This window comes from Allobosea sp. (assembly GCF_035944895.1).
GTDB lineage: Bacteria > Pseudomonadota > Alphaproteobacteria > Rhizobiales > Beijerinckiaceae > Allobosea.
The window spans coordinates 275,217-329,436 of record NZ_DASZAT010000010.1; the positions used below are offsets into that span (position 1 = coordinate 275,217).

General features: G+C 66.4%; 61 protein-coding genes (2 of these 61 only partly in view). 30 read left to right on the plus strand and 31 right to left on the minus strand.

The genetic code is table 11. The features are described 5' to 3' along the window. The 4 genes from carB to VGV58_RS16925 all read left to right on the plus strand — a co-directional run. Positions 1-99 carry the end of a carbamoyl-phosphate synthase large subunit gene (gene carB, locus VGV58_RS16910; protein ID WP_326875199.1) on the plus strand. 3,234 nt of this gene lie to the left of the window's left edge, so the window shows 99 of its 3,333 coding nt (coding positions 3,235-3,333); its start codon lies off the left edge, out of view; the stop codon is at positions 97-99. A gap of 103 nt (positions 100-202) precedes the next feature. Next, a complete protein-coding gene (gene greA / locus VGV58_RS16915; RefSeq protein ID WP_326875200.1) occupies positions 203-676 on the plus strand; it encodes a transcription elongation factor GreA in 474 nt (157 codons plus the stop codon). Between the two features lie 70 nt (positions 677-746). Then, a complete protein-coding gene (locus VGV58_RS16920) occupies positions 747-1,235 on the plus strand; it encodes a hypothetical protein (RefSeq protein ID WP_326875201.1) in 489 nt (162 codons plus the stop codon). Between the two features lie 4 nt (positions 1,236-1,239). Then, on the plus strand, positions 1,240-1,713 hold the full coding sequence (locus VGV58_RS16925; RefSeq protein WP_326875202.1) for a hypothetical protein: 474 nt from the start codon (positions 1,240-1,242) through the stop codon (positions 1,711-1,713). A gap of 9 nt (positions 1,714-1,722) precedes the next feature. On the opposite strand, the gene VGV58_RS16930 is transcribed toward VGV58_RS16925, so the two are convergent. Beyond that, positions 1,723-2,184: an Lrp/AsnC family transcriptional regulator gene (locus VGV58_RS16930; RefSeq protein ID WP_326875203.1), complete on the minus strand. Its 462-nt coding sequence runs from the start codon at positions 2,182-2,184 to the stop codon at positions 1,723-1,725. Positions 2,185-2,274: 90 nt separating this feature from the next. Here VGV58_RS16930 and VGV58_RS16935 point away from each other — a divergent pair, with 90 nt between their 5' ends. The 3 genes from VGV58_RS16935 to VGV58_RS16945 all read left to right on the plus strand — a co-directional run bounded on the left by VGV58_RS16935 (position 2,275) and on the right by VGV58_RS16945 (position 5,309). Beyond that, positions 2,275-3,258 (plus strand): mitochondrial fission ELM1 family protein, encoded by a 984-nt coding sequence (locus VGV58_RS16935; protein ID WP_326875204.1) that lies wholly within the window; start codon positions 2,275-2,277, stop codon positions 3,256-3,258. Between the two features lie 52 nt (positions 3,259-3,310). After that, complete coding sequence (gene trxB, locus VGV58_RS16940) at positions 3,311-4,276, plus strand: thioredoxin-disulfide reductase (protein ID WP_326875205.1); 966 nt, start codon at positions 3,311-3,313, stop codon at positions 4,274-4,276. Positions 4,277-4,418: 142 nt separating this feature from the next. Then, positions 4,419-5,309, plus strand: coding sequence for a LysR family transcriptional regulator (locus VGV58_RS16945; protein WP_326875206.1), 891 nt, complete (start codon positions 4,419-4,421; stop codon positions 5,307-5,309). A gap of 474 nt (positions 5,310-5,783) precedes the next feature. Here VGV58_RS16945 and VGV58_RS16950 read toward each other — a convergent pair whose 3' ends face one another. From VGV58_RS16950 to VGV58_RS16975, 6 genes are all read right to left on the minus strand, one after another. Beyond that, the gene (locus VGV58_RS16950; RefSeq protein ID WP_326875207.1) at positions 5,784-6,806 is read right to left on the minus strand and encodes a DUF1176 domain-containing protein; all 1,023 of its coding nucleotides are present in this window, start codon (positions 6,804-6,806) and stop codon (positions 5,784-5,786) included. 37 nt (positions 6,807-6,843) lie between these two features. Then, a complete protein-coding gene (locus VGV58_RS16955; RefSeq protein ID WP_326875208.1) occupies positions 6,844-7,308 on the minus strand; it encodes a molybdenum cofactor biosynthesis protein MoaE in 465 nt (154 codons plus the stop codon). Positions 7,309-7,321: 13 nt separating this feature from the next. Next, positions 7,322-7,573 carry a molybdopterin converting factor subunit 1 gene (gene moaD, locus VGV58_RS16960; protein ID WP_326876155.1) on the minus strand — a complete coding sequence of 84 codons (252 nt, stop codon included), beginning with the start codon at positions 7,571-7,573 and terminating at the stop codon, positions 7,322-7,324. A 26-nt stretch (positions 7,574-7,599) separates the two neighbouring features. Then, positions 7,600-8,211 carry a CDP-diacylglycerol--glycerol-3-phosphate 3-phosphatidyltransferase gene (gene pgsA / locus VGV58_RS16965; RefSeq protein WP_326875209.1) on the minus strand — a complete coding sequence of 204 codons (612 nt, stop codon included), beginning with the start codon at positions 8,209-8,211 and terminating at the stop codon, positions 7,600-7,602. 66 nt (positions 8,212-8,277) lie between these two features. Continuing rightward, positions 8,278-10,449: an excinuclease ABC subunit UvrC gene (gene uvrC, locus VGV58_RS16970; RefSeq protein ID WP_326875210.1), complete on the minus strand. Its 2,172-nt coding sequence runs from the start codon at positions 10,447-10,449 to the stop codon at positions 8,278-8,280. A gap of 68 nt (positions 10,450-10,517) precedes the next feature. Further along, positions 10,518-10,910, minus strand: coding sequence for a RidA family protein (locus VGV58_RS16975; protein ID WP_326875211.1), 393 nt, complete (start codon positions 10,908-10,910; stop codon positions 10,518-10,520). 183 nt (positions 10,911-11,093) lie between these two features. On the opposite strand from VGV58_RS16975, the gene lgt reads away from it, so the two are divergent. The 4 genes from lgt to VGV58_RS16995 all read left to right on the plus strand — a co-directional run bounded on the left by lgt (position 11,094) and on the right by VGV58_RS16995 (position 14,249). Beyond that, entirely contained in the window at positions 11,094-11,918 is an 825-nt protein-coding gene (gene lgt / locus VGV58_RS16980; RefSeq protein WP_326875213.1) for a prolipoprotein diacylglyceryl transferase, read from the plus strand. Then, entirely contained in the window at positions 11,915-13,012 is a 1,098-nt protein-coding gene (locus VGV58_RS16985; protein ID WP_326875214.1) for a class I SAM-dependent methyltransferase, read from the plus strand. Before lgt ends, VGV58_RS16985 begins: the two co-directional genes overlap by 4 nt. Positions 13,013-13,034: 22 nt before the next feature. Continuing rightward, positions 13,035-13,799, plus strand: coding sequence for a peptidoglycan editing factor PgeF (gene pgeF / locus VGV58_RS16990; RefSeq protein ID WP_326875215.1), 765 nt, complete (start codon positions 13,035-13,037; stop codon positions 13,797-13,799). 162 nt (positions 13,800-13,961) lie between these two features. Further along, positions 13,962-14,249: a hypothetical protein gene (locus VGV58_RS16995; protein WP_326875216.1), complete on the plus strand. Its 288-nt coding sequence runs from the start codon at positions 13,962-13,964 to the stop codon at positions 14,247-14,249. Positions 14,250-14,301: 52 nt separating this feature from the next. Here the strand turns inward: VGV58_RS16995 and VGV58_RS17000 are convergent, their stop codons facing one another. Continuing rightward, positions 14,302-15,048 (minus strand): SDR family oxidoreductase, encoded by a 747-nt coding sequence (locus VGV58_RS17000; protein ID WP_326875217.1) that lies wholly within the window; start codon positions 15,046-15,048, stop codon positions 14,302-14,304. Next, complete coding sequence (locus VGV58_RS17005) at positions 15,041-15,841, minus strand: glycosyltransferase family 2 protein (RefSeq protein WP_326875218.1); 801 nt, start codon at positions 15,839-15,841, stop codon at positions 15,041-15,043. The genes VGV58_RS17000 and VGV58_RS17005 overlap by 8 nt, the downstream gene beginning before the upstream one ends. 371 nt (positions 15,842-16,212) lie before the next feature. Between VGV58_RS17005 and VGV58_RS17010 the strand changes: the two genes are divergently transcribed. Then, positions 16,213-16,884, plus strand: a complete 672-nt coding sequence (locus tag VGV58_RS17010) for an outer membrane protein (protein WP_326875219.1) — start codon at positions 16,213-16,215, stop codon at positions 16,882-16,884. 199 nt (positions 16,885-17,083) lie between these two features. Here VGV58_RS17010 and VGV58_RS17015 read toward each other — a convergent pair whose 3' ends face one another. From VGV58_RS17015 to VGV58_RS17030, 4 genes are all read right to left on the minus strand, one after another. Continuing rightward, positions 17,084-17,683 (minus strand): glutathione S-transferase, encoded by a 600-nt coding sequence (locus tag VGV58_RS17015; protein WP_326875220.1) that lies wholly within the window; start codon positions 17,681-17,683, stop codon positions 17,084-17,086. A gap of 131 nt (positions 17,684-17,814) precedes the next feature. After that, a complete protein-coding gene (locus tag VGV58_RS17020) occupies positions 17,815-18,666 on the minus strand; it encodes a 23S rRNA (adenine(2030)-N(6))-methyltransferase RlmJ (RefSeq protein WP_326875221.1) in 852 nt (283 codons plus the stop codon). Positions 18,667-18,670: 4 nt separating this feature from the next. Then, entirely contained in the window at positions 18,671-19,339 is a 669-nt protein-coding gene (locus tag VGV58_RS17025) for a ribonuclease T2 (protein ID WP_326875222.1), read from the minus strand. A gap of 13 nt (positions 19,340-19,352) precedes the next feature. Further along, on the minus strand, positions 19,353-19,811 hold the full coding sequence (locus tag VGV58_RS17030) for a hypothetical protein (protein ID WP_326875223.1): 459 nt from the start codon (positions 19,809-19,811) through the stop codon (positions 19,353-19,355). A 230-nt stretch (positions 19,812-20,041) separates the two neighbouring features. Here VGV58_RS17030 and VGV58_RS17035 point away from each other — a divergent pair, with 230 nt between their 5' ends. Next, the gene (locus tag VGV58_RS17035) at positions 20,042-21,073 is read left to right on the plus strand and encodes a PAS domain-containing protein (protein ID WP_326875224.1); all 1,032 of its coding nucleotides are present in this window, start codon (positions 20,042-20,044) and stop codon (positions 21,071-21,073) included. A gap of 262 nt (positions 21,074-21,335) precedes the next feature. Beyond that, on the plus strand, positions 21,336-21,608 hold the full coding sequence (locus VGV58_RS17040; protein WP_326875225.1) for a hypothetical protein: 273 nt from the start codon (positions 21,336-21,338) through the stop codon (positions 21,606-21,608). Positions 21,609-21,793: 185 nt separating this feature from the next. Here VGV58_RS17040 and VGV58_RS17045 read toward each other — a convergent pair whose 3' ends face one another. Then, a complete protein-coding gene (locus tag VGV58_RS17045) occupies positions 21,794-22,684 on the minus strand; it encodes a branched-chain amino acid aminotransferase (protein ID WP_326875226.1) in 891 nt (296 codons plus the stop codon). A gap of 171 nt (positions 22,685-22,855) precedes the next feature. On the opposite strand from VGV58_RS17045, the gene VGV58_RS17050 reads away from it, so the two are divergent. From VGV58_RS17050 to VGV58_RS17065, 4 genes are all read left to right on the plus strand, one after another. Continuing rightward, positions 22,856-23,377, plus strand: coding sequence for a MarR family winged helix-turn-helix transcriptional regulator (locus VGV58_RS17050; protein ID WP_414644003.1), 522 nt, complete (start codon positions 22,856-22,858; stop codon positions 23,375-23,377). A 27-nt stretch (positions 23,378-23,404) separates the two neighbouring features. Then, positions 23,405-23,917, plus strand: coding sequence for a hypothetical protein (locus VGV58_RS17055; RefSeq protein ID WP_326875228.1), 513 nt, complete (start codon positions 23,405-23,407; stop codon positions 23,915-23,917). A gap of 156 nt (positions 23,918-24,073) precedes the next feature. Beyond that, positions 24,074-24,799: a response regulator gene (locus VGV58_RS17060; RefSeq protein ID WP_326875229.1), complete on the plus strand. Its 726-nt coding sequence runs from the start codon at positions 24,074-24,076 to the stop codon at positions 24,797-24,799. An 89-nt stretch (positions 24,800-24,888) separates the two neighbouring features. Continuing rightward, complete coding sequence (locus VGV58_RS17065; protein WP_326876156.1) at positions 24,889-26,253, plus strand: ATP-binding protein; 1,365 nt, start codon at positions 24,889-24,891, stop codon at positions 26,251-26,253. A gap of 154 nt (positions 26,254-26,407) precedes the next feature. Here the strand turns inward: VGV58_RS17065 and VGV58_RS17070 are convergent, their stop codons facing one another. After that, positions 26,408-26,632: a DUF1127 domain-containing protein gene (locus VGV58_RS17070; RefSeq protein ID WP_326875230.1), complete on the minus strand. Its 225-nt coding sequence runs from the start codon at positions 26,630-26,632 to the stop codon at positions 26,408-26,410. Positions 26,633-26,737: 105 nt separating this feature from the next. Between VGV58_RS17070 and VGV58_RS17075 the strand changes: the two genes are divergently transcribed. Continuing rightward, the gene (locus VGV58_RS17075; protein ID WP_326875231.1) at positions 26,738-27,661 is read left to right on the plus strand and encodes a transcriptional regulator GcvA; all 924 of its coding nucleotides are present in this window, start codon (positions 26,738-26,740) and stop codon (positions 27,659-27,661) included. A gap of 8 nt (positions 27,662-27,669) precedes the next feature. Here the strand turns inward: VGV58_RS17075 and VGV58_RS17080 are convergent, their stop codons facing one another. Continuing rightward, positions 27,670-28,572: a LysR family transcriptional regulator gene (locus VGV58_RS17080; protein ID WP_326875232.1), complete on the minus strand. Its 903-nt coding sequence runs from the start codon at positions 28,570-28,572 to the stop codon at positions 27,670-27,672. A gap of 98 nt (positions 28,573-28,670) precedes the next feature. Here VGV58_RS17080 and VGV58_RS17085 point away from each other — a divergent pair, with 98 nt between their 5' ends. Continuing rightward, complete coding sequence (locus tag VGV58_RS17085) at positions 28,671-29,294, plus strand: glutathione S-transferase family protein (RefSeq protein ID WP_326875234.1); 624 nt, start codon at positions 28,671-28,673, stop codon at positions 29,292-29,294. A 4-nt stretch (positions 29,295-29,298) separates the two neighbouring features. Continuing rightward, the gene (locus VGV58_RS17090) at positions 29,299-30,210 is read left to right on the plus strand and encodes a pyridoxamine 5'-phosphate oxidase family protein (protein WP_326875235.1); all 912 of its coding nucleotides are present in this window, start codon (positions 29,299-29,301) and stop codon (positions 30,208-30,210) included. 9 nt (positions 30,211-30,219) lie between these two features. Here VGV58_RS17090 and VGV58_RS17095 read toward each other — a convergent pair whose 3' ends face one another. The 6 genes from VGV58_RS17095 to VGV58_RS17120 form a co-directional block, all read right to left on the minus strand. Beyond that, on the minus strand, positions 30,220-30,579 hold the full coding sequence (locus tag VGV58_RS17095) for a tRNA-binding protein (RefSeq protein ID WP_326875236.1): 360 nt from the start codon (positions 30,577-30,579) through the stop codon (positions 30,220-30,222). Then, positions 30,576-32,552 (minus strand): methyl-accepting chemotaxis protein, encoded by a 1,977-nt coding sequence (locus tag VGV58_RS17100; RefSeq protein ID WP_326875237.1) that lies wholly within the window; start codon positions 32,550-32,552, stop codon positions 30,576-30,578. Before VGV58_RS17100 ends, VGV58_RS17095 begins: the two co-directional genes overlap by 4 nt. Before the next feature lie 113 nt (positions 32,553-32,665). Then, positions 32,666-33,394, minus strand: a complete 729-nt coding sequence (locus VGV58_RS17105; RefSeq protein ID WP_326875238.1) for a TetR/AcrR family transcriptional regulator — start codon at positions 33,392-33,394, stop codon at positions 32,666-32,668. Between the two features lie 116 nt (positions 33,395-33,510). Then, a complete protein-coding gene (proC, locus tag VGV58_RS17110) occupies positions 33,511-34,326 on the minus strand; it encodes a pyrroline-5-carboxylate reductase (protein ID WP_326875239.1) in 816 nt (271 codons plus the stop codon). A gap of 82 nt (positions 34,327-34,408) precedes the next feature. Then, positions 34,409-34,915 (minus strand): type III secretion system chaperone family protein, encoded by a 507-nt coding sequence (locus VGV58_RS17115; RefSeq protein WP_326875240.1) that lies wholly within the window; start codon positions 34,913-34,915, stop codon positions 34,409-34,411. 353 nt (positions 34,916-35,268) lie between these two features. Next, entirely contained in the window at positions 35,269-35,523 is a 255-nt protein-coding gene (locus VGV58_RS17120; RefSeq protein ID WP_057190753.1) for an accessory factor UbiK family protein, read from the minus strand. 196 nt (positions 35,524-35,719) lie between these two features. Between VGV58_RS17120 and VGV58_RS17125 the strand changes: the two genes are divergently transcribed. The 7 genes from VGV58_RS17125 (at position 35,720) to pth (ending at position 42,304) form a co-directional block, all read left to right on the plus strand. Continuing rightward, a complete protein-coding gene (locus VGV58_RS17125; protein WP_326875241.1) occupies positions 35,720-36,265 on the plus strand; it encodes a hypothetical protein in 546 nt (181 codons plus the stop codon). 212 nt (positions 36,266-36,477) lie between these two features. Then, entirely contained in the window at positions 36,478-37,422 is a 945-nt protein-coding gene (locus VGV58_RS17130) for a ribose-phosphate pyrophosphokinase (protein ID WP_326875242.1), read from the plus strand. A 13-nt stretch (positions 37,423-37,435) separates the two neighbouring features. Further along, a complete protein-coding gene (gene queC, locus VGV58_RS17135; protein ID WP_326875243.1) occupies positions 37,436-38,176 on the plus strand; it encodes a 7-cyano-7-deazaguanine synthase QueC in 741 nt (246 codons plus the stop codon). Positions 38,177-38,181: 5 nt separating this feature from the next. Continuing rightward, positions 38,182-38,745, plus strand: a complete 564-nt coding sequence (locus VGV58_RS17140; protein WP_326875244.1) for a VUT family protein — start codon at positions 38,182-38,184, stop codon at positions 38,743-38,745. 249 nt (positions 38,746-38,994) lie between these two features. Then, positions 38,995-40,851, plus strand: a complete 1,857-nt coding sequence (locus VGV58_RS17145) for a putative bifunctional diguanylate cyclase/phosphodiesterase (RefSeq protein ID WP_326875245.1) — start codon at positions 38,995-38,997, stop codon at positions 40,849-40,851. 142 nt (positions 40,852-40,993) lie between these two features. Beyond that, complete coding sequence (locus VGV58_RS17150; RefSeq protein ID WP_326875246.1) at positions 40,994-41,602, plus strand: 50S ribosomal protein L25/general stress protein Ctc; 609 nt, start codon at positions 40,994-40,996, stop codon at positions 41,600-41,602. A gap of 90 nt (positions 41,603-41,692) precedes the next feature. Further along, positions 41,693-42,304 carry an aminoacyl-tRNA hydrolase gene (pth, locus tag VGV58_RS17155; protein ID WP_326875247.1) on the plus strand — a complete coding sequence of 204 codons (612 nt, stop codon included), beginning with the start codon at positions 41,693-41,695 and terminating at the stop codon, positions 42,302-42,304. A gap of 8 nt (positions 42,305-42,312) precedes the next feature. Here the strand turns inward: pth and VGV58_RS17160 are convergent, their stop codons facing one another. Continuing rightward, entirely contained in the window at positions 42,313-42,909 is a 597-nt protein-coding gene (locus tag VGV58_RS17160) for a hypothetical protein (RefSeq protein ID WP_326875248.1), read from the minus strand. A 96-nt stretch (positions 42,910-43,005) separates the two neighbouring features. After that, entirely contained in the window at positions 43,006-45,909 is a 2,904-nt protein-coding gene (locus tag VGV58_RS17165) for an autotransporter outer membrane beta-barrel domain-containing protein (protein WP_326875249.1), read from the minus strand. Positions 45,910-46,326: 417 nt separating this feature from the next. On the opposite strand from VGV58_RS17165, the gene ychF reads away from it, so the two are divergent. Next, positions 46,327-47,424 carry a redox-regulated ATPase YchF gene (gene ychF / locus VGV58_RS17170; RefSeq protein ID WP_326875250.1) on the plus strand — a complete coding sequence of 366 codons (1,098 nt, stop codon included), beginning with the start codon at positions 46,327-46,329 and terminating at the stop codon, positions 47,422-47,424. 130 nt (positions 47,425-47,554) lie between these two features. Further along, entirely contained in the window at positions 47,555-48,568 is a 1,014-nt protein-coding gene (locus tag VGV58_RS17175; protein ID WP_326875251.1) for a MaoC family dehydratase, read from the plus strand. A gap of 12 nt (positions 48,569-48,580) precedes the next feature. On the opposite strand, the gene VGV58_RS17180 is transcribed toward VGV58_RS17175, so the two are convergent. The 7 genes from VGV58_RS17180 to VGV58_RS17210 all read right to left on the minus strand — a co-directional run. After that, positions 48,581-49,888 (minus strand): GGDEF domain-containing protein, encoded by a 1,308-nt coding sequence (locus VGV58_RS17180; RefSeq protein ID WP_326875252.1) that lies wholly within the window; start codon positions 49,886-49,888, stop codon positions 48,581-48,583. Positions 49,889-49,941: 53 nt separating this feature from the next. Next, positions 49,942-50,586 (minus strand): class II aldolase/adducin family protein, encoded by a 645-nt coding sequence (locus tag VGV58_RS17185; RefSeq protein ID WP_326875253.1) that lies wholly within the window; start codon positions 50,584-50,586, stop codon positions 49,942-49,944. Further along, entirely contained in the window at positions 50,583-51,692 is a 1,110-nt protein-coding gene (gene mtnA / locus VGV58_RS17190; RefSeq protein WP_326875254.1) for an S-methyl-5-thioribose-1-phosphate isomerase, read from the minus strand. The genes VGV58_RS17185 and mtnA overlap by 4 nt, the downstream gene beginning before the upstream one ends. Positions 51,693-51,696: 4 nt before the next feature. Next, positions 51,697-52,242: an adenine phosphoribosyltransferase gene (locus VGV58_RS17195; protein WP_126109306.1), complete on the minus strand. Its 546-nt coding sequence runs from the start codon at positions 52,240-52,242 to the stop codon at positions 51,697-51,699. A 69-nt stretch (positions 52,243-52,311) separates the two neighbouring features. Continuing rightward, positions 52,312-53,193, minus strand: a complete 882-nt coding sequence (locus tag VGV58_RS17200; RefSeq protein ID WP_326875255.1) for an S-methyl-5'-thioadenosine phosphorylase — start codon at positions 53,191-53,193, stop codon at positions 52,312-52,314. A gap of 132 nt (positions 53,194-53,325) precedes the next feature. Beyond that, positions 53,326-54,204, minus strand: coding sequence for a cytochrome c1 (locus VGV58_RS17205; protein WP_326875256.1), 879 nt, complete (start codon positions 54,202-54,204; stop codon positions 53,326-53,328). An 8-nt stretch (positions 54,205-54,212) separates the two neighbouring features. Then, a protein-coding gene (locus tag VGV58_RS17210) for a cytochrome b (RefSeq protein WP_326875257.1) crosses the window boundary here: on the minus strand, positions 54,213-54,220 show its end. The gene runs 1,264 nt beyond the window's last position; only the last 8 of its 1,272 coding nucleotides appear in the window; its start codon lies beyond the right edge, outside the window — the gene reads right to left on this strand; the stop codon is at positions 54,213-54,215.

Consider the following 54,220-nt stretch of genomic DNA (forward strand, 5'->3'; position numbering starts at 1 on the left):
TTGGCCGGAGCGATCGCCGCGGCGGAGGGCATCAAGGCCTATTGCAGCGGCGATCTCGAAGTGAGGTCGCTGCAATCCTATTTCGCCCGCGCCGCCTGACCGGCCGCGCGGCGAAGTAGTTTTCTGACGATCGAAAGCGACGCGGGGTGCGTTGGCCATGGCCAGCGCACATCGGTCGTTTTTCTATAACTGGGACGGGACGATGGAAAAGGTTCCTATGACCGCGGGCGGCTTCGCCGCTCTCGAAGTCGAGTTGAAGCAGCGCCAGCAGGTCGAGCGCCCGCGCATCATCCAGGCGATCGCCGAGGCGCGCGCTCTGGGCGATCTCTCGGAGAACGCCGAATACCACGCCGCCAAGGAAGCCCAGTCGCTGAACGAGGGCCGCGTCATGGAGCTGGAATCGCTGATCGGCCGCGCCGACATCATCGATGTCAGCAAGCTCGGCGGCGACACGATCAAGTTCGGCGCCACCGTCACCCTGATCGACGACGATACCGAAGAGAAGAAGCTCTACCAGATCGTCGGCGAGCCGGAATCGGATGTGAAGTCCGGCAAGGTTTCGATCGGCTCGCCGATCGCGCGCGCCCTGATCGGCAAGAAGGTCGGCGATTCCGTCCACGTCAACACGCCCGGCGGCGGCAAGTCCTACGAGGTCGTTAACGTCGCCTTCCGCTAAGCGAGCGGAGTGACTTGGCCAGCCCGGCGGCAGCTCCTAGATTAGAGGCCTGCCTGCCGGAGACCACGCCATGACCACGCGTCGCGCATTTCTCACCGGGTCCGCCGCGCTCGCCGCCGGCGGGCTCGTTTCGTTTCCAGCCCTGGCGCAGGCGGTCTCGATCGGCGCGATCAAGGTCGACGCCCGCAGCCTCGGCCCGCTCGGCTGGGGTGAGAACGCCCCGCGCATCGCCCGGGCCTTCGAAAGCCGGCTCGCCAGCGAACTCCTCCCCTTGCGCCGCCGCGGCAGCCCGACCTTGCATGTCACCGTGCTCAGCCTCTGGCTCGGCGCGGGTGTCGGCGGCGGTATGCGCGGCGACGGCAGCGGCGGCAGCGACGACAACATGCTGAGCATCATCGAGGTCCCCGGTCGCGGCGGCCCGCTCGTCAGCCGCGAGATCCGCTCGATGCTGCCATCCAGCTCCGGCGGCGCCTGGTATCGCCCGGATGTCGACCAGCGTCGCATCGCCGCCTTGCTCGAAAACAACGCCCAGTGGATCCGCCGATATCTCGGCGCTTGAGACCATGCTCGCGCGCCGCGCCATCCTGGCTGGCCTCGCCGCCATCTTGCTGGCTGGCTGCCAGACCACAACGCAAACCGCCTCCCCCGTCGCGATCGGCAGGATTCGCGTCGACACGGGGCCGCTCGCCGCCAAGGGGCAGAGCGCCATCGCGGCCGCGATCAAGCCGATGCTGGAGCGCGAGCTCGCCGGCCTGCGCAATGCAGGGCGAGGCGACGCGACTCTGCTGGTCAGCGTCACCGGATTGTACCTGACGAGTTATGCCGGCGGGCAGGCGGCGACGCTCGGTAACGACACGCTCGAAAGCGAAGCGGTACTCATCGGCCCGGATGGCCGGGAGATCGCCCGCTATCCGATCATGTCGATCATGGCGCCAAGCTTCAGCGGCGCCTGGTATCTGCCGGATATCAACCGGCGGCGGATCGATGCCTTGGTCGCGAACAATGCGCAATGGATCAGGCGGACGCTCGGAGGCTGAGCAACCGCGTTAAAGCGGCGCGATCGGCGCGTCCTTGACCCGGTCGAGCGCCAGCGCCGTGCGGACATTGCGCACATTCGGCAGCGCCGTCAGATCGGCGACGAAATCCTGGAAGGCCTTCAGATCGGTCGCGACGCATTTCAGGATGAAGTCGATGTCGCCCGACAGCGTCCAGCACTCGCGCACCAGCGACCAGCTCCGGATGCGCTCCTGGAAGACGGAGAGGTCAGCCTCGGCCTGGCTGGCGAGGTGGACGAAAGCGAAGCAGACGACCTCGATGCCGAGCTTGCGCTCGTCGAGCAGGGCGCGATAGCCGGTGATCACGCCGGCCTCTTCCAGTGCGCGGACGCGCCTGAGGCAAGGCGGCGGCGAGATGCCGACCCTGCTCGCAAGCTCGACATTGGTCATGCGCCCGTCACTCTGCAGCTCCGTCAGGATGCGGAGATCGATCTCGTCGAGTTTGGCGCGCACAAATCCTCCTGAAAAATGGCCGCGCAGGTGTAGACGGGCCATCGACGCGTTACAAGGCGTCGATCCACGCCAATCCCGGGCCAAGCCGCCGTGCCGACAGAAAAGACGCCTTCCCTCTGGGTTCTGACCGACGGCAAGGCCGGCGACGAGATGCAATGCCTCGGCGTCGCCGAGCGCATGGGCGTCGTCCCGGAGATCCGCCGGATCAATCCGGGCAAGCCCTGGAGCTGGCTGATGCCGCGCGGGCCGATCGATCCGCGCGAGGCGCCCGACCGGCCGGGCAGCCCGATCCGCCCCCCCTTCCCCGACATCGCCATCGCCTCGGGCCGCCGCGCCGTGGCCTATCTGCGCGCGGTCAAGAAGGCCTCGAACGGCAGGGCGTTCACCGTCTTCCTCAAGGACCCCCGTACCGGAGCCGGCACGGCCGACCTGATCTGGGTCTCCGAGCACGACCGCCTGCGCGGCGACAACGTGCTGGTGACGATCACCTCGCCGCACCGGCTCGCGCCACAAGCGCTGGCCACCGCCCGGACTTCTCCGCCACCGGAGATCGCCGCCCTGCCTTCCCCCCGCGCTGCCGTGCTGGTCGGCGGCGACAGCCGCCACCACACGTTCCGGCCGGAGGATATCGAGCGCTTCGCGCGTGAACTCGATGCGCTCGCCGCCTCCGGCGTCGCGCTGATGGGCTCGCGCTCGCGCCGCACCCCGCCGGCGCTCGACGCTGCGATCGGCGCGGTCTTCCGCCGGCATGGCGGCTGGTGGTGGGACGGCTCGGGCGCCAACCCCTATGTGCCGCTGCTCGCCAATGCCGACGCCATCGTCGCCACCGCCGACTCCACCAACATGATCGGCGAGGCCGCGGCGACCGGCGTGCCGATCCTGGTCTTCGAGCCGCATGGAGGCCACGGCAAGCTCGCCAGGTTCCTGGAGGCGCTGAAGCGTCACGGCGCTGTGCACCATTTCCAGGGCAAGCTTGAAGGCGAACGCTACGAACCGCTAGACTCGACCGCAACGATCGCCACCGCCATCTACGAAGGCTGGCGGCGTCACGAGGCAGCGATGGGGCTGGCATAAGGCCGCCCCGATACCGATATCACCGGCTCGCGCCGGCTCAGGAAGCAAAGACATGGCCCATATCCACGCCAAGGTGATGATCATCGGCTCCGGCCCGGCCGGCTACACCGCTGCGATCTATGCCGCCCGCGCCATGCTGGAGCCGGTGCTGATCTCCGGCCTGCAGGCCGGCGGCCAGCTCATGATCACCACCGATGTCGAGAACTATCCCGGCTTCGCCGACGTGATCCAGGGCCCCTGGCTGATGGAGCAGATGCAGGCGCAGGCGCAGCACATGGGCACGAAGATGGTCTCCGACCACATCGCCCGCGTCGACCTCTCGCAGCGCCCGTTCCGGCTCTGGGGCGATGGCGGCGACACCTATTCCTGCGATTCGCTGATCGTCTCGACCGGCGCCCAGGCCAAGTGGCTCGGCCTTCCTTCGGAACAGGCCTTCCAGGGCTTCGGCGTCTCGGCCTGCGCCACCTGCGACGGTTTCTTCTTCCGCAACAAGCAGGTCGTCGTGGTCGGCGGCGGCAACACCGCGGTTGAGGAAGCGCTCTATCTCGCCAATCTCGCGTCCAAGGTCACGCTTGTGCACCGGCGCGATTCGCTGCGCGCCGAGAAGGTGATGCAGGAGCGCCTGTTCAAGCACCCGAAGATCGAGGTGATCTGGGATTCGGAGGTCGCGGAAATCCTTGGCGGCACGCAGCCCCCCTCGGTGACCCATGTGCGCCTGCGCAACCTGAAGAGCGGCGCCGTGCAGGATCTGCCCACTGACGGCGTCTTCGTCGCCATCGGCCACAAGCCGGCGACCGAGCTTTTCATCGGCCAGCTCGCCATGCGCGATTCGGGCTATCTCGAGGTCACGCCCGGCACGACCCAGACCAATGTGCCCGGCGTCTTCGCCGCCGGCGACGTCACCGACGAGCATTACCGTCAGGCCGTGACCGCGGCCGGCCTCGGCTGCATGGCCGCGCTCGACGCCGAACGCTGGTTGATGGCGCAGGAGCTGGGCGTGCGCGAAGCGGCGGAGTAGCCCAAGCCCGCACCCATCACTGGAGTTGATCAATTCCAGCACGATATTAAGGGCTAAAATCAACGGTCCCGGCAAAGGAGTCGTTGACCGGACAACTCTATCCCCCCATCATGCGTTGAACGCATAACACGGGGGGAAAGCGGTGGATTGGGACCGCATTCGTATCTTCTACACGGTTGCTGAATCGGGAAGCTTCACCAAGGCCGGTGACGGCCTGGGCTTGAGTCAGTCGGCTGTCAGCCGCCAGATCGGCGCGCTGGAGCGCGAATTGCGCGCGCCGCTGTTCCATCGGCATACGCGCGGGCTCATTCTCACCGAGCAGGGCGAACTGCTCTGGCGTGCCGCGCGCGAGATGACGCAGCGCCTGGAACGGACCCGCGCCCAGCTCTCGGAAACGCGCGAGCATCCGTCCGGCGAGTTGAAGGTCACCGCGACACGCGGCCTCGGCGGCCACTGGCTGACGCCGCGGCTGGCCGAGTTCCTCGACCTCTATCCCGACATCAAGGTCGAGCTGATCCTCACCGACGAGGAACTCGACCTCTCGATGCGAGAGGCCGACATCGCGATTCGCCTGCGCCAGCCGCAGCAGCCGGACCTGATCCAGCGCCGGCTCTTCACTGTGCACTTCCACGTCTACGGCGCGCCGGCCTATATCAAGCGCTTCGGCGAGCCGAAGAGCTATGAGGAACTCGACAACCACCGGCTCCTCTCCTTCGGCGCGTCCTCGCCATCCTATCTGACGGCGGTGCACTGGCTCGGCACGCTCGGACGCGACCAGCGCAACCCGCGCGCCATCCATCTCACCGTCAACAACATCACGGCGATGAAGCGCGCGGTCGATTCGGGCGCCGGCATCGCCATCCTGCCCGACTATCTGATCGAGGCCGGCTCCCCGCTCGTGCAGCTGATGCGCGAGACCGAGATGCCGCAGCTCGAAAGCTATCTGGTCTATCCGGAGGAGATGAAATCGGTCGCCCGCGTGCAGGTCTTCCGCGATTTCCTGATCCAGAAGTCCCAGCGCTGGACGTATTGAAAAACGAGCAGGCGCTGCTGCAAATCCTGGCAGCGTCGTGCCTCATGCCGGCTGCGCATGCGTGCCACGCGCGGTCTCTTGGCAATTGTGACGAATTCTAGCAATGAGTCATGTTGCCAGCGCATAACCGACCCGCCCAATGCTGCATTGCGAAAAGGCAGGGCCTGCCCGATATTCAGATCACGGTTGTTCGGAACGGGCTCCGCATCTCCTCCCGGCGTTGAGTTCGTTCCAGCCGTTCCCCTCTGAGATGTTTGGCGCTTTTGCGCTGGATGTTTCAAACTTTCAGGCCGGCTCCTTCGGGACGCCGGCCTTTTTTCTTGCCGCCTTCAGCGACATCTTGCCAGACCTGATCGCGCACCACCTCATGACGGCGAGCCGCGCCGTCATTCCTTTCGCTGGGCGAACCGAAGCGTCTGGCGCGCGTGACAACCGGCGTGACAACCGGAATGTGAGGGGACAGGCGCGGAGCGCCTATTTCGCCGTCCTGACCTCGCTGCGGAACAGCGTGATCCAGTCGTCCGAGCCGATGCCGCGGCACTCACCCATGAAGCTGAACGCCGTCAGGGCGAAGCCGCTGCCGGTCCAGGCATAGCCGCCCAGGGCGCCGCAATCGCCGATGCCGCGGCCTTTGGCGAAATAGTCGATGCGGCCGGTCTTCGGCTCGAACGCGCCGTTGACCAAGGTGTTCTTCTCGCTGTCGTCGGTCCAAGGGAAGTCGACGGGCTTGGCACTCGCCACCATCCCGTTCTCAACGATCCAGAAGGCGTTGGAGGCATTGTAAGCGCCGAGCGAGCAGGTCAGCGAGACCAGGCTGCGCCTCGCGTCGAGGCGCCAGGCCGTATCCTGCTTCGTGGTCATCTCGCCATCCTCGCACTGGTCGGGATCGCGCTGCGCGATCTGCTTGCGCAGCGCTGCGGCGAGCGCCTTGGCATCCTTCTCCGAGAGGGCGCCGCTGGAGGGCCTGGCCGTGATCACCGGCAGCGCGGGAGCGGCCGGGACAGTTCCGGCGCTGCCTTTCCGAATCAGGGCCGAGGGCGTGTTGAGCCTGCCTTGCTGCTCGTCGATCCAGAGCAGCGCCGCGACGGCCCCGGAGAGCGAGACTTCCGCCTTTACGCCGGGGGCGGCCACCGACAGCTTCGTCGCCTTGCGCGCTGCTTCGATGAACGCGGCCATCTCGGCCGGCTGGAAGGTCACCGTCGCCAGATCGCTGCCGGCGGAGACCGGCATGGAGCTGCCACCGGCCGGGAAAGCAGCCCCGTCAAGCTTGAGCTCGACGGATGGAGGAGGCTTCTGCCATTCGCCGCTCAAGCGCAGGATCAGCGTGGCCGCGCCATCCGGGCCGGCCGGCCGCTCCAAGCGCAGATAGGCGATGGTGTCGATGCCATCGGAGGGCACGGACAGCGCCGTGCAGCTCTTGAGATTGTCGCAGCCGGCCATCCAGTCGCGGAAGCCCTTGGGCTGAGGCACAGCCGCCAGGGCGAGTGCCGGCAGCATGGCCAGCGCGCTCCCCGAAACGAGCGCTCTCACCCGATCAGGATACCTGTTCCCAGCGCTGTGCCGCATCGTCGTCATCCGCCTTGGCTTCGACCCAGCCGCCGAGCGTGCCGTCGGCGAGATGCTCGCGCTTCCAGAACGGGGCGCGGGTCTTGAGATAGTCCATCAGGAAATCGGCGGCCTCGAAAGCCTCGCGGCGATGACTGGAGGCAGCGATGACCAGCACGATCTGCTCGCCCGGCCTGATCAGCCCGAAGCGATGGATCGCGACGAGACCGGACAGCGGCCAGCGCCCGGCCGCTTCGGCGGCGACGCGCGCGATCTCGGCCTCGGCCATCCCTGGATAATGTTCCAGCTCAAGCGCCGCGAGCCGGCCGCTCTCGTCGCGGCAGAGGCCGGCGAAGCTCACGACGGCGCCGATATTCGTGTTGCCGGCCGTCAGCGCCGCGATCTCGGCGCCGATGTCGAAATCCTCGCGCTGGATGCGGACGAGCGGCGTCATGGCCTTAGCCTCGTCAGCCACCGGTCATCGGCGGGAAGAAGGCGATCTCGCGGGCGCCCGAGATCGCCGTCGCCGGCTTGGCATGGGTCTGGTCGATGGCGGCGCGCACGATCGATTCGTTCTCGAAAGCGAGCTCATAGCCCTCGCCGCGGCTCTTCAGCCAACGCACCAGGTCGGCGATGGTCGCGGTGCCGACTGGCGGCGTCACGGTTTCCTCAGTGAGGCCGACGCGCTCGCGCACCCAGGCGAAATAGACCAGCCGCAGGCTGGCGGATTCGGTGATGGCCGTGCTCATGGCGCGCGCTCATCCTCTTCGACGAGATGCCGGATGCCGGAATTCAGATAGTCCCAACCGGTGTAGATGGTCAGAACCGCCGCGATCCACAACATCACGATCCCGATCTGGGTGTTGTGCGGCAGGACCTTGTCACCGGCAGGGCCGGCGACAAGGAAGCCGAGCGCGAACAACTGCGCCGTGGTCTTGTATTTGGCGACCTTGCTGACGGGGACGCTGACCTTCAGCTCGGCCAGGAACTCGCGCAGGCCCGAGACCAGAATCTCGCGACAGAGGATGACGATCGCCGCCCAGATCGCCCAGCCCTTGATCGTCTCGGTGTGGACCAGCATCAGCAGCAGGGCGCAGACCAGGAGCTTGTCGGCAATCGGGTCGAGCATGCGCCCGATCGCCGATTGCTGGCCCCAGCTGCGGGCGAGCCAGCCGTCGAGATAGTCGGTGACGGCGGCAACGACATAGATTCCCAGCGCCGTCCAGCGGGCCCAGTCGTCCCAGGGCCAGAACAGCAGCGCCACCAGCGCCGGAATCGCAACGATCCGGCCGTAGGTGAGGAGATTTGGCAGGGACCATGGTCCCCTGCGGCGGATGGCTTCGTTGAGACTCGTCACGACACCCACCAAAACAGCGCCTTCATGACAGCGTCAACACGCAAGAGCGTGACCCCGCCATTCCGATCAATGCTCATGGAAATGGGCGTGCACCGCCTTGGCCGTGGCGGCATTCACCCCCGGCGTCTTCATCAGGTCGTCGAGCTTGGCGCGCTGGATCGCCTTCACCGTGCCGAAATGCAGCAGCAGCGCCCGTTTGCGCGATGGGCCGATGCCCGGGATTTCGTCGAGCGGGTTGGTCTTGATGTCGCGCTTGCGCTTGGCGCGGTGGGTGCCGATCGCGAAGCGATGCGCCTCGTCGCGCAGGCGCTGGATGAAGAACAGCGCCGGATCGCGCGGCGGCAGCTTGAACGGCTCCTTGCCGACCATGAAGAAGGTCTCGCGCATGGCGTTGCGGTCCTCGCCCTTGGCGATGGCGACGAGCGCGATGTCGGTGACGCCGCATTCGGCCATGATCTTGCGGGCAGCCTCGAACTGGCCCTTGCCGCCGTCGACGATGACGAGATCGGGACGCGAGGGGAAGGCTGAGTCGTCTGTGTCGTCGCTCTCAATGGGCTTTGATACTGCCGAAAGGGGCGCGTCCTCTCCCCCCTTGTGGGGGAGAGCTAGAGAGGGGGGTATGCCACCCTCGACATTCGGTGAGCTGGGCTCAGGGATGCTTGCGGGTGCGATCCCCCCCTCCCAACCCTCCCCCACAAGGGGGGAGGGCTCCCGCGCTTCTTCAGATAGGTTGGGAGCAACCCCGCTCTCCTTCGCCAGCCGCGTAAAGCGCCGCTTCAACACCTCGCGCATCATGCCGAAATCGTCTCCGGCGATGGTGTCGGCCGAGATGTTGAAGGTGCGGTAATGGCTCTTCATGAAGCCGTCCCGCCCGGCGACGACCATGCCGCCGACCGCGTTGGTGCCCATGATGTGCGAGTTGTCGTAGACCTCGACGCGGCGCGGAGCCCTCTCAAGGCCGAACGCCTGTCCCAATGCATTGAGCAGGCTCTGCTGGCCGGCGCTGTCGGCGAGCTTGCGGGCGAGCGCTTCATGCGCGTTCTTCTGGGCATGGGCGACGAGATCGCGCCGCTCGCCGCGCTTGGGCGTCGCGAGTTCGACCTTGCGGCCGGCGCGGGCGCAGAGCGCTTCGGCGATCAGATCGGCCTCGGCCAGTTCGTGCGAGAGCAAGACGAGCTTCGGCGGCGGCTTGTCGTCGTAGAACTGGGTGACCACCGAGGCGAGCACCTCGGCCGGGGTCAGGCTCTTGTCGGCACGCGGGAAGAGCGCGCGATTGCCCCAGTTCTGCTTGTTGCGGAAGAAGAAGATCTCGACGCAGAACTGCCCGGCCTGCTCGTCGATGGCGAAGACGTCGGCCTCCTCCACCCCTTGCGTATTGATGTCCTGCCCGGCCTGCACGGCCGACAGCGCCGCCAAGCGGTCGCGATAGCGCGCCGCCTTCTCGAATTCGAGCTCCTCGGCCGCCGCCTGCATGCGCTCGGAGAGCAGCTGCTTCACCGCCGATGAGCGGCCGGACAGGAAGGCGCGCGCCTGATCGGCGAGACCCTGATAGTCGGTATGCGAGATCTCGCCGGTGCAGGGGCCGGAGCAGCGCTTGATCTGGAAGAGCAGGCAGGGCCGGGTGCGGTTCTCGTAATAGCTGTCCGAGCAGGAGCGCAGGAGAAACGCCTTCTGCAGCGCGTCGATGGTGCGCTCCACCGCCCAGACCGAGGCGAAGGGGCCGAAATAATCGCCCTTGCGCTGGCGCGAACCGCGATGCTTGGCGATCTGCGGCGCCGGATGGTCGCCGGAGAGGAAGATGTAGGGGAAGGATTTGTCGTCGCGCAGCAGCACATTGTAGCGCGGCCGCAGCTGCTTGATCAGATTCGATTCGAGCAGCAGCGCCTCGGTCTCGGTGCCGGTGGTGACGAACTCCATGTTCGCGGTCTCGGCGATCATCCGTGCCACGGCGTTGGTGTGCGCCATGCCGCGGGCATAGGCGGTGACCCGGTTCTTCAGGCTCTTGGCCTTGCCGACATAGAGCACTTCGCCGGCGCGATCGAACATCCGGTAGACGCCCGGCTTGTTCGGCAGGTGCCTGGCGAAGTCGGCGATCACGTCGATCCCGGCCTTCAGCGCGCCGGGGGCAGCCTCGCCGAGATCGAGCCCGGCTTCGGGCGCGGGAAGGATGTCCTCCTCGTCCTTGAAGTCGTCGTCCGGCAATTCTTGTCCGGCTGGCTCTTGGCGTTCGCGATTCATGACCTGCATGTAGGATGCCGCAGGCGCTTCGTCATGTCAGGAGTGCGACCAGGATTTCGGTGCTGTCTCTAGGCCGCGGCGATGCAATCGATCTCGATGTCGAAAGGCCCGAACCAGACCGGCACGCACAGAAAGATGCGGGCCGGCGGATCCTTCGGGAAATAGCGGGCATAGACCGCGTTGACGGCGGCGAACTTGTCGGGGGAGGTGCAATAGACATTGCATTTGAGCGCGTTCGCCAGCGACGAGCCGGCGGTTTCGAGACAGAGCTTCATCTGCTCCAGCACGAGCTCCGTCTGTCGTTCGATCGGCGCCTGGGCGATTTCTCCGGTTGCAGGGTCGAAGGGCGGCATGCCCGAGACGTAGAGGGTATCGCCATGACGGACCAACGGCGAGAACGGTACTTTCAGGCGCTCGCCCCAGGTCGAGAACGGCTCGACACGAATGACGTCTCGTTTCATCGAGGACTCCGGCCCTGGAGGTTGAAGCGGTAAGAGATGCCGCCACCCTAGGGAACGCAGCTATGCGATTCGAGCGCGAACGCTACGGTCCGCGCCGAAACGTTACACCCGGCGCCAGCCTTTTCACTTGACCGTGTCGCCATGGCGCGGCCATCTCCGCCGCGCCCGAGCCGCGAGAAGCCCATGCCCGTCTTCGCCCTCCCCTTTCCGGTGATCGATCCGGTCGCGCTGCAGCTCGGCCCGCTCTCGATCAAATGGTACGGACTCGCCTATGTCGTCGGCCTGCTCGGCGGCTGGTGGTATGCGCGCAAGCTCGCCGCGACCGAAGCGCTCTGGGGTGGACGCAGGCGGCCGGAGGTCGATTCGCTCGACGATTTCCTGCTCTTCGCCGCGCTCGGCGTGGTCATCGGCGGCCGGCTCGGTTTCGTGCTGTTCTATAATCTGCCGGAGTATCTCGCCAATCCGCTTGAGATCTTCGCGGTCTGGAAGGGCGGCATGTCCTTCCATGGCGGGCTGGTGGGCGCCGCGATGGGCCTGTGGGTTTTCGCCATCAGGCGCGGCTATCCGCCGCTCTCGGCGCTCGATCTCGGTGCAGCGGTGGCGCCGATCGGCCTGTTCCTCGGCCGCATCGCCAATTTCGTCAATGGCGAGCTCTGGGGCCGGCCAGCGCCTGACGTGCCCTGGGCGATCGTGTTTCCGCATGGCGGGCCGGTGCCGCGCCATCCGAGCCAGCTCTACGAGGCTTTCAGCGAAGGGCTTCTCCTGCTGGTGCTGCTGATGATCCTGGTCCGCCTCGGCGGGCTGAAGCGGCCCGGCCTCGTCGCCGGCCTGTTCGGCATGGGCTACGGCATCGCCCGCACGACCTGCGAATTCTTCCGCGAGCCCGATCCGCAGCTCGGCTTCCTGTTCGGGACCAGCTGGCTGACCATGGGCATGGTGCTGTCGGCGCCGCTGTTCCTCGCCGGTCTTGTCCTTGTCCTGCGGCGCAAGGAGCCCGCGGAAGCGTGAGTCTCCTGGCGCAGGAACTCGCGGAGCTGATCCGCCAGGAGGGACCGCTCAGCGTCTCCCGCTACATGGCGCTCTGCCTCGGCCATCCCCGCCATGGCTACTACATGAAGCAGGACCCGTTCGGCGCCGACGGGGACTTCACCACCGCCCCCGAGATCAGCCAGGTCTTCGGCGAGCTGATCGGCCTCTGGGCCGCGAGCCTCTGGCAGGCCATGGGCGCGCCGGCATCCGTCCGCCTCGTCGAGTTGGGGCCGGGACGCGGCACGCTGATGCAGGACATGCTGCGGGCGGCGCGGGCCTTGCCCGGTTTTCGCGAAGCGCTGTCGGTCCATCTGGTCGAGATGAGCCCGGTGTTGCGCGAGCGGCAGAGGGTGACGCTGGCCGCGGTTGGGGTGGAGCCGCACTGGCATGATCGGATCGACCAGGCCCTGGACGGGCCGACGATCGTCATCGCCAACGAATTCCTCGATGCGCTGCCGCTTGATCAGTTTATCCGCACGCCCGAGGGCTGGCGCGAGCGGCTGGTGGGATTGGATGACGAAGGGCGGCTCGCTTTCGGCCTCGCGGGCGAACCCGACAACTCGCTCTCGGTCGCTGCTCCGGCCAGTTCCGTGCTGGAACAGCCCGCAGCCGCATTGGAGGCGGTTGCGGCCATCGCGCGGCATGTCGCGGCCGAGGGTGGCGTGGGACTGTTCATCGACTACGGGCCGGCCCGCTCCGGCTTCGGCGATACGCTCCAAGCCCTGAAGCGCCATGCCTTCGTCGACGTGCTGGCAGAGCCGGGCGATGCCGACCTCACCGTGCATGTCGATTTCGCCCGAATGGCGCAGGCGGGGCTGGCCGCGGGAGCGGCAGTGCATGGCGCCGCCACCCAGCGCGATTTCCTGCTGGCGCTCGGGCTGCAGCAGCGATTCGAGGCACTGTCCCGCCGCGCAACGCCGGAGCAGGCGCAGACGCTCGCAGAGGGCGTCCAGCGCCTGATCGACACCGGGCCGACGGCGATGGGCGAGCTCTTCAAGGTGCTGGCCGTCGCGGAGCGGAACCTGCCGCTCCTGCCCGGATTTGACCTTCATCGCCTGCCAGAGCAGGGCTGACTTCAAGAATGGACGCGCCGCCATGTTCATCACCTCGCCCGACCTCGCCCATGAATCCGGCATCCGCCACGCCTTCTTCACCCGTGAGGGCGGCGCCTCCGGCGGGATCTACGCCTCGCTGAACGGCGGGCTCGGCTCGAACGACGACCCGGCCCATATCGCCGAGAACCGCGCCCGCATGGCCGGGCAGATGGGCGTCGAGCGCGACCGGCTGGTCAGCGTCCATCAGGTGCATTCGCCGGATGTCGCCGTGGTCACCGGCCCCTGGCCGGCAGAGCGGCCAAAGGCCGATGCGATGGTCACGATCGCTCACGGCGTCGCGCTCGGCATCTCCACCGCCGATTGCGGCCCGATCCTGTTCGCCGACTCGGAGGCCGGCGTCATCGGCGCCGCCCATTCCGGCTGGAAGGGCGCCTTCACCGGTGTGATCGGCGCAACCGTGACCGAGATGGAAAAGCTCGGTGCAAGGCGCGAGCGGATCATCGCCGTGCTCGGGCCGACGATCAGCGCAGCGGCCTATGAGGTCGGCCCGGAGTTCATCGAGCGCTTCAAGGGCGAGAACGCGACCTTCGCGCGCTTCTTCCATGCCTCGGAGCGGCCGGCGCATGCGATGTTCGACCTGCCGGCCTTCATCGCCCACCGCGCGCAAGAGGCCGGCATCGGCCGCTTCTACGACATGGGCCTGTGCACCTATGGCGACGAGGCGCGCTTCTACAGCTATCGCCGCACGACTCACCGGCAGGAGGCCGATTACGGGCGGCTGATCTCGGCGATCGCGCTCGGCTAGATCGCGCTCGAACCGGCCTGCGCGGCAGAGCGGGTGACGATTCCGGTGGTTAACTCCGCGCAACGCCTCGTTGCAGGGCCGGCTTCTGTCGATGTCGAGTTGCGTACACTTTGACGCAGGCGCATCCTTCCTTCGCCATCCACCTTGGCTGAAGGATTGAACATGGAACAAATCCTGATGAATCTGGTCGCAGGCGCGATCGGTGGCAATGCGGCAGGCAAGGCCTCGCCGAGTTTCGATATCGGTACGATCGGCAATACGATCGCAGGCCTCGTCGGCGGTGGCGTACTCGGCCAGTTGATCCCGGTCCTGCTACCTGCCATCTCCGCTGCGGCGATGGGCGGCAATCTCAGCATCGGCGGCATCGTCACCAATCTGATCAGCGGCGGCGCCGGTGGTGCCATCCTCACCGCGATCATCGGCGCCATCAAGAACAAGGCCTCGGCCTGATCCTTCCGCCCCCGGAGCTGCCGCCCCGGTGGCAGCTCCCCTCACGACAGGCTCAGTCGACGATGTCGGGCGTGCGCCAGGCAATGTGCTGGCCGGCATCGACCGCGATCATCTGTCCGGTGATCGCCCTGGCCCGCGCCAGATAGAGCACCGCCTCGGCGATGTCGGCGGCCTCGACCTTGCGGCCGAGCGGTGTGCCGCCGGCCTCTGCCGCCAGCAGCACCTCGCCGTTGTGCGGGTTGGCGAAGGTCGGCCCCGGGCCGACCGCGTTGACCCGGATGCGCGGCGCCAGCGCCTGCGCCATCGTCGTCGTCGCCGTCAGCAGCGCCGCCTTGGTCAGCGTGTAGGAATAATATTGCGGCGTCAGCTTCCAGACGCGCTGATCGACGATGTTGACGATCGCGCCCTGGCGCTCCGCGGGCAAGCGATTCGCCATCGCCCCGGCGAGCACCGAGGGCGCCCGCAGATTGATCGAGAACTGGCGATTCCACGTAAGTACGTCCAGTGCCAGCAGATCGTCGACCAGGAAGCTCGAGGCGCTGTTGACGAGCAGGCTGACAGGGCCGAGCGCGGCTTCTGCCTCCGGCACGATCCGCTCGACCGCCGCAGGATCGACGAGGTCGGCGACGACGACATGGGCCCGGCCGCCTGCCGCGCCGATCTCATCCGCCAGCGCCAGCGCATCGGTGCGCGAGCTGTTGCAATGAATCGCGACCGCATAGCCGGCCTCGGCCAGGCGCAGGACAATGGCGCGGCCGATGCGCCTTGCCCCACCGGTGACGAGGGCGACCTCAGCCACCGGCGCCTCCATTGCCGTTGCCGCGGGCGCTGCGGCGCTGGAGCCGGCGCTCCCAATGCTTGGCGACGCGCAGATAGCGGTAGAAGGCGTAGTTCATCGCGGTCATGAAGCCATAGACCCCGCGCAGAGCGTGGCGCCGCCCGATATAGGCCTTGATGAAGTTCGCTGGAAACTCGGCAACGAGGCGCAAGACCGACAGCGTCTCGCCGCGCGCGTCGAGATCGTCGGCCTGCGCATCGCTGTAGGCATTGAGCTTCTGCATCTGCTCGCCGAGCGAACGCACCGAATAATGATGGATCGTGCCCTTGAGCTTGCCGACGCGCGCGCCTGGCGCGAGGTCGACACGGTCATGCACCGGCGACGGCGAATAACGCCCCTTGTCGGCCCGGTAGAGACGGACCGGTGAAAGCGCATAGGCGAAGCGATGCGGCGCGCCCTCCCCCGGGAAGATCTCGGCGATGCGCAGGCGATAGGCGTCGCAGGCCGGCTCGCCCCTGGCGAACAGCGCGGCGATCTCGGCGACGAGATCCGGCGGCGTCACCTCATCGGCGTCGAGATTGAGCAGCCAGAGATGACGGCACTGCTCCTCGGCGAAGCGCTTCTGCGGACCATAGCCCGGCCAGCCGCGCTCGATCACGCGGGCGCCGAGATTCATGGCGACGTCCTGGGTGCCGTCGGTCGAGCCGGAATCGATCACGACGATGTCATCGCTGAGGCCGCGGACAGCAGCTATGGTGCGGCCGATGCGGTCGGCTTCGTCGCGCGCGATGATGAAGATCGAAAGCGGAGGCACGCAGGTCTCGACGGGAAAGGCGGGGCCAGTCGGCTAAAGCACGCGTCGCGGCAGGCTGCAAGCAGTCGGCGCATGACGGAACTGCGTCGGCGAGGGAACCAAAAGCCGATCCAGGCGATTATGTGATCGCGGTCCGTAGTCGTTGCCGTTGCGTTAGTATTCGGTTAGCCAATTCACACTGCCTTAACAAAGACTAACCGAAATTGACCAATATGCCTTGCTTGTTCCGGATCGTGCCGCAATTTCGCCTCGGTCTGACCTGCTGATGTGTTCTTGCCGCAACAGACACGGCCCGCCACCTGCCTTATAACGAGGCTACTGGGATCACCCGCCGGCCAGCGCCGGGAAATACGATGACTAAGGAGTTTGTTATGAAGAAGTATCTGCTTTCGGGCGTTGCGGCCCTCGGCCTCATCGCCGCCGGCGCTGCCTCCGCTGCCGACCTGCCGAGCCGCAAGGGCCCGGTCGTTGCTCCGGTTTACGTTCCTGCCTTCACCTGGACCGGCTTCTACGTCGGTGCCAACGCCGGCTACGGCTGGGGCAACATGGACTCGCGTGGCGTCAGCGCCTTCGGCGATCTCGACGGCTTCGTCGGTGGTGGCCAGATCGGCTACAACTACCAGCTCGGCCAGATCGTCCTCGGCGTTGAAGCCGACTTCCAGGGCGCTGACCTGAAGGCTGGTCCGAGCTTCGCTGGTCTCGGCATCGTCGGCGAGGGCAAGACCGAGTGGTTCGGCACCGTCCGTGGCCGCGTCGGCTACGCTTTCGACCGGTTCCTGCCCTACATCACCGGTGGTTTCGCTTACGGCAACGTCAAGACCACGCTGGCCCCGGGCGTCACCATCAACGGCCTGAACTCGGACGACAACACCCACACCGGCTGGACCATCGGCGGCGGCGTCGAGTACGCTTTCACCAACAACCTGGTTGGTGGTGTCGAGTACCTCTACGTCGACCTCGGCGACAAGAAGGTCTTCGGCGGCGCCGACAAGGTCGGCACGGACTTCTCGCTCGTCCGCGCTCGCCTCAGCTACAAGTTCTGATTTTCTCCTCACGGAGACAGAACGGACCCGGTGGCTTCGGCCACCGGGTTTTTTGTTGCCTACTCGTTGAAAAAACCACGGCGTCACCCTGGACAAGCGGCGAAGCCGCGCAGCTCCGGGATCCATCGTAGGGCTCCCCAGCCCCACGATCGATCCCAGGGGGGCTCGCCCAGGATGGCGAGTGTGGTCCAGTGTGAAGTCAGCCCTTGAAGCGCGTCGCCTCGAAAGCCGGCACCTTGGCGGCGAAGCCGTCGAGCCAGGCGACCAGCGCCGGATGACCGGCCCGCCACGCCCCGTCAAAGCGCAGATCGAGATAGCCGAGGGCGCAGGCGAGCGCGATCTCGCCGATCCGCGGCCGATCGTAGACCGGCGGCGCGGCTTCAAGCGTCGCAAGCGCCCGGGCGATCTTGCCGGCCTGGTTCTCGGTCCAGGGCTGGCTGCGCATTTCAGGCGCCCGCAAGCGAACCTCATAGACCTGCAACAGCCCGGCATCGCAGATACCGTCGGCGAGCGCCTGCAGGCGCAATTGCGCAAAGCGCCCTTCCCCGGCCGGGAAGAGCCTGCCGCCGCCGAGATGATCGAGATATTCGATGATCACGCGCGAATCGAACAGCGTCGAGCCATCCTCGAACACCAGGGTCGGAACCTTGCCGAGCGGGTTCTGGCGGCGCAGCGATTCCGCCGGGTCGTTTGTGTCGGCCGGCACCACCTCGATCCGCTCCTCCAGCCCGAGCTCGGCGATGGCGATCTTGACCTTGCGGCCGAAGGGCGAGGTCGGGGAGGAACGCAGGATCAGCATCGGGACAGCCTTCGGTTTGGCGGAAAGAGCGGATAGGTCGCCGCGCGTCCTCCCGGACGCATGGCGGCGATCTATCTCCTTGGCAGCTATCGGATTTTCCGAAAAGTGGCTTCCACTTTCGGTTCGATACCCTAGCCGTCGGAGCGGGTCGCCTCGCAGCGATAGCGCGGGCGCGGCCCCTGCGCGAGCCGTTCGCACAGGGCCGGCAGCAGGATTTCGGCCTCCTGTGCAAGCAGCCAGGGCGGGTTGACGAGGAGCATCCCGGTCGCGCTCAGGCCACCGGCGGCGTCGGGGCGATCGACGTCGATCTCCATCCGGAGCAGCCGGCCGATGCCGGCATCGAGAATCGAATCGAGCAGGCCCTCGATCGCCCGTTCGTCCTTGATAGGATACCAGAGCGCATAGATGCCGGTCGGCCATTTGCGATGCGCGGCGATGAACTCGGCGGCGAGCGTCGCGAACTCGTCCTTCTCCTCGAAGGGCGGATCGATCAGGACGAGGCCGCGCCGTTCCTTGGGCGGGACATTGGCGCGCAGCGCCGTCCAGCCGTCGATTTCCAGCGCCTTGCAACGTTCGTCGCGGCCGAGCGCCTGGGCAAGCTTGCGGTAGGTGTTCTCGTGCAGCTCGGCGGCGATCAGCCGGTCGTCCGCCCGCATCGCATGGCGGCAGAGCCAGGGCGAGCCCGGATAGGCCTCGGCGCCGTACCGGCTGCGGGCGGTGGCCAGCGCCTCGCGCCAGGGTTTCAGCAGCTCTTCCACCGGCGGCGCCAGCGGCGCCTGGTCGAGCCGCGCGACGCCGTCGCGCCATTCATGCGTCTTCAGCGCCTCCTCGGAGCCGAGATCGTAGCGACCGGCGCCGGCATGGCTGTCGATCACGCGCCAGGGCTTGTCTTTGGCGTTGAGATGCGTGAGCACGCGCATCAGCACGACATGTTTGAGCACATCGGCGAAATTGCCGGCGTGGAAACCGTGGCGGTAGTTCATCGGGTCAGCGGATCGCGTTGACGCGGAAATCGCGGGCGCGGCAGCCCGAACGATCGACCTCGCCGCAGCTGCGGAAGCCGCGCAGATCCTTGCTGAAGCAGATTCGCACCTCCTCCAGCACGCCGCGCCGACAGGAGACCGACATCATGTCGGTCCGCAGGCCCGGATTGGCATCGACGAAGGCGCGTTCGAGATCGAGCGCAGTCCAGCTGCGCTCGCTGTCGACGCTGGCCAACGCCGGCGGAAGCTTGACCTTCTCCCGGGCGCGGCGGACATCGGCGAAATAGTCGGACGGGCTCGAGCCGGAGCAGGTGCCGTGCTTGCGCCACTGGTAGCGCGCGAGACTCTCGGTCGGGAACAGGCCCTCGGCCTGATCCATCGCCATGCGCGACGGGCTGCGGCCCGACGGGCCGCAATCGCTCGGAAATCCCCGCTCATATTGCGGCCAGAGGCCGTGCACGACGAAGCCGAGATTCGCGCCCGGAGCGCATTGCTCACGATTGCGTCCGCGCCCGCCGTCGAGCTCGCAGAAGCCGGGCGACCAGGAGAGCGCAAGCACGTAGAAATCGAAATCGCCCGGCGTGCCGCCGCGATCATAGCGACCTTGCGCCGAGGCTACGCCGCCAAGTGCAAAGAAGGCCAGCAGGCCGGCGGCGATTCGCTTCAGTCGCATGGCCACGCCCGGATCAGGGACGGGCCATCTTGCAATCGGGCGCGTAGGAGCGGTGGCGGTCGAGCCCCGAGACGCACCAGTTGACGTTCCAAGTGTAGCCGAACAGGCCGAGATTCTCGCGGACGGAATAATCGACCCGGCGCAGCACGCCATCATTGGTCAGCACGCGCGCGGTGCAGAAACGGCGCGGAATGAAGTCCGCGCCCCAGGGACGCCAGGCGATCGGCTGGACGCGATCGAAATTGACGGCCTGCAGCGGCCCCCAGAACTTGGATTCGCGCGAATTGAAGCGGCTAGTGATCTCGCCGATCACCGCCGGATCCTCGCAGGCCGGCAGGTTGCCATACATCGGGATAATGCGCTCTTCGGCGCGGTCGGCAGGATGGACGTAACGTCCGCCTGCCGCTTGGGCGGACAGGCCACTCAGGCAGATCGCGGCGGTAAGGGTGGAGAAAAGGGAAACCCGGCGCATGGGGGCCTCGTATGGGGAGAAGTTCGCTGCCGGCACGATGGCGACGGGGCCGGTCACGGTCAAGGCGGTGACAAGAAACTTATTTTAAAGTTGAAATTGACGCTCGCAAAACTAGTATACTACTATGAGCGCGCTCTGAACCCGTGATATGAAGGGACATGGCTTTGGCTACCTGATGTTTTGTTGGCCCTATCTCTAGCGTTGAAAATATTCACGTGGGGGGCAGCGACATGAATAACGCTACAGATATATTAGCGAATACAGAATTTATTCAACAGCTTATCAATATCGCGGAGCGTTGGCACCAAGGCGGCTTCTTTATCGTCGAGCTTCCATCGCGGGCGACTTATTGGTCAGATGGACTCTTTACATTAATCGACTCCGATCGCTCCGCATTCATTCCCAACTTCGCTTCCATCAATAATTTTCAGCATCCTGATGATCGACGCTCAACGGCCGAGCTCGAGATCGTTCTGATGGAGGCAAGTTCTTTCAACCGAGAATTTCGGGTGATCACCACCCATGGCAGGCTGCGGTGGATTTCCTGCCATATCGAATTCCAGACGGATGCGGCCGGCAGGCCTGTTCGAATGATCGGCATGTTGCATGATATTTCGGAGCTGCATGAGGCACAGCGCTTGTTGACGACCCATCGCGAGCGATTCAACGCTTTGACTAGCGCCTTACCGATGTTGGTCTGGAGCGGGCGCCCGGACGGGCATGTTGAAAGCTTGATCGGCTGGCGCCGGCTGACAGGACAGGACGACCGGCTTGCTGAGGGTTCCGGCTGGATCGAGTACGTTCACCCAGACGATCGGGAGATCACCTGCCAGCGCTGGGATGCCGCGGTCGCGAGTGGCGAATCATATAGCAGCGAGGTCCGCGTTCGGACCGTCGATGGCTCCTACCGGTGGCTTGCGGCAAGCGCAAAGCCCGTGCGGAGTGCTGATGGTGCGATCATCGAGTGGATCGGCCTGGCAACCGATATCCATGATTCCCGCGTTTGGCAGATGGATCCAACCGACTCCATCGATGTGACAGGAGGGCAGATCAGGGCAGCACGTGGATTGCTCAACTGGTCAGTAAGTCGGCTCTCGATCGTGTCGGGAGTGGCGAGTTCTGCGATAAGGCGCATCGAGGAGTTCGATGGCGTAACCAGGGGAGAACGTGACTTACGAGCCTCGTTGAAAAATTGCCTGAGGCACGCCGGGGTGGAGTTTATTTTCCCACCAAATGGCAAGCCTGGAATTCGGCCGGCGTAGTGATCGGCCGCAAAATCAAATTTGGTGCTGAGATCACGCCCAGCATCCGAATTTGATCTCCAATCCGGAAAAATGTCCATCGCAGAGATGGACCTCTCCGAAAGCAGCGGAAAAAATTGCCAGCAAAGCAAACGGAAAGGCTCGGGACCCTATTTTTTGCCGCCCCGCTACCTGTTCTCGGTAACGCTCTGGAAATTTTGGTTAGCAGATATTTAATGCAATTAAAACATGATACCCATGCAAAAAAAGCATGGAGGGGGACATGAACTCTAATGCAAGAAGCGCCTACGCCGAACGCTACGTCGATCGGAAAAAAGACCGAAGCAAATCGTCGCCTGAGCCCGAAGAATTTATCGTTTTAGGCTCAACTGAACGTGATGCGTGTCAATATATTGCCGAGCTTTGCGAAGGGTTGCTGCTGCTCAATGGCGTTTCACGCTTACCTAAGCTCGGATTGCAGCTGATGCTGCTTCATGCGCTTTGTTTGGATTATGTCGCCTACGCGCAACGGAATAGCGCAGCCGCAGCGGCATGAGATACCGACTCTCAGGTCGGCCAGCTGGCCGACCTGCAATTGAACGATGCAGCTCGCTGATATGCGATTGCGTCGCCTGATCTGACAGTGCCTAGCACAGCTCTGTTGTTCAACGCCGCGCTGTTCGCCGAAGCCAAGAAAGAATGGTCGGGGTCAACCCAACCATTGCAATGCAGATCTCTTTCTCAGGCCGCGGCCTTGGAAGCCTGCCGAACCTCGTCCGAATAGTCTTCCATGATCACCTTGCCCATATTGCCGGTGACGAACTTGTAGGGGCCGATCTCTGAGACCAGCGTCACCTCGGCGGCCGAGCCGGTGATGAAGCACTCGCTGAAGCCTTCGAGCTCTTCCGGCCGGATGCGGCGCTCGACCACCTCGAAGCCACGCTTCCGGCACAGGTCGACCACCGACTGGCGGGTGATGCCGTTGAGGAAGCGGTCGGCCAGCGGGGTATGGACCACGCCGTCCTTGATGAAGAAGATATTGGCGCCAGTGCACTCAGCGACATTGCCTTCCCAGTCGAGCATCATCGCATCGGCATAGCCGGCGCGCTCCGCCTTATGCTTGGAGAGCGAGCAGATCATGTAGAGCCCCGCCGCCTTGGCATGAACCGGCGCGCAGGCCGGATCGGGCCGGCGATAGGTCGCGAGGTCGAGGCGCACACCCTTCAGCTTCTGCGCCATGTCGAACATGCTCGGCCACTCCCACACCGCGATCGCCGTGTGGATGGTGTTGTTCATGCCCGAGACCGCCATCATCTCCGAGCCGCGCCAGGCGACCGGGCGCAGATAGGCGTCCTTCAAGCCGTTCTCCTTCAGGCAGAGATATTTGGCGGCATCGATCTCGGCGACCGAATAGGGGATCGTGAAATCCATGATCTCGGCCGACTTGTGGAAGCGCTGCGAGTGCTCGGTGCACTTGTAGATCACGCCGTCATAAGAGCGCTCGCCCTCGAAGACGCAGGAGCCGTAGTGCAGGCCATGGGTGAGTACGTGCACCTTGGCCTCCTTCCACGGCACGAGCTTGCCGTCGAACCAGATGACGCCGTCGCGCTGGTCGAAAGGAATGACAGACATGGTACAGTCCTCCAGGTGCTCTTCTTGCAATCACTCCGCCACATGCCGGAGGGGCGTGCAAGCGCGGTATCTATGCTGCGCCGGAAGCGGCGCCCGCGACATAATCGGTCGCTCCGCGTGCTTGACCGGTAATCTTACGTCTGAGATATGTCAACAAGGCTGACATAAAAAATGAGCGTGACGTTGAGCACACCCGTATTGCAACCAGCGCCTGCCGCCCCCCCCGAGGCGCCTGATACCCCCGTGCCTTACGAGTTGATCGAGCTGTTCTTCTTCGCCTATCGCGACTTCGTCGGCGATCCCGACCGCATCCTCGCCGATTACGGCTTCGGCCGCGCCCACCATCGCGTCCTGCATTTCGTCCAGCGCCGGCCGGGCCTGACCATCGCCGAGCTGCTCGACATCCTGCAGATCACCAAGCAGAGCCTGAACCGTGTCCTGAAGGAGCTGGTCGAGACCGGCTTCGTCGAGTCACGCACGGGCACGCAGGACAAGCGCCAGCGCAATCTCTACGCCACCGAGGCCGGCCGCGAGCTCGCGGTCAGGCTGGCGCAACTGCAGGGCAAGCGCATCAATGGCGCCCTTGCCCAGGTCGGCTCCGAGGCAGGCGAGGTCGTCGCGCGCTATCTGGCGGGCTTGATCGACCCGTCCGAGCGCAAGAAGGTGCAGGACGCGCTCGCCGGGCCGCGGTGAGAGGTTCGACGACGACACGGAACGATGATGCGCAGGATTCTCTTGAGCCTCGCCGCCGCAATGGGCCTCGTGACCGCGGCGCAGGCGCAAGATGTGACTGCAAGCCTCAAGGGCCCCGCCGCCGAGAGCGTCGCCCGCTATCTCAAGCAGACCCGTATCCCCTGCTATACGCAGAAGGGCGAAGGTAAGTGCCCGATCATCGACACCGCCGCCGATGCCAGCCTGTTCCATGGCCGCTTCGAGAACGATCCGACGCCCCATGCCGTCGCCTTCGTCGGCTACCAGTATGACCAGACCGGCACTGCAGTGAGCCAGATGGCCATCGTGTTCAGGAAAGCTGGCGGCCGCTGGGTACCGGTCGGTCGCGTCGACGAGACGATCGGCTCCGAACCGCGCCAGGTCCAGTTCGGCCGGGGCATCATCACCTATGTCGGAACGGTGCTTGGCCCGAAACATCCCCGCGCCAATCCGACCGGACGCGGCCGATTCAGCCTGAAACTCACCGACCACGGCGTCATCTTCAGCAAGGAAGTTCATTAAACATCGAAATCGCGCAGCCCGCCGCAGGCGTTGCAGAACGTTAGACAATGTTATCTGAGACCTCGCCAAGATCGGGCCGACGCCTGACCGGCTGTGCTATCCTTGCGGGAGCAAGGTGGTGCGCAGAGCCGGCGCCAGCGACGAAAAGGAGCCCAGATGGCGGCCAGCGTGCTCAAGCCAGTGCCCGACGAGGCCCCGCATATCCTGGTGGTCGATGACGATCGCCGCCTGCGCGACCTGCTGGCGCGCTTCCTCGGCGACCATGGCTACCGCGTCACCACCGCCGCCAACGCCGCCGATGCCGATACTCGCCTCGGCCATCTCGTCTTCGATGCCATGGTGCTCGACGTGATGATGCCCGGGGAGAACGGCTTCGACTTCGCCCGCCGCCTGCGCCAGAGCTCGCAGGTGCCGATCCTGATGCTGACCGCCCGTGCCGATTCGAACGACCGTATCAACGGCCTGGAGATCGGCGTCGACGACTATCTCTCCAAGCCCTTCGAGCCGCGCGAGCTGATCCTGCGTCTCGGCAATGTCCTGAAGCGGAACGCCCAGCCCGAGGCGCCGGCCGCGCCGATGCGGCCGGACTATGTCCGCTTCGGCCCCTTCGTCTACGGCCTCGCCCGCGGCGAACTGCGCCAGGGCGAGGACTCGATCCGCCTGACCGAGCGCGAGCGCGAGATCCTGACCACCCTGGCCGAGCGCGCCGGCGAGCATGTTCCGCGCGAACAGCTCGCCGCCCAGGGCTCCGCCGCCAACGACCGCACCATCGACGTGCAGATCAACCGGCTGCGCCGCAAGATCGAGCGCGACCCGGCCGACCCGCTCTATCTCCAGACCGTGCGCGGCATCGGCTACCGCCTCGTCGTCGACAGGACCTGACCGGCATGGCCGACGCTTCGCTCAGGCGTCGCCTGGTCCCGCTCGCCGCGCGGACGCTGGCGAAGCTGCGTATCGCCTGCAGCAAGGGCATGTCGGCGCTCTCCGCCGCGATCACGCCGCTTCGGCGCCTGCCGGACCGCTGGCTGCGCCCGGTCGCGCGCATCATGCCCAAGGGGCTCTACCCGCGCGCGCTCGTCATCGTCATCGCGCCGGTGGTGCTGCTGCAATCGGTCATCGCCTATGTCTTCATGGAGCGGCACTGGCAGACGGTGACGCAGCGTCTCTCCTCGGCAGTCTCCTCCGAGATCGCGACGCTGATCGACGTCTATGAGAGCTATCCGCAGGATGACCAGGCGACGGTGCTCGGCCGCATCGCCGAGGAGCGGCTCGGCATGGATGTCGAGATCCTGCCCGACACCGACCTGCCGGCGCCCGGCACCCGCCCTTTCTTCTCGCTGCTCGACAGTGCGCTCTCGGCCGAGCTCGCCCAACAGGTCAAGCGACCTTTCTGGCTCGACACGGTCGGCCGCTCCAGCCTGATCGAGATCAGGATCAAGCTCGGCAAGGACGTGATGCGGGTGCTGACCCGGCGCAGCCAGGCCTATGCCTCGAACAGCCACATCTTCCTGCTCTGGATGATAGGGACCTCGCTGATCCTGCTGACCATCGCGGTGCTGTTCCTGCGCAACCAGATCCGGCCGATCCTGCGCCTCGCCGACGCCGCCGAAGCCTTCGGCAAGGGCCGGGACGCCGATTTTCGGCCGCGCGGCGCACGCGAGGTCCGCCGCGCCGGCAACGCCTTCATCGAGATGAAGCGCCGCGTCGAACGCTCGATCGGCGAGCGCACCATGATGCTGAACGGCGTCAGCCACGACCTGCGCACCATCCTGACCCGCTTCAAGCTCTCTCTTGCCCTTCTCGAAAAATCGCCCGACCTCGAGGCGCTGGAGAAGGATGTCGACGAGATGAGCCGCATGCTCGAGGACTATCTCGCCTTCGCGCGCGGCGATGCCGGCGAGGCGCCGGTCGAGACCGACATCCGCGCCTTGCTCGAGACGCTCAAGGCCGATGCCGAACGCCAGGATCACCAGACCGAACTCACCGTCGTCGGCGACCCGCTGGTGGTCGTCCGGCCTGACGCGATCCGGCGCCTGCTCACCAATCTGGTTTCGAACGCGGCGCGCTTCGGCGACCGTATCGCCATCCGCGCCACCCATGACGCGCGCTATCTGATCGTCATGGTCGACGATGACGGCCCGGGCATCCCGCCCGAACTGCGCGAAGACGTGTTCAAGCCGTTCTTCCGGGTCGACGAGGCGCGCAATGTCGACGGCGGTGGCACCGGCCTTGGCCTCGCCATCGCCCGCGACATCGCCCGCTCGCATGGCGGCGACATCATGCTGGGCGAGTCGCCGCTGGGCGGTCTGCGTGCCACGGTCAGGCTGCCGGTCTGAGCTGGCAGCGCCCGAATCTGCACTGTCTTTCCGTGGTTTGCGCAGCAAAAAGCCCGGAACCCATGAACACTGGCCACCGCGACTTTCCGGCAGCATCGTGTCCATGAGTTCCGGGCTCACGCCTGCGGCGTGCCCCGGAATGACCGGCAGCGGCTCAGTGGCTCCACAAGGCCTTACGGGCCGAGCTGTTGACTCGCTCGACGTCGCTGCGGGAGAGCGCGATGTCGGAAAGCGCCTGGTCGTCCATGCCATAGAGCGTGCGCGCGCTGGCCCGCTGCGCAAGCCAATCCTCGAACCGCAGGAACAGGCCAGTCAGGCCCTGAGCCGTCTGCTGAGCGGAGGAGGTGGAAAGATTTTCTGTGGCGGTCGTGGCCGGCATGGCGGCCTCCTTTGATCGATTTAACGCCATTGAATTTGGGGCTTGCGGCCTCTCGAAGCAAATGAGAACTTCTTTGTCTCAGCCCAAGTAAAACTTGGCCATTCCATGATCCGTCGTCGCCTGCCGCCCTTGACTTCGCTACGCGCCTTCGAGGCCGCCGCACGGCATCTCAACTATGAACGGGCGGGCGACGAGCTCGCCGTCACCGCCAGCGCCGTCGGGCAGCAGATCAAGACGCTCGAGGCCTGGCTCCAGCGCCCGCTCTTCACCCGGCTGCCGAGCAAGGGCATCGCGCTGACCCCGCTCGGCCAACGCTATGCCGCCTCGATCTCGCAGGTGCTCGACCAGCTCGACGAGGCCACCGCGCGAGCCTTGCGGCCGGACACCGCCAACATCCTGACGGTCAGCACCATGCCGAGCTTCGCGCTGAGCTGGTTGATCCCGCGGCTCGGCGCGCTCAAACAGCGCCACCCCGAGCTGGAGGTGCGCATCTCGGTGTCGATGCACCTCACCGACTTCACCCGCGAGGATGTCGACATCGCCGTCCGCTACGGCCAGGGCGCTTATACCGGCCTGCACTCCGAACTGCTGATGACGGAGACCTTCTTTCCCGTCTGCAACGCCGCGCTCCTCAACGATCCAGACCGGCCTTTGCGCGAGCCGTCCGATCTGCGCCATCACACCCTGCTGCATGAGCTGGCAGAGGGCATTCCCGAATATGTGACCTGGCCGCAATGGCTCGCCTATGCCGGCGTCGACGACATCGACGCCTCGCACGGCCCGCGCTTTTCCCATACATTCCTTGCCCTGCAGGCGGCGTCCTCGGGCCAGGGCATCGCGCTCGCGACCAGCGCCCTGATCGGCGACTATCTCGAAGCCGGCCGCCTGGTCCGCCCCTTCCCGCAGCAATTGCCCGGCGCCTACCAATATTACGTCGTCTGTCCCGAAGCCGTGGCGCAGCGCCCGGCGATCGCGGCCTTCCGTCGCTGGATCCATGAGGAAGCGGCCCAGCATGCGACACTGCGCTGAGCCTAAGCTCAGCGTTCCGGCCGGATCACCGGCAGTTGCGCCAGCCGGCTGGCGGCGTGATCGAGAAAGGCGCGCACCTTCGGCTGGAGATGCTGGCCGCTCGGCACGACGAGCTGCACCGGCGAGGCCGGCGGCTCCCAGTCGCGCATGATCCGGATCAATGTGCCGGCCTCGATATCGGGCGCGGCCTGGTACGATAGCGCACGCGCGAGGCCACGGCCGGAACGCGCCGCGATCAGGACCGATTCGATCTCGTTGACGATCAGGCGCGGCGCCACCTGCACGGTCGCACTGCGCGCATCGCCGGCAAAGCGCCAGACCATGCTCTGGCCGGCGGCGATGCTGACGATGGTGTCGTGCCCGGAGAGATCAGCCGGCCGGGTCGGTGTCCCCCGACGCTCCAGATAGGCCGGCGCCGCGACCAGCACCCGCCTGACCTCGCCGACCTTGCGGGCGACCAGCCGCGAGCTCGGCAAGGCCCCGATCCGGACCGCCAGATGCAGCCCCTCCTCGATCAGGTCGAGATTGCGATCGGCCAGCACCAGCTCGATCTGGATCTCCGGGTGCAAATCGAGGAACTCGGCGACGACCGGCGTGACATGGCGCCGGCCGAAGGCGGTCGGCGCCGTGATCCGGATCAGGCCGCGCATCGGCGCCGCCGTCACGCCCGAGAGCGACGCGTCATACTCCGAGAGGATGTTGCGAGCGGATGCTGCGAGCTCCCGTCCCGCCTCGGTCGCCATCAATTGCCGGGTCGTGCGCGCGATCAGCCTGACGCCGGCGCGTTCCTCCAGCGCCGCCAGCGCCCGCGTCACCGCTGGACGCGAACGCCTGAGCTGGCGCGCCGCGCCGGCGAGACTGCCGGTGTCGATGATCGCGACGAAGATGGCGAGCTCGTCGAGCCGGTCCATGATCATTCCATCATTCGAAATTCTGATTTGCCAGCCTACCAGCTTTCATCACTTCGCTGAAACAATCACATTCGACCCGACATCACCGCGAGGCCTCTATGACCCCTGCCAAGATCACGCTCCACGGCACGCCCCTCTCGGGCCACACCCACCGCGTCGAATTGCTGCTGCGCGCGCTCGGACTGGAGTTCGATGTCGTGCCTGCTCCCGCCGACGTCCGTCGCAGCGAGGCCTTCCGCAAGCTCAACCCGCTCGGCCAGATCCCGGTGCTGCAGGACGGCGACCTCACTTTGGCCGACAGCAATGCCATCCTGGTCTATCTGGCCAGGCGCTACGCTCCGGACAGCGACTGGCTGCCGCAAGAGCCGGTCGCGGCGGCGCAGGTGCAGCGCTGGCTTTCGATCGCCGCCGGTGAGGTCATGCATGGCCCGGCGATCGCCCGGATGATCGCGCAATTCAAGTACGAGGACGATCCGGTGAGGGCCGAGCGCATCTCGGCTCGGCTGCTTCCCTTCATGGAAGGGCACCTTGCTGGTCGCAGCTTCCTCGCAACCGAGCATCCGACGATCGCCGACCTCGCCTGCTATTCCTATGTCGCGCATGCTCCTGAGGGCGGCATCCCGCTCGACGCCTACCCGGCGGTGCGAGCCTGGCTCAGGCGCGTCGAGGCCCTGCCCTTCTTCAAGCCGATCCCGCCCTCGCCCATTCCCACGAAGGGCTGAGACCATGGATGCCTCGCCCTTCCACGCCGGCGAGCTGGAGGCACAGGCGCTGGCCGGCGAGAGTTCGCGCGGCGCCGGCATCCGCACCTTCATGCCGGACCAGCATCGCGATTTCTTCGCGCTGCTGCCTTATCTGTTCGCCGCGGGGCGCGATGAACGGGGCAAACCGATCGCGACGGTGCTCACTAGTCCGGAGGGCTTCGCCACCAGCCCGACGCCGAACGAACTCGCCATCGCCGCCCTGCCCACCCCGGGCGATCCGGCCGATGTCGCATTGGGCATCGGCGCGCCGATCGGCCTGCTCGGGCTCGATCTGCGCACGCGACGGCGCAACCGCGCCAATGGCCTTATCAGCGAGCGCGATGGCAGCGGGCTCAAGGTCGCGGTGAGCCAGAGCTTCGGCAACTGCGCCAAGTACATCCAGGTCCGGCAGCACGAGCTGGTGCCAGCCGCCGCAGCTGCCACCGAAGAACTGGGCAATCTCGATGCGGCGGCCAGCGCCCTGATCGCAGAGGCGGACACCCTCTTCATCGCCAGCGGCTCGGAGAGCGGGCTCGACATCTCGCATCGCGGTGGCAGGCCGGGCTTCGTCCGGATCGAAGGCAATCGGCTGAGCGTGCCGGACTTCGCAGGCAACAGCTATTTCAACACCTTCGGCAACCTGCTGCGCGAGCCGGCGACGTCCCTGCTCTTCATCGACTTCGCCAAGGGCGACGTATTGCAATTGCAGGGCGTGGCGGAGGTCGTCTGGAGCGGCCAGGAACTGGTCGGGCTCGATGGCGCCAGGCGCCTGCTCCATGTCGAAGTGACGCGCGCCTGGCGACGCAAGTCGGCGCTGCCTCTGCGCTGGAGCGAAGCCGAGCCGGCGCCGACCACGCTGGCTACGGGAATCTGGCGGCAGGATCGCGCCGCCTGACTCACAGGCTCAGTAGAGCCGCCCGCCCTTCGGCACCTCGAGCGACGGGCCGATCAGCACGACCTCGCCGTCGGCATCCGGCACCCCGAGCGTCAGCACCTCGGACATGAACTTGCCGATCTGACGCGGCGGGAAATTGACCACCGCCAGCACCTGCCGGCCCGGGAGATCCTCGGGCCGGTAATGCCTGGTGATCTGCGCCGAGGACTTCTTGCGGCCGATCGTGCCGCCGAAGTCGATCACCAGCTTGATCGCGGGCTTGCGCGCTTCGGGGAAGGGAGCGGCTTCGACGATGGTGCCGACACGGATGTCGACCTTGAGGAAATCGTCGAAGCCGATCTCAGCGGCAATCTCGCTAGGCGTGCTCAAAATTCCTCCCAGCCGCGATCGCCGCCATTGGCGACCTTGCGCGCGGCGCTGCCATGGTTCGGGGCAGGCGCGGCCGCCATGGCGCGCGCCGGACGCGGCGCAGGCGCCGCAGCCTGCGCCATCTTGCCTGCCATCGTCCTCAAGGCAACCACGTCGCCGCCAAGACGGAAACGCCCGACCAGCGCGGCGAGCCTGTCAGCTTCCTGCGCCAGCGCCTGCGAGGCGGCGGTCGACTGCTCGGCCATGGCGGCGTTCTGCTGCGTCGCCTGGTCCATCTCGTTGACCGCGGTGTTGACCTCCTGCAGCCCGGTCGCCTGCTCCTGCGCGGCCGAGGCGATCTCGGCGACCAGCGAGGTGGCGCGGGTGATCTCGCCCGACATCCGCTCCAGCGCCGTTCCGGTCTGGCCGACCAGCGCGACACCCTTCTCGACCTCGACGCTGGAGGCGGTGATCAGCCCCTTGATCTCCTTGGCCGCGTCCGCCGAGCGCTGCGCCAGCGCACGCACCTCGGAGGCGACGACCGCAAAGCCCTTGCCGGCATCGCCGGCGCGCGCCGCCTCGACCGAGGCGTTGAGCGCGAGCAGGTTGGTCTGGAAGGCGATCTCGTCGATGACGCCGACGATCTGCGAGATCTCCTCGGAGGATTTCTCGATGCCGCTCATGGCGGCGACGGCCTCGCGGACGATCTGGCCGGACTGCTCGGCCTCGCCCTTGACCTGGGTGGTGGCCTGACTGGCCTGACGTGCGCCCTCGGCGGTCTGGCGCACGGTCGCGGTCAGTTGGTCGAGCGCCGTCGCGGTCTCCTCGACCGAGGAGGCCTGCTGCTCGGTGCGGCTGGCGAGGTCGTCCGCCGCCTGGCTGATCTCGCCGGCCCCCGCCTTCATGCTCTCGGTATTGGTCGCGATCTGACGCATCGTCTCTTCGAGATGCGCCATCGCCGCGTTGAAGTCGTTCTTGAGCTTGGCGTATTCGGCGCTGAAGGCGGCTTCGATCCGGTAGGTCAGGTCGCCTTCGGTCAGGCGCTCCAGCCCGGCGCCGAGCGCATCGACGACCACCGCCTGCTTCTTCGCCTCCTCGCTGCGCTGCGCCTCGTTGAGGCCGCGCTGCGTATCGGCGGCACGGCGCTGCTCGCCGGCATCGGCCTCGGCCTGAGCCTTCTCGGCCTCGACCTGCTGCTTCGTCAGCGCCGCGTCGCGGAAGACGACGAGGGCGCGCGCCATGCTGCCGACCTCGTCCTGGCGCTCCTGATAGGCGATCGGCGCCTTGAGATCGCCAGCTGCCAGCGTGCTCATATTGCCGGAGACCGTGCGCAGCATCCCGGAGGCGCGGCGGCTGAGGAAGACGACGAGGCCGAGCAGCAGCAACGCCAGCGGCACTAGGACGACCGCGACGTCCTTGATCAGGCCATAGAAGGAGGCTTCGACGGCGTGGACATGCATGCCGGTACCGATAGCCCACTGCCATTTCGGCACGCCGACCACGTAGGACACCTTCAGCGACGGATCCTTGTCGCCGGCCTTCACCCAGAAATAGTCGACGAAACCGGCGCCCTTAACCCGGGCCGTGTCGGTCAACTCCTTGACGAAGAGCTTGCCGGTTGGATCCTTGAGCGGCGACATGTCGGTGCCGACCAGCTTCGCATTGGCATGAGCGATGTTGAAGCCGTCATAGCGGATGACGAAGAAATAGTTGCCGTCATCGAAACGCGCATTGGTCACGGCATCGATAGCGAGCTTTTGCGCGTCGGCATCCTTGAGCTCGCCCTTCTCCACCTTCGCCACATAGGCGTTGACCGTGGAGGCGGCGGCCTCGACCGCGTTCTTCACCTCGGCCCGCTTCAGGTCGAGCATGTCGATCCGGGCCTGGTTGAGCGTCACGGCGACGCTCGCGACGGCGACGACAGCGGCCAAGATGGCGACCAATCCGAATGAACGGCTGATCGACAGCGCAGTAAGCTTCTTCAACACAGACATGTCGCCCCTCGCGAACGTGATTCTTCACATTCGCGCGGAACGGCTAATACCCGCTTAACGCTGTCACTTTTTTGCCACAATCGGCAGTTGCTGACTGCAACCAATAGTTGTTGTCAGATGGCAGCGGCATAATCGTCGCCGTCCTCCTGGCGCATGCGCTCACGCCTGGGCGTGCGCCGCACCCCGGAGCAGAGCGAGCGCGCCAGGCCACGCAGCGGCGCCGTCAGTCGATGAACGTCCTCGACGCGGGCCATGATTTGGCCGGCCGTCTTCAGCTCGCGGTCGAGCTTGGCCATGGTGCGCGACAGCTCCGGCTCGTCATCCTCCAGCCAGGTGTCGAGCACGCGCGCCATCAGCAGCGTCGCGCCGCGGACCCGAACGGAGCCGAGATCATCCTCGGTCGGGATGCCCGCCGAGGCGAGCAGATAACGCCAGGAATTCAGCGAATTGCGCCCGAGCGCCGCAAGCGCCAGCGGCTGGCGGCGCAGATGCGGCATCAGCGCCTTGAGTCCCGCCTTGTAGGGCGCGAGCGCATCGAGCCGGCGCATCACCAGGTCGAAGACGCGCTCCTTGTAGGATTCTTCCATGAGATCCTCGGAACTGCCGGCGAGCACGGCATCGTCGAGGATGCGGCCAAGCCCGCCGAGAATGGCGAGCTTGGATGGGAAGAGCCCGCGCAATTCGGCGAGGCTGACACCGGCCTCGCGGGCGATCGCCGGCAGTTCGATCTCGTCCCAGCCCTGCGTCGCCGCCAGCCGGAACAGGGCATCGACCACGGCGCGCCGCGGATCGGGCTTGGCCGCCGGCTTCTCAGTCTCGGGGGAAACGGGTTTGCGCGCCATCGGCTTCTCTCCTGTCGCGAGCAGATCGAGCAGGATGTTTCTGGATCGGTTCGATCCAAAATCATCGTGATCTATGAGAGAAGCTAGGACGTGACCGCGGCGCTTGAAAGGCCGCTTCAGCCGGAAAGCTCCTCGGCGCGACGCTTGGCGGCAGCGACAGCACGTCGCATCAGGGGCGCGAGGCCATTATCGGCCATCAGCACTTCGAGCGCGGCGGCCGTCGTGCCACCGGGCGAGGTCACGTTCTGCCGCAAGGTCGCCGGCGGCAGCGGCGACTGGAACAGCATCTCGCCCGCGCCCTCGACCGTCGCCCGGGCGAGGCGCTCGGCGATATCGGCCGGGAGGCCTGCCGCGACACCGGCAGCCGCGAGGCACTCGACCATGTTGAAGACATAGGCCGGCCCCGAGCCCGAGACGGCGGTGACGGCGTCGATCAGCCCTTCGTCGCCGAGCCATTCGACCTTGCCGACGCCGGCGAGCAGCGCATCGGCCAGTTGCCGCTGCGCCTCGCTGACGCCCTTGCCCGCCGCGGCGGCGGTGACACCGCGCCGGACCGAGGCCGGCAGATTCGGCATGGCGCGCACGATCGCGTTCGCATTGGGCAGGCGTGCCGACAGGTCCCCCAGCGTCTTGCCGGCGAGGATCGAGATCAGCAGCGTCTTCGGCCCGATCAGCGCCTGCACGGCAGGGGCAGCCGTGTCGAGCATTTGCGGCTTGGTCGCCAGCACCACCACCTCGGCAGGCTTCGGCGCGGCTGGATTGACGCTCATGCCATGGGCTGCGGCGAGCGCCTGCATCTCGTCGGAGATATGCGGGTCGAGCAGTGTGACCCCCGCACCGTTCACGCCGATGCTGAGCCAGCCTTCCAGCATGGCGCCGCCCATCTTGCCGGCACCGACGAGGGTGAGGGTCTCAGGAAGCGGGCTGGCCATGGCGTGTCTCCGGTCGATGCGCGGTTGCGCATGGACCTGAACCGCCAAGCAAGGCCCGGGTCAAGCCCGGACCAGTTGGCTTTCACGCCTCGCCGACCGTCTCCAGCAGCGCGCCCTCGAGCGCTTCGCGAGCGTTCTTGCCGGCCCAGACCACGAACTGGAAGGCCTGATAGTAGCGCTCGCAGGCGTCGATCGCCGCCTTGATCAGGCCCGCGGCCTGCTCTTCCGTCGGCTCGGCTCCGCCCGAGAGCAGCAGCGCATGGCGATACATCACCACGTTCTCACGGCTCCACAGGTCGAAATGCCCGAGCCAGAGCTGCTCGTTGACCAGGCTGACGAGGGTCATCACCTCGTTGCGCCGCCGGTCCGGCACCCTGAGGTCGAAGGCGCAGGCGATGTGCAGCGACTCGACCTCGGAAAGCCAGGTGATCGCGACATGATAGTCGGCCCAGCCGCCGGTGACGGAGACCGAGAGTTCGTCGTCGCTGTCGCGATCGAAGCTCCAGTCGTTCAGTGCGGCGAGGCGTTCGACAAGATCGAGCGGGTTGGAGGGGCGTTCGGTTTCAGCGTCCAGATCAAGGTCCATCATGCCCAAGGTCCAACAGCCGGCGCAGGCCCTGACGGCAGGCGCGGCCTGTTCAAGAACGGGAACACGGCGACTGGAAAAGCGTAAGGCACGCAACCCGACCAGAAAATCACTGGTGTGATCTTCGCTTCATCGGCCGGCCCTCAAGTAGAGCCCACCGACGAATCACCTCTCTTCATCGACGATAGCTCAGGCGAGTCAGGAGCCCTAACAGAACCTGCGCGGTTCTGATCGAGCCCTTCGGCACCCGGTACGCGATGCAAGCTCTGCGGATTCGACGCCTGCCTCAATCCCTCAAGGGGACTGTCCACAACACGAAGCTGTTGGCCGGCCGCAGGCCAGACTTGACCGAGGACTTACTTCGACTCGGACTTGGCCTCGAGCGCCGCCAGCCGGGCCGCGAGCTTGTCGTTCTCCTCGCGCGCCAGCAGCGCCATCTCGCGCACCGCCTCGAACTCCTCGCGCGTCACCACGTCGAGGTCGCGCAGCAGCCGCTCGATCTGGGTCTTGACCACGGTCTCGACCTCGCGACGCACGCCCTGCGCCGCGCCGGCGGCATCGGTCGCCAGCCGGGCGATGTCGTCGAGGATACGGTTGGACGTGCTGACCATCGAAGCTCTCCGGCAGGCGCTCCATGCGCCCTCGCGGGAGATATGGCGAAGGAGCGCCGGGAGCGCAATCGCCACGGCACAGCCGCCTCGTTTCGCCCCTCCCCCGCCCTATCTGGACCTCGGGGATCGTTGCGCCTAAAACGGTCGCCGCAGGGAAGACCAGCAATCCAAGCCCGAACAAAGGGCGGGAGGCGTCATGTCGGTACGTTTTAACGGCCTCGTTCTGGGGCCGCTCGCCGCGCTTGCACTCGCAGGCTGCCAGGAAACCACCACCGCGAACGCGGCCCGGCCGCGCGTCGATGCGCCGGGTGTCCCGGTCTCGGTCCAGAGCATCTCGGGCGCGCCCGACCAGGTGACGGCGCATTTCGCCGGCCTGCTCGGCGAGGCTGCGGCCGAACGCAAGATGGAGATCGTCCCCGGCGACAAGCCGGCCCGTTTCCGGGTGCGCGGCTACCTCACCGCCCAGCCGACCGAGGATGGCCAGACCGCCCTCGCCTTCGTCTGGGACGTCTATGACGAGAGCAAGAAGCGCGCCCAGCGCGTCCAGGGCGAGAGCCTCGGCCGCCGTGGCGGCGGCGGCGACCCCTGGGCTGGCATCGACCAGACCATCGTCGCCAAGGCCGCGTCCGAATCGGCCGACGCGATCGCGAGCTTCCTGACGACCGCGCCTGTGCCCGAGGCGAAACCCGACGCCAAGAGCAAGACCCGCACCGCCCAGGCGGCGCCGGAGAAGAATCGCTAGAACTTTCGCATTCGGCCCGGAGCACCTTCGGATCGAGTCGATTCACGATATCCCGCAGGACGTGCAGCGCGCCTCGGTGCAGTGCAGCATTTGCATGGGGATGCTGCGCCTCTTTTGTCGACTCGGCGTCATCACGCTGTTATGAGCCCTTCGAAACTGAGCCGCCCCCGCTCGGGCGGCTCGCCTTATTCTGCGTTTCGGGTGCACCCGGCATGGCCTCCTCCTTCAAAGTCGTCGCCGGCAATTCCAATCGCCCGCTCGCCGAAGCCATCTGCAATCATCTCGATGTCCCGCTCGCCCGGGCCCAGGTCCGGCGCTTCGCCGACATGGAGATCTTCGTCGAGATCCAGGAGAACGTCCGCGGCCAGGATGTCTTCGTCATCCAGTCGACCTCGTTCCCGACCAACGACCATCTGATGGAGCTGCTGATCATCACCGATGCGCTGCGCCGCTCCTCGGCCAGGCGCATCACGGCGGTGATCCCCTATTTCGGCTATGCGCGGCAGGACCGGCGCGCCTCTGGCCGCACCCCGATCTCGGCCAAGCTCGTCGCCAACCTGATCGCCCATGCCGGCGTCGACCGCGTGCTGACGCTCGACCTGCATGCCGGCCAGATCCAGGGCTTCTTCGACATCCCGACCGACAACCTGTTCGGCGCCCCGCTGATGGCGCGCGACATCAAGGACCGGCTCGAGTGGAAGAACGCCATGGTCGTCTCGCCTGACGTCGGCGGCGTGGTCCGTGCCCGCGCGCTCGCCAAGCGCATCGACGCGCCGCTCGCCATCGTCGACAAGCGCCGCGACCGGCCGGGCGAGTCCGAGGTGATGAACATCATCGGCACGGTCGAGGGCCGCTCCTGCATCCTGCTCGACGACATCGTCGATTCCGGCGGCACGCTGGTCAACGCGGCCGAGGCCCTGCTCGCCCAGGGCGCCCGCGAGGTCTACGCCTACATCACCCATGGCGTGCTCTCCGGCGGCGCCGTGGCGCGCATCGCTTCCTCCAAGCTCAAGGAACTGGTGATCACCGATTCGATCATGCCGACCGAAGCGGTGAAGGTGGCGCGCAACATCCGCGTCATCTCGATCGCCGGGCTGATGGGCGAGGCGATCGAGCGCACCGCGAGCGAGTCGAGCGTCTCCAGCCTGTTCGATTGAGGGGAGGCGCGCGATGGCGGCCCTCTCGGCCGGCGCGGACCGAGCCCTTGTCCTCTTCTCCGGCGGTCAGGATTCCACTGTCGCCCTGGCCTGGGCACTGGAGCGCTTCGCTGCCGTCGAGACCATCGGCTTCGACTACGGCCAGCGCCATCGCGTGGAACTGGAGTGCCGCGAGGCGATCCGGAACAAGTTCTCCGAGCTGTCGCCAGCCTATGCCAGCCGGCTCGGGCCGGACCATCTGCTCGACCTGAAGACGCTGGGTGCGATCTCCGACACCGCGCTGACCAGCGAAAGCGAGATCGCCTTCGCCGAGACCGGCCTGCCGACCACCTTCGTTCCCGGCCGCAACCTGATCTTCCTGAGCTTCGCCGCAGCACTCGCCTACCGCCGCGACTGCAAGCACATCGTGCTCGGCGTCTGCGAGACCGACTATTCCGGCTATCCCGACTGCCGCGACGACACGATCAAGGCGATGCAGGTCGCGCTCGGCCTCGGGCTCGACCGCAGGCTCGTGCTGCACACGCCGCTGATGTGGCGCGACAAGGCGCAGACCTTCGCCCTGGCGAAGGAGCTCGGCGGCGAGCCCCTGTTCGAGCTGGTGGTCGAGGAGACGCATAGCTGCTATCTCGGCGACCGCAGCAGGCGCCATCCCTGGGGTTATGGCTGCGGCCATTGCCCGGCATGCGACTTGCGAGCCAGGGGTTTTGCGGCTTATGAGGCCGCGCCGGACGACAGCGGACCTAGAGGCTGTTAGCAACCATGACGATTGATCGGCAGCGCCAGATCGAGGGCTATATCGCCCTCGTCCTCTTCACCCTGACCATCCCGCTCGCCAACTGGATGATCGGGAATGTCGGCACGGTCTGCGTGCCCGACGGCCCCTGCCTCGTGCCCGTCGCGCCCGGCATCAAGGCGCCGAGCGGCGTGCTGATGGTCGGCCTTGCGCTCGTCCTGCGCGACATCGTCCAGCGCCGCCTCGGCCCGTTCGCAGGCCTCGGCGCGATCGCGATCGGCACGCTGATCTCCGGCATGCTGGCTCCGCCGGCCATCGTCCTGGCTTCGACCACGGCCTTCCTGCTCTCCGAGCTCGCCGATTTTGCGGTCTATACGCCGCTGCAGCGCCGCCATTTCGTCGCAGCGATCGCGGCGTCGAGCGTGCTCGGGCTCGTCGTCGACAGCCTGGTCTTCCTCTGGCTCGCCTTCGGCAGCCTCGATTTCCTCACCGGACAGGTCATCGGCAAGGCCTGGATGGTGCTGCTGGCATTGCCGCTGATGCACCTGCTGCGCCGGCGCGACGAGCGTATCGGACTCTCTCCCGCCTAGATCATCGCGCGTCCGAACGGACGCGGCCACGATGATCGATCACAGTGTCATCGCATCGGATTTGTCCGAGAAGTGGAATCCACTTTTCGGTCCGATGCGATAGCAGAACGATCTGCATTCGGTTTTTTAATCAATTGCGATCATCTTGCTCGCCTGAAGATCAGAAAGCCGACAATTCGATCCAAGCGGGAAACGGCGATTTCATGCCCCTGCGGCATAATGGCTGCTCCCGTTCCGCCGAGAGCCCCTATGCGCCGTCCCGATTCCGTCGAGCGTCTGCAAGCCCTGCAAAACGCCATCCTGGAATCGATCGCGCGCGGCGAGGAACTGGCCGCGATCATGACCACGCTCTGCGAGCAGGTCGAAGCGCTCGCTCCCGAGGTGGTCTGCTCGGTCGTCACCATCGACGACGATTTCCGGCTGCGGCCACTCGCGGCCCCGAGCTTGCCGCGCGCCTATGGTGAAGCGGTCAACGGCACGCCGATCGGACCGCGCGTCGGCTCCTGCGGCACGGCGATCTACCGCAAGAGCCCAGTCGAGGTGACCGACATCGCCACCGACCCGCATTGGGAAGGCTATCGCGAACTCGTGCTGCCGCTCGGCCTTCGCGCCTGCTGGTCGAGCCCGATCGCGGCACGCGACGGTCGCGTCGTCGGCAGCTTCGCCTTCTATTATCGCGAACCGCGCGGGCCGGCACTGTTCGAGCGCCAGATCGTCGAGACCTGCGTGCATCTCTGCGCGATCGCAATCGAGCACGACGAGGTGAAGACCCGCAATCACCGCCTCGCCTATTTCGACACGCTGACCGGCCTTCCGAACCGGGCCCGCTTCAACGAGGCAATTGGCCAGGCGACGCGCCGGACCTCGTCGCGCTTCGGCCTCATCCTGATCGACATCGACCATCTCAAGGCGGTCAACGATACCATGGGCCACGCCGTCGGCGACCGGCTGATCGAGGCCGTCGGCGCAAGGCTCGCCGCGGTGGCGCCGGAAGGAACGGCGTTCCGGATCGGCGGCGACGAATTCGCGGTCCTCGTGCCCGGCTGCGACAAGGCCGGGCAATTGCGCGGCGTCGCCAATGCCATCCTCGCCGCCATGCATACGCCGATCGATTGCGAGGGAACCAGCATCGTCCCCAGCGTCACCATCGGCGGAGCTATCGCCGGGGAGGATGGCATCGACAGCGTCACCTTGCGACAGAACGCCGATTTCGCGCTCTATCATGCCAAGGAAACGCGGCGTGGCGGTTATGTCCGCTTCAAGGGCGGCCTGCGGACTTCGATGACCCGCCGCATCCAGACGATCCGCAGCGTCGGCGACGCGCTCGGCGCCGGGCGCCTGATCCCCTACTATCAGCCGATCATCCGGCTCGACAGCGGCGAGATCCGCGGCATGGAGGCGCTGGCGCGGCTTCGTCTCGACGATGGGCGCGTGGTCGCCGCCGGCGAGTTCCAGGACGCCCTGCTCGATCCCAAGCTCGCCTATCGCATCTCCAGCCAGATGCTGCCGGCGATCGCCACCGACATGGCGCAATGGCTGCGCGAGGGCCTGCCGATTCCGCATATCGGCCTCAACGTTACCTCCGCCGATTTCCAGAAGGGCGATCTCGTCCAGCGCATCGTCCGGGCCTTCGAACGGGCCCAGGTGCCGCTGGATCATCTGGTCGTCGAGATCACCGAGCAGGTGATCATGGGCGGGCGCCGCGACGGGGTGGCGCGCACCATCGCAGGCCTGCGCGAGCGCGGCATCCTTGTCGCGCTCGACGATTTCGGCACCGGCTTCGCCTCGCTGACCCATCTGCTCGATTTCCCGGTCGACACGATCAAGATCGACAAGTCCTTCGTCGCCGACATCGAGGGCGGAACCCGGAACGGCGCGATCGTCGAGGCGCTGATCGGCATCGCCAGCCGGCTCGGCATGCGGATCGTGGCCGAAGGCATCGAGAACGACGGCCAGGCCCGGCGCCTGGCCGCGATGGGCTGCCGCCTCGGCCAAGGCTATCATTATTCGCGCCCGATGCCGGCCGAGGCGGTCCCCGCCTTCGTCGGCAGTTTCAGCCGTGCGCTGCCAGGCTCCCTATCGCGCCCGGCCGCCAGCGCCGCCTGAAATCCGGCTCCGGACTTGAGATTGTCGCCGGTTTCGCCTATGAGCCTGCCTGCGCCCCACTGACACCCTTGGAGGCAGGGGCGCGAACCGCAATGGCCGCCAGCAGGCGGCCATGTCTTTTGAAGAACTAAGGATCAGACACATGACCGCCGTGAAGCAGATTCAGGCTTCGGCGCGCGCCCAGGTCGGCAAGGGGGCCGCCCGGGAAGTTCGTCGCCAGGGCCTCACTCCCGCCGTGATCTATGGTGCGGGCGAAGCCCCCGTCGCCATCGCGCTCGATGCCAACAAGACCCGCCAGATGATCTATGCTGGTCACTTCCTGACCACGCTGTTCGAGATCGACGTCGATGGCAAGAAGACGCGCGCCATCCCGCGCGACTACCAGCTCGATCCGGTGAAGGACTTCCCGATCCATGTCGACTTCCTGCGCATCGCTGCCGGCCAGACCATCAAGGTCGAGGTTCCCGTGCACGTCGTCGGCCAGGATCAGTCGCCGGGCCTGAAGAGCGGCGGCACGCTGCAGATCGTCGAGCACTCGCTCGAGATCGAAGTCGCCCCCGAGAGCATCCCTGAATTCATCGAAGTCTCGGTTGCGGGCCTCGCGGTCGGCGACACCCTGCATGCCGACGCGATCAAGCTGCCGGCCGGCGTGACGCTGCTGGCGCGCGACAACCCGACGCTCGTCACCATCGTGCCGCCGACCGTCGAGGCGGAAGCCCCGGCTGCCGAGGCCGAGGCCCCCAAGGCCTGAGCCGGTCTTTCGTCAGCTTGACGAAGCCAACGGACGGCCGGGCATGCCCGGCCGTTTTGCTTTTGACGACAGATTAGCGGACATCGAACAATGCTGATCTTCGCCGGCCTCGGCAATCCCGGCCAACGCTACACCCGCAACCGCCACAATATCGGCTTCATGGCGGTCGCGGCGATCGCCCGCGCCTGCAACGCCTCGCCCTGGCGCGCCCGTTTCCAGGGCTATGCTTGCGAAGCGACGATCGGCGGCGAGAAGGCCCTGCTGCTGCTGCCACAGACCTATATGAACGAGTCCGGCCGCGCGATCGGCGAAGCCGCGCGCTTCTTCAAGGTCGCCCCCGCCGACGTCGTCGTCTTCCATGACGAGCTCGACCTGGCCCCCGCCAAGCTGCGTGTGAAGCTCGGCGGCGGCAATGCCGGCCATAATGGCCTGCGCTCGACCACCGCCGCGATCGGCAACGATTATCGCCGGGTGCGGATGGGTATCGGCCATCCCGGCGACAAGGCACTGGTCCACGCCTATGTGCTCAACGATTTCGGCAAGGCAGAAGAGCCTTGGGTCGAGGACCTCTGCTCTGCCTGCGCCGACAATGCCGCCCTGCTCGCCACCCATGACGACGCCGGCTTCCAGAACAAGGTCCACTTGTTCATGGAGGCGCGCGGTCATGGCGCGGTGAAGCGCCTCGGCGAAAAGGCCGAATAAGGCTCTCCTTAAAGCGGCAGCTGGGCCCCTGCCCTGGCGATCGTCACCCGGCTGCTCGACAGGCTGCCATCGGCCTGCCGGCTCGCGGTCAACGCCACCTGCGCTCCGGCGACGAGATCGGCAACCTGCGCCGGCGCGGCCATGATGATGTTGGCTTCGGGCGTGATCGCGATCGTCTGCTCGCCGCCCGGATAGGTCAAGGTAACGCTGCTGCCGTCGACGCGCGAAACCGTTTCGGCCACGGTCGCGTTCGTCATCGTCGCCTCCGGCAGCACGGCCCAGGGCCGGTGCCCCTCGCCCGTGCCGCGCATCGCCTCGGGGAAGATGAAGACCTGCACGGCCGTCAGCCCGCCCTCGGCTCGCCGGGCACCGACGCCGATGAAGCTGCCCTTCTTGATGTCGGCCATCCCGGCCTTGACTACGGCGCCGACCGAATAGTTGGGCGCGAGCGCGACCGTCGTCGCGCCCTCCTGCGTCTTCACCGTCAGCGACTGGCCGTCGAGCCGTTCGACCGTGCCGCGTATGCGGGTCTGCGGCGTCTGTGCCTGTGCTCCTGCGGCAAAGAGCGTGACGAGGCCGATCAGGGCAAGCGAGGGCAGGCGCATGGAGCAGCTCCGGTAGCCGGTCTTTTTCCGTCGCGCCCACTCGTGCGCGTGCGGCGATCGGGCCGCCATGCACGTTCGCGTGATACGGCCGTTCTCTCAGAAACTGACCTTCAGCCGTGCCTGCCCGCCGATACGCTGGGCGCTGTCGGAAATCTCGCCGTCGAGATGCGCACCGATCGTCACCGACGGGCCGAGCTTGAAGTCGAGCCCCGCCGCCAGCAATGCGCTGTTGCGCGGGGCGCGAGCGCCTTCGATCACGAAGCCGGAGCCAGCCAAGCCGGTCAGCGACGCACTCAGACTGGCATCACGCTGATAATAGTGAGCCCAGGACGCGCGCAGATAGCCCGCGAGCGCCCGGCCGCCCAGCGCACTGCCATAGTCCAGTTGAAGGCCGAGCTCGCTGCGCGAGGTGAGGTCGGTACGCTTGGCCAAAGCGAGCGCGACGGCATTGGCCCCGGTCCAGCTCGCCTCGACGCGGGCCGGGCTGGAGGCTTGCACGGCCTGCAGCGCTGCCAAGGGCGACAGGGTGAAGTCTCCCCAGTTGGCGAGCGCCGAGCTCGCCTGGAGGCGGCCGCTCCAGGCGGTCGTGGTGTAGGACGAGGACAAGGCGCTGCCGAGCAACGGCACGCTGCGCTTCACCTCGGTGTCGAGCACGCCATAGCCGAGCGCCGCTGCGAGATTGACCGCCCCCAGCCGCGCCGTGCCGTAGAGGCCGGCCTGGAAGATATCCGCCTCGGCCTTGCCGAGCCCGCCCGCCAGTGACGCTTTCGCACTGCCGCCCGAGAGCGCAAAACCGATTATCGAACCGGGAGCGATCTGCAGATCGGCGCCGGCTGCCAGATGCGCATCGTCGAGATCGCGCCGCGCCAAGCCGATCCGGGCCGAGCCGTCGGCGCGGCCGGATCCCCCGAACGCCGCACCCCAGACCGAGTAGCGCGGCGCCTGCAATGGCTGCGAGACCTCCGTTGCAGCCGGGCCCTTCGGCGCCAACGCTGAGAAAGCCGCCAACCCTGCCGGCTGCCCCGCTGCTCCACGTCCCGCTGCGAACGGGTCGAGCATCGCCCGCAGGAACTGGTCGGCTGCCGAGAACGCCATCGCCGGAGCCGCCGTATGAACCTCGCCCGAAAGCTGGTTCACCGCGGCGGGAATCGATGCCGCCGGCAGATTGTAGATGGCGAACAATGCAGACACGTCCGCACCACCCGCAACCGCCCGGTCGAGCCCGCTGGCGACCGCATGCGCGTTGGACGGCGCTGCCACCAGATCGGCCAGCGACTTGGGAGACAGCGAGATCAGCAAGTCGTTCGCGGTATAGGTGACGTCGATGGCGATGCCTGCTCCGAATGCGGACGACGAATCCACCGTGCCGAAACGCGTGCCACCGAGACCGCCTTGGGCCGAGACCAGGGTATAGGACGTCCCGAAGGTATAGCTCCCCGACAGCCAGCTGAGCTTCAACGTGCCCGCCAGGCTCGCCGTGCCGGTCACGTTGATGCGGTCGGAGCTCGTTCCCTGGATCTCCGCCTGATAGGTCGACTTCGCGCCCATCGTCAGGTTGCCGTTGATCGTCAGCGTGCCCGGCGAATTGCCGGGGGAGATCGTGCCAAGCACCGTCGTCGATGGCAGTTGCCCTGTGCCGCTGATGGTGCCTTGCTCTCCGACCGTCACACTGGAGAACGTAGCCAGCGACCCCTCGGCGATGAGGACGCCACCGGTCACCTCCATCGACCCGGTGAAGGTGTTTTTATCGCCGCGCAGTGTCGTCGTCCCGCTTTCTTGGACGATCGTGCCATTTCCGGTGATGTCCGCGTCGACGACGTAGTTCGTTTCCGTGTGATTGAAGACGAGCCGCCCGGTTCCGCGGCCGAAACGGATCTCTGAGACATCCAGGGTGCCCGCCGACTGCGCCTGCTGGCCCGACGCCGCGCCGATGTTCACAGTACCGGTCGAGCCGGTCTTGTTGGCAATGACCAGCATCCCCGAGCCATTGTCCACACTCACCTTGCCGCCATTGTCGACGGTAAGCTCGCCAGTGCCGAGATTGCCGACCATCACATAGACGGTGCCGAGCCATTGCGAGTTCGCGCCGGTCACGCGCAGCTCCCCGCGCGATCCAGTCTCGTACGCCAGGATCCCCTGCTTGGTCGTGAAGGTGGCGCCGTCGGCGACGGTCGCGCTCCCTTGACCGTTCATGCCAATGACCGTGAAACCAGTGCTCGTCAGCGTCGTGCCGGCGCCCTCGAGGGTGAGGGATCCCTGTCCCCCGGCGACCCATCCCAGGTAGACGTTGTAGGATACCGTTACCGTGCTGCCATTCGAGACGGTGGCATCGCCACGACCCGATTGGCCGATCATCAGCGCGCCCCGGACGTTCCAGCTCGCCGCATCGACGGTGGCTGTTCCGGTCGCTCCTGCATTGTAACCCAGGGTGACCGCGCGATCGTCGGCCTTGGCACCCGCCAGAATCTGGTATGAGCCCTTGCCCTGATCGCCGACGACGTGACCGTTGCCGTTGTACCAGGACGTCCCGGCTCCGGTAACGACGATGCTGCCGGAACCGGTGGTGAAGACACCGCTCCGGACGAACTGGTTGAAGCTCACGCTCGCGCCGTTCGAGACGGTGAACGTGCCGCTGCCTCTATAGCCGAGGTCGAGATAGGTGCCGTTCCACGTGCCGTGATCGACATGCGCCGCCCCGGTCTCCCCGGCGAGATTGCCGATGGTCACGTAATCGGTCGTGGTGATCACGCCTCCGGACGCCACGGTCAGCGACTGGCCGGCCCCGGCGGCACCGATGCCAAGCGTCTTCGCGGTGGCACCGGGTGCGGTGATCATCGGCGCGATAGCCGAACCGGATCCGATGAGGACGGCAGTCGCCCCTGTGGGAAGGGCTCCGGTCGACCAGTTGCCCGGCGCATACCAGTCCGATGTGGCGCCTTGCCATGTGGTTTGCGCGAAACCGGGCGTAGCGGCGAACGCAAACAGGCTCGCCGTCGACATGACAGCCGCCTTGGCACCCACCGAGGCGGCACGACCTAGGGTAAGCATAGTTATCTCTGAAATATCTGAGGAATTCGGAAACCATGAAACCTAACGTTACACTCTCCCCCGACCAATCGGATTCTCGGCTGAAATCCGATGAAATGTGAACAGCCGTACAAATCGTGCGCTGGCCGCCCTCTTGCGTGATTAGAGTGAGAAGGCATACTCGGCGATTCACGAACCTTCCGCTGAGGAAGCGACTCTCGTCCTCGCGGCGACAGATCCGGACATCACCGTGGCCATGCATGCTGCGGGGGCAGGTGAACCCTGCGCCATCTTGTCTTTTGGCGCTCGGGCGCCAATAAGGCCCGAAGCATTCACATCATCATCTCGTCACCGCCCCTTTCGCGGCGGCAACGCAACGGATCAGCCAGCATGGGCTTCAAATGTGGTATCGTCGGCCTGCCGAATGTCGGCAAGTCGACCCTCTTCAACGCGCTGACGCAGACGGCGGCGGCGCAGGCGGCGAACTATCCGTTCTGCACGATCGAGCCGAACGTCGGCGACGTCGCCGTGCCCGACGAGCGGCTTGAGCAGCTTGCCGCGATCGCCGGCTCGAAGGAGATCATCCCGACCCGGCTGACCTTCGTCGACATCGCCGGGCTCGTGCGCGGCGCCTCCAAGGGCGAAGGCCTCGGCAACCAGTTCCTCGCCAATATCCGCGAATGCGATGCCATCGCCCATGTCGTGCGCTGCTTCGAGGATGGCGACATCACCCATGTCGAGGGCAAGGTCTCGCCGGTCAACGATATCGAGATCATCGAGACCGAGCTGATGCTCGCCGATCTCGAAAGCCTCGAGAAGCGCGTCCTGCCGCTGGAGAAGAAGGCCAAGTCCGGCGACAAGGAGGCCAAGGAAGCCGCCGACCTGATGAACCGCTGCTTGGCGCTGCTGCGCGAGGGCAAGCCGGCCCGCCTCGTCCAGGTCGCGGCCGAAGAGCGCAAGGCGTTCGAGATGCTCGGCCTGCTCTCTTCCAAGCCCGTGCTCTATGTCTGCAATGTCGAGGAAGCCAGCGCCGACAAGGGCAACGGCTTCTCCGAGCAGGTCAAGGCTCGCGCTGCCGAGGAAGGCGCCGTCGCCGTCGTGGTCTCCGCCAAGATCGAGAGCGAGATCGCGGTGCTGCCGGCCGGCGACCAGAAGGACTATCTCGAAGCCGTCGGCCTCGACGAGCCCGGCCTCAACCGGGTCATCCGCGCCGGCTACGCCCTGCTCAACCTCGTCACCTATTTCACCGTCGGCCCGAAGGAAGCCCGCGCCTGGACGATCGAGAAGGGCACCAAGGGGCCGCAGGCCGCCGGCGTGATCCATACCGATTTCGAGAAGGGCTATATCCGCGCCGAGACCATCGCCTACCCGGATTACATCGCCAACAAGGGCGAGGCCGGCGCACGCGAGGCCGGCAAGTTCCGGCTCGAAGGCAAGGAATACGTCGTCGCCGACGGCGACGTGCTGCATTTCCGCTTCGCCAACTGAGCCTCCACCGCCGGAGCGGACACCGCTCCGGCGCCATGTCCGGTGAGCATTCGGAGTTTGCGCGTTTTCCACTCGATTGCCGGCAGCCTCCCGCGCAGGATACGCGCCTGATCAACGAGATGGACTAGCGATGCTCTACTTCGAGGATTTCGTCCCGGGCTCTGTCCACGAATACGGCTCGCTTCCCGTCTCGCAGGACGACATCCTCGCTTTCGCGGGGCGTTTCGATGCGCAGGATTTCCACATCGATCCCGACAAGGCCAAGGCGAGCTTCGTCGGCTCGCTGATCGGCTCCGGCTGGCACAGCTGCGCCCTGCTGATGCGGCTCGCCGCCGAGGCCTTCTTCCTCGACACGACCTCGATGGGCTCGCCTGGCGTCGAGGAGGTCAAATGGCTGCGCCCGGTCAAGCCTGGCGACACGCTGCGCCTGCGCTGGACTATCGCCGAGACCAAGGAATCGCGCTCGCGACCGGAGATGGGGCTGGTGAAATTCCGCTTCGAGCTGCTCAACCAGCGTGGCGAGCCGGTGGTCGAGCAGAACAACTGGGTGATGTTCGGCCGCCGCGGCTCAGGCTTCGAGGCGGCACGTGGCGACTGGCTGGCACATCCTGCGAGCTATGAGCCACCGCAGGTGACCGTCGCCGTCGAGCCGCCCTCAAGGCCGACCGCCCCTCCCCGCTATTTCGACGAGCTGGCGATCGGCGACAGCTACGAGCTCGGCAGCCTCGTCTTCACCCCGCAGGAGATCGTCGCCTTCGCCCGCTCCTTCGATCCTCAACCCTTCCACATGGACGATGAGGCGGCGCGCAGGAGTTCCTTCGGCAGCCTCTGCGCCTCCGGCTGGCATACGGCGGCAGGCTGGATGGCGGCGATGGTCAGCCACCGCCGCCGGCAGGAGGCCATGCTCGCCCCCGATGCAGCTCCGCGGCTCGGCCCCTCGCCCGGCTTCAAGAACCTGCGCTGGCTGAAGCCGGTCTATGCCGGCGACCGCATCACCTATCACTCGGCCGTCGCCGACAAGCGCCCGAGCTTCTCGCGGCCGGACTGGGGCCTGTTCTTCCACCACAACACCGGCGTCAACCAGAACGGCGAGACGGTGTTGAGCTTCGACGGCTGCGTCTTCATCGAACGCAAGCCGGGCTGAGGCGGGCGTGGCTCAACTGGCGGCGCGGCGCAACACCGCCGGCGGGCTTGCCAGCTCGATGCGGTCGCGGCCATTGCGCTTGGCGGCGTAGAGCGCCTCGTCGGCATTCGCATGGAGGCTGGTGCCATCCAGCGGCCCCTCCCCGGCGCATAGGCCGATCGAGACGGTCACGCCCGTCAATTCGTCATGTAGCAGGCGCCAGGGCACGCGGCGCAAGGCACGGCGAATGGTCGTCGCCACCTCCTTCGCAGTCGCGATCGACGCGTCGCCGAGCAGGACGCCGAATTCCTCGCCGCCGATCCGGGCAACCAGCGTCGAGGCCTGGGTGACCTGGGCCGCGATGACTTCGGCGATCGCCTTGAGGCAGGCGTCTCCGACGAGATGGCCGAAGCGATCGTTGATCGTCTTGAAGTGGTCGACGTCGATCATCATCAGCGCCAGCGGCTCCGGCCGGGCGGCGGCATCGGCGAGCCGTGTGACGAAGCGGCGGCGATTGGCGAGGCCGGTCAGGCCATCGGTTTCCGCCAGCTCCGCCAGCGCCGCATTGGCGCGGCGCAACGCCTCCTGCGCTTCCAGCAGCTCCATCTGCTGGCGCTTGGCGACGGTGATGTCGGCATGGGTGAAGAAGCTGACGCCGCCCTTGCTATGCCGCGCGATCAATCTCAGCCAGCGCTGGCCGGGCAGTTCGATCTCGAAGGGAACGCCGTCATAGCGCAGGCCGTTGCTGATCGCCGCGCGCCAGGCCCCAATGGGCGAGGCGCCGCGCCAGCACCAGGCGATGATCTCGTCCAGGCTACGGCCGACCACAGGCGTGCCGCTGGGCAGGTCGTAGAGCCGCCGGAAGGCGTTGTTGGTGGCGATCACCCGCTGCTTCGCATCGAGGATCGTGGCGCCGTCGGGGATGAAGCGCAGCGCGTCCATGACCGGCAACACCAATTCGGGGGCCGCCTCGGACGGGGTCTCGACATCGAGCGTCTGCCAGAGCCGCACCCGGCCGCCATCCGGAGCCCGCAAGGATGAGGCGCGCAGCTTGCGGCCGTTATGGATGAATTCGAAGGGCTGCGTCTGGTTCTCGTGGCGGGTCACGCCTTCGGCGACATGCCGCGCGATCTCCGGCATCTCCTCGGGCGAAAGCCTGAGCTGATAAAAGCGCTGAAGGTTGTCGGCATAGGGCTCACCGACATAGATCTCGCCGACGTCCTCGGGGAATATCTGCAGGAAGGTCTGGTTCCAGCACAGCGCCCGCATCTGCGCATCGTATTCGCAAACGCCGATACCAAGGGCGTCAAGCGAGTCGAGCAGATAGCGCGAGAGCTTCATCCCGCCCTCAATAGAGGAGAGCCGTTAACAACCGGTGAGATCGGCCCTTAAGATCAGCCGACCTTGCCGTAACCTGCGAACTTCGCTGAGACACGCACCATCTCGGCCGCATCGAGGATGACCGGCTCGAGCCCGGCAGCGAGCAGGTCGAGATACTGCCCGGCGAGGTTCTCGACCTCGGCGACGATGGTGTGCGCGCCCGCCAGGCTCGCCCCCAGCGCGATCACGCCGTGATTGGCGAGCAGCACCGCCTTGCGGCCGTCCAGCGCCCTGACCGCATTCTCCGCCAGCTCCGGCGAGCCGAAGGTGGCATAGTCGGCGCAGCGGACATCGGCCCCACCACAGAGCGCGATCATGTAGTGGAAGGCCGGGATGCCCCGCCGGGCGCAGGACAACGCCGTGGCGCGTGGCGAATGCGTGTGGACGATCGCCTGCGCATCCGGCCGCGCCTTGTAGATCGCGACATGGAACGGCCATTCCGAGGACGGCTTGCGCTCGCCCGAGAGCACCGCGCCGTCGAGCGACAGGTAGATGAGGTCCTGCGGTCGCGTCTTCGCATAAGGCAGGCCGGATGGCGTGATCAGGAAACCGTCGCCGAAGCGCGCCGAGACATTGCCTGATTTCGACGGGCAGAAACCGGCCTTGTCGATCGCCCGCGCGACCGCGACGATCTCCTCGCGCAGTGTCAACTCCTTCATGCCGCCTGTCCCTGTGCGAGGTCCGGAAAGAGCCGGGCCAGCCCCTCGGCGCTCGCCGGCGCAATGCCGCGTTCGGTGATCAGCCCAGTCACCAGCCGCGCTGGCGTCACGTCGAAAGCCGGGTTGCAGGCCGCGCTACCCGGCGCCGCGACCTGGAAGAAGCCGGTACGGCCATCCTCGCTCTGGCCGAACAGATGCGTGACCTCGCGCTGGCTGCGCTCCTCGATCGGGATGTCCTTCAGCCCGTCAGCAAGCGTCCAGTCGATCGTCGGCGAGGGCAGCGCCACATAGAACGGTACGCCATTGTCCCTCGCCGCCAGCGCCTTGAGATAGGTGCCGATCTTGTTGCCGACGTCGCCGGTGGCGGTCGTTCGGTCGGTACCGACGATCACCATGTCGACCTTTCCATGCTGCATCAGATGCCCGCCGGCATTGTCGACGATCACCGCATGCGGCACGCCATGGCTGCCGAGCTCATAGGCGGTCAGCGCCGCGCCCTGGTTGCGCGGTCGGGTCTCGTCCACCCAGACATGGACGGCGATGCCGGCGTCATGCGCCAGATAGATCGGCGCCAGCGCCGTGCCCCAGTCGACGGTGGCGAGCCAGCCGGCATTGCAATGAGTCAGGATGTTGACCGGCTCGCCCGCCGGTTTCTTGGCCGCGATCTCACGGATCACGCCGAGCCCATGCTCGCCGATGGCATGGCAGAGCGCGACATCCTCGTCGCAGATCGCGCCCGCCTCGGCATAGGCCGCAGCGACCCGCTCGGCCTCCGGCAGGTCGATCAGGCGCTTGCGCATCCGCGCCAGCGCCCAGTGCAGGTTGACCGCCGTCGGCCGGGTCGCGCCCAGCAAGGCAAGGGCCTGTTCCAGCGCAGCATCGGAGGCATCGACCCGCAGGGCGAGCGCGACGCCATAGGCCGCGGTCGCGCCGATCAGCGGGGCGCCACGGACGGTCATATGGCGGATCGCATGCGCGGCTTCTTCGGCGGTCGCCAGCCGCACCGTCTCGAAATGGAAGGGCAGTCGCGTCTGGTCGATGACCACAACGCCCCAGCCGTCATCGTCGAGCCAGATGGTGCGGTAATGCCGTCCGTGGATCTTCATGGCGTCAATGCCCCGCGAAGGAGACCAGCGTACGCACCGGCACGCCGAGCCGCCTGATCTTGTCGGCACCGCCGAGGTCCGGCAGGTCGATGATGAAGCAGGCGGCGACGACTTCAGCCCCGAGCGAGGAGAGCAGCTTCACCGCCGCCTCCGCCGTGCCGCCGGTGGCGACGAGGTCGTCGACCAGCAGCACCCGCTCGCCGCGCGAGACCGCATCCTTGTGGACCTCGATCTCGTCGGCGCCATATTCGAGCGAATAGGGCATGCCGACCGTCTCATGCGGCAGCTTGCCCTTCTTGCGCACCGGCACGAAGCCGGCCGAAAGCTGATGCGCCACGGCGCCGCCAAGGATGAAGCCACGGGCCTCGATCCCGGCGATCTTGGCGATCTTCAGGCCGGCGAAGGGCTGCACCAGCTCGTCCACGGCGCGGCGGAAAGCGCGGGCATCCCCGAGCAGCGTGGTGATGTCGCGGAACTGGATTCCCGGCGCCGGATAATCGGGGATCGTCCGGATCGCATTCTTCAGATCGGCGAGCGCGCTACGGTCCATGACAAAGTCCATCGGCTGGGGCGGCTCCTCTTAACCCGAGGTGGCCGTTCCGGGAAAGCCGGAGCAGCGTCAGCCCTGCGCCTTCAGCACGCGCCCGGCCACTGCGTCGAGCTTGGCCAGGAGCCTGGGGTCGCGATGCTCCGGCGCCGTGACGATGGCGAAGTCCAGAGCATTGTGCGAACCAGCCGGGCAGGCCTCACGCTCACGCGGGAAATCGGCGGCAAGCCGCGCCACCAGCCTGCGCGCCTTGTCGGCATTGGCGTGCAGCACCGCGATCACGGAGGCGACATCGACCGCGCCATGCTCCTCGTGCCAGCAATCATAGTCGGTCACCATCGCGACGGTGGCGTAGGTGATCTCGGCCTCGCGGGCGAGCTTGGCCTCCGGCATCGCGGTCATGCCGATCAGGTCGTAGCCGAGGCCCTTATAGGTCAGCGATTCCGCCAGCGTCGAGAATTGCGGGCCTTCCATGGTGACGAGCGTGCCCCCCTTGACGAAGGGCAGATCCTCGGCGGTGGCCGCCGCGGCGATCCGCTCCTGCAGGGCCGGGCCGACAGGATGCGCCACCGAGACATGGGCGACGCAGCCCTTGCCGAAGAAGGAACTGGCGCGCCCTGCGGTGCGGTCGACGAACTGGTCGACCAGCACGAACAGGCCGGGATAGAGCTCGGCCTTGTAGGAGCCGCAGGCCGAGAGCGAGACGAGGTCGGTCACCCCTGCCCGCTTCAGTACGTCGATATTGGCGCGGTAGTTGATCTCGGAAGGCGGGATCGCATGGCCGCGGCCATGGCGCGGCAGGAAGACGATTCTGGTCTCGCCCATCCGCCCGATCCGGAGCACGTCGGACGGCTCGCCCCAGGGGCTCTCGATCCGCTCCTCGCGCAGATCGGTCAGGCCCGGCAGGTCGTAGATGCCGGAGCCACCGATGATGCCCAGAACCGCTTCAGCCATGCCTTGGTCTCCGATGATTGCCCGGATAAGGATCGAGATTCGTGACAGCCGTAACACGGCGGCACGCGATCGAATGCAGCCCACAAACGAAAAGGGCCCCGTCACCGGGGCCCTTTCCAACTCAGATCTCACTCAGTGCGCCGAGGCGTGGTCGGGCAGGCGCGACCAGATCTTCTTCTTGGTGAAGTAGAGCAGCCCGGCGAAGAGCGCGAGGAAGATCATCACCTGGAAGCCCATGCGCTTGCGCGCCTCGAGATGCGGCTCCGCCATCCAGACCATGAAGGCGGAGACGTCCTTGGCGTATTGCTCGACCGTCTCCGGCACCGGCGACTTGCCGTCCGCCCCCTTCGGGTACTCGACCTGGCCGTCGCTCAGCGGCTTCGGCATCGCGATCAGGTGGCCGGGCATGAAGTTGTTGTAGTTCTGCCCCGGCAGCAGCGTCACGCCGGCCGGCGGCTCGGCATAGCCGGTCAGGAGCGCGACGATATAGTCCGGCCCCTGCTCCTGATACTGGGTGAAAATGTCGAAGATGAAGGTGGGGAAGCCGCGCGTATAGGTGCGCGCCTTGGCCAGCATGTCGATCGGCGGCGGATAGGCGCCGCCATTGGCAGCGCGGGCCGCCTGCTCGTTCGCGAACGGCGCCGGGAAGGCGTCGGCCGGACGGCCGGGACGCTCGAACATCTCGCCAGAATCGTTCGGGCCGTCCTTGATGTTGGTGTAGCTCGCCGCCAGCGCCGCGACCTGCGAAGCGGTGAAGCCGGGGCCGCCCGGCTGCGCCAGGTTGCGGAACCGGATCAGGCTCATCGCATGGCAGTTGGCGCAGACTTCCTTGGCGACCTTGAAGCCGCGCTGCAGCTGCGCCTGGTCGAACTTGCCGAACGGGCCGGCGAACGACCAGTGCTGCGCCGGCGGCTTCGGCGCGCCTTCGGCTGCCAGGGCAGGCGCGGCGACGGCGAGGGCAAAGCCAGTGACGAGACCGGCGAGCGATAGGCGGAGGGACATCTTGCTCATGGTCTCGTTCAGCCCT

What these genes read in the sequence shown, in the direction of transcription:
- pgeF (WP_326875215.1), top strand. Translation starts at nt 13,035, where the DNA reads ATGTTCATCACCTCGCCCGACCTCGCCCATGAATCCGGCATCCGCCAC.
- mtnA (WP_326875254.1), bottom strand. Translation starts at nt 51,692, where the DNA reads ATGAAGATCCACGGACGGCATTACCGCACCATCTGGCTCGACGATGAC.
- VGV58_RS17180 (WP_326875252.1), bottom strand. Translation starts at nt 49,888, where the DNA reads ATGAAGCTCTCGCGCTATCTGCTCGACTCGCTTGACGCCCTTGGTATC.
- VGV58_RS17080 (WP_326875232.1), bottom strand. Translation starts at nt 28,572, where the DNA reads ATGGACCGGCTCGACGAGCTCGCCATCTTCGTCGCGATCATCGACACC.
- VGV58_RS17010 (WP_326875219.1), top strand. Translation starts at nt 16,213, where the DNA reads ATGAAGAAGTATCTGCTTTCGGGCGTTGCGGCCCTCGGCCTCATCGCC.
- VGV58_RS17165 (WP_326875249.1), bottom strand. Translation starts at nt 45,909, where the DNA reads ATGTCGACGGCGAGCCTGTTTGCGTTCGCCGCTACGCCCGGTTTCGCG.
- ychF (WP_326875250.1), top strand. Translation starts at nt 46,327, where the DNA reads ATGGGCTTCAAATGTGGTATCGTCGGCCTGCCGAATGTCGGCAAGTCG.
- VGV58_RS17145 (WP_326875245.1), top strand. Translation starts at nt 38,995, where the DNA reads ATGCGCCGTCCCGATTCCGTCGAGCGTCTGCAAGCCCTGCAAAACGCC.
- VGV58_RS17150 (WP_326875246.1), top strand. Translation starts at nt 40,994, where the DNA reads ATGACCGCCGTGAAGCAGATTCAGGCTTCGGCGCGCGCCCAGGTCGGC.
- VGV58_RS17020 (WP_326875221.1), bottom strand. Translation starts at nt 18,666, where the DNA reads ATGAACTACCGCCACGGTTTCCACGCCGGCAATTTCGCCGATGTGCTC.
- VGV58_RS17195 (WP_126109306.1), bottom strand. Translation starts at nt 52,242, where the DNA reads ATGGACCGTAGCGCGCTCGCCGATCTGAAGAATGCGATCCGGACGATC.
- proC (WP_326875239.1), bottom strand. Translation starts at nt 34,326, where the DNA reads ATGGCCAGCCCGCTTCCTGAGACCCTCACCCTCGTCGGTGCCGGCAAG.
- VGV58_RS16950 (WP_326875207.1), bottom strand. Translation starts at nt 6,806, where the DNA reads ATGCTGCCGGCACTCGCCCTGGCGGCTGTGCCTCAGCCCAAGGGCTTC.
- VGV58_RS17085 (WP_326875234.1), top strand. Translation starts at nt 28,671, where the DNA reads ATGACCCCTGCCAAGATCACGCTCCACGGCACGCCCCTCTCGGGCCAC.
- lgt (WP_326875213.1), top strand. Translation starts at nt 11,094, where the DNA reads ATGCCCGTCTTCGCCCTCCCCTTTCCGGTGATCGATCCGGTCGCGCTG.
- VGV58_RS16975 (WP_326875211.1), bottom strand. Translation starts at nt 10,910, where the DNA reads ATGAAACGAGACGTCATTCGTGTCGAGCCGTTCTCGACCTGGGGCGAG.
- VGV58_RS17200 (WP_326875255.1), bottom strand. Translation starts at nt 53,193, where the DNA reads ATGGCTGAAGCGGTTCTGGGCATCATCGGTGGCTCCGGCATCTACGAC.
- VGV58_RS17040 (WP_326875225.1), top strand. Translation starts at nt 21,336, where the DNA reads ATGAACTCTAATGCAAGAAGCGCCTACGCCGAACGCTACGTCGATCGG.
- VGV58_RS17065 (WP_326876156.1), top strand. Translation starts at nt 24,889, where the DNA reads ATGTCGGCGCTCTCCGCCGCGATCACGCCGCTTCGGCGCCTGCCGGAC.
- pth (WP_326875247.1), top strand. Translation starts at nt 41,693, where the DNA reads ATGCTGATCTTCGCCGGCCTCGGCAATCCCGGCCAACGCTACACCCGC.
- VGV58_RS17105 (WP_326875238.1), bottom strand. Translation starts at nt 33,394, where the DNA reads ATGGCGCGCAAACCCGTTTCCCCCGAGACTGAGAAGCCGGCGGCCAAG.
- VGV58_RS17090 (WP_326875235.1), top strand. Translation starts at nt 29,299, where the DNA reads ATGGATGCCTCGCCCTTCCACGCCGGCGAGCTGGAGGCACAGGCGCTG.
- VGV58_RS17030 (WP_326875223.1), bottom strand. Translation starts at nt 19,811, where the DNA reads ATGCGCCGGGTTTCCCTTTTCTCCACCCTTACCGCCGCGATCTGCCTG.
- VGV58_RS17045 (WP_326875226.1), bottom strand. Translation starts at nt 22,684, where the DNA reads ATGTCTGTCATTCCTTTCGACCAGCGCGACGGCGTCATCTGGTTCGAC.
- greA (WP_326875200.1), top strand. Translation starts at nt 203, where the DNA reads ATGGAAAAGGTTCCTATGACCGCGGGCGGCTTCGCCGCTCTCGAAGTC.
- VGV58_RS17140 (WP_326875244.1), top strand. Translation starts at nt 38,182, where the DNA reads ATGACGATTGATCGGCAGCGCCAGATCGAGGGCTATATCGCCCTCGTC.
- VGV58_RS16925 (WP_326875202.1), top strand. Translation starts at nt 1,240, where the DNA reads ATGCTCGCGCGCCGCGCCATCCTGGCTGGCCTCGCCGCCATCTTGCTG.
- VGV58_RS17185 (WP_326875253.1), bottom strand. Translation starts at nt 50,586, where the DNA reads ATGAAGGAGTTGACACTGCGCGAGGAGATCGTCGCGGTCGCGCGGGCG.
- VGV58_RS16920 (WP_326875201.1), top strand. Translation starts at nt 747, where the DNA reads ATGACCACGCGTCGCGCATTTCTCACCGGGTCCGCCGCGCTCGCCGCC.
- queC (WP_326875243.1), top strand. Translation starts at nt 37,436, where the DNA reads ATGGCGGCCCTCTCGGCCGGCGCGGACCGAGCCCTTGTCCTCTTCTCC.
- VGV58_RS17120 (WP_057190753.1), bottom strand. Translation starts at nt 35,523, where the DNA reads ATGGTCAGCACGTCCAACCGTATCCTCGACGACATCGCCCGGCTGGCG.
- VGV58_RS17130 (WP_326875242.1), top strand. Translation starts at nt 36,478, where the DNA reads ATGGCCTCCTCCTTCAAAGTCGTCGCCGGCAATTCCAATCGCCCGCTC.
- uvrC (WP_326875210.1), bottom strand. Translation starts at nt 10,449, where the DNA reads ATGAATCGCGAACGCCAAGAGCCAGCCGGACAAGAATTGCCGGACGAC.
- VGV58_RS16955 (WP_326875208.1), bottom strand. Translation starts at nt 7,308, where the DNA reads ATGACGCCGCTCGTCCGCATCCAGCGCGAGGATTTCGACATCGGCGCC.
- VGV58_RS17075 (WP_326875231.1), top strand. Translation starts at nt 26,738, where the DNA reads ATGATCCGTCGTCGCCTGCCGCCCTTGACTTCGCTACGCGCCTTCGAG.
- VGV58_RS17060 (WP_326875229.1), top strand. Translation starts at nt 24,074, where the DNA reads ATGGCGGCCAGCGTGCTCAAGCCAGTGCCCGACGAGGCCCCGCATATC.
- VGV58_RS17160 (WP_326875248.1), bottom strand. Translation starts at nt 42,909, where the DNA reads ATGCGCCTGCCCTCGCTTGCCCTGATCGGCCTCGTCACGCTCTTTGCC.
- VGV58_RS17100 (WP_326875237.1), bottom strand. Translation starts at nt 32,552, where the DNA reads ATGTCTGTGTTGAAGAAGCTTACTGCGCTGTCGATCAGCCGTTCATTC.
- VGV58_RS16995 (WP_326875216.1), top strand. Translation starts at nt 13,962, where the DNA reads ATGGAACAAATCCTGATGAATCTGGTCGCAGGCGCGATCGGTGGCAAT.
- VGV58_RS17055 (WP_326875228.1), top strand. Translation starts at nt 23,405, where the DNA reads ATGCGCAGGATTCTCTTGAGCCTCGCCGCCGCAATGGGCCTCGTGACC.
- VGV58_RS17205 (WP_326875256.1), bottom strand. Translation starts at nt 54,204, where the DNA reads ATGAGCAAGATGTCCCTCCGCCTATCGCTCGCCGGTCTCGTCACTGGC.
- VGV58_RS17035 (WP_326875224.1), top strand. Translation starts at nt 20,042, where the DNA reads ATGAATAACGCTACAGATATATTAGCGAATACAGAATTTATTCAACAG.
- VGV58_RS17025 (WP_326875222.1), bottom strand. Translation starts at nt 19,339, where the DNA reads ATGCGACTGAAGCGAATCGCCGCCGGCCTGCTGGCCTTCTTTGCACTT.
- VGV58_RS17115 (WP_326875240.1), bottom strand. Translation starts at nt 34,915, where the DNA reads ATGATGGACCTTGATCTGGACGCTGAAACCGAACGCCCCTCCAACCCG.
- VGV58_RS17050 (WP_414644003.1), top strand. Translation starts at nt 22,856, where the DNA reads ATGAGCGTGACGTTGAGCACACCCGTATTGCAACCAGCGCCTGCCGCC.
- VGV58_RS17070 (WP_326875230.1), bottom strand. Translation starts at nt 26,632, where the DNA reads ATGCCGGCCACGACCGCCACAGAAAATCTTTCCACCTCCTCCGCTCAG.
- VGV58_RS17175 (WP_326875251.1), top strand. Translation starts at nt 47,555, where the DNA reads ATGCTCTACTTCGAGGATTTCGTCCCGGGCTCTGTCCACGAATACGGC.
- VGV58_RS17125 (WP_326875241.1), top strand. Translation starts at nt 35,720, where the DNA reads ATGTCGGTACGTTTTAACGGCCTCGTTCTGGGGCCGCTCGCCGCGCTT.
- trxB (WP_326875205.1), top strand. Translation starts at nt 3,311, where the DNA reads ATGGCCCATATCCACGCCAAGGTGATGATCATCGGCTCCGGCCCGGCC.
- VGV58_RS17015 (WP_326875220.1), bottom strand. Translation starts at nt 17,683, where the DNA reads ATGCTGATCCTGCGTTCCTCCCCGACCTCGCCCTTCGGCCGCAAGGTC.